The organism is Thermaerobacter sp. PB12/4term (genome assembly GCF_003403315.2).
GTDB lineage: Bacteria > Bacillota > Sulfobacillia > Thermaerobacterales > Thermaerobacteraceae > Thermaerobacter.
The window spans coordinates 2760115-2817785 of sequence record NZ_CP048407.1; the positions used below are offsets into that span (position 1 = coordinate 2760115).

General features: G+C 72.3%; 51 protein-coding genes, 2 tRNA genes and 1 pseudogene (2 of these 54 only partly in view). 6 read left to right on the forward strand and 48 right to left on the reverse strand.

Translation table 11 applies throughout. The features are described from left to right. A protein-coding gene (locus DYI95_RS11635; protein WP_006902807.1) for a hypothetical protein crosses the window boundary here: on the forward strand, positions 1-111 show its 3' end. The gene continues 285 nt to the left of window position 1, outside the view; only the last 111 of its 396 coding nucleotides appear in the window; its start codon lies beyond the left edge, outside the window; it ends in the stop codon at positions 109-111. 434 nt (positions 112-545) lie between these two features. On the opposite strand, the gene sat is transcribed toward DYI95_RS11635, so the two are convergent. The 8 genes from sat to DYI95_RS11675 form a co-directional block, all read right to left on the reverse strand. Continuing rightward, on the reverse strand, positions 546-1898 hold the full coding sequence (gene sat, locus DYI95_RS11640; RefSeq protein ID WP_116899689.1) for a sulfate adenylyltransferase: 1353 nt from the start codon (positions 1896-1898) through the stop codon (positions 546-548). Between the two features lie 28 nt (positions 1899-1926). Then, complete coding sequence (locus DYI95_RS11645; protein ID WP_116899688.1) at positions 1927-2649, reverse strand: phosphoadenylyl-sulfate reductase; 723 nt, start codon at positions 2647-2649, stop codon at positions 1927-1929. 574 nt (positions 2650-3223) lie between these two features. Beyond that, complete coding sequence (gene disA / locus DYI95_RS11650; RefSeq protein WP_116899687.1) at positions 3224-4291, reverse strand: DNA integrity scanning diadenylate cyclase DisA; 1068 nt, start codon at positions 4289-4291, stop codon at positions 3224-3226. 43 nt (positions 4292-4334) lie between these two features. Continuing rightward, positions 4335-5732, reverse strand: coding sequence for a DNA repair protein RadA (gene radA / locus DYI95_RS11655; protein WP_116899686.1), 1398 nt, complete (start codon positions 5730-5732; stop codon positions 4335-4337). 148 nt (positions 5733-5880) lie between these two features. Further along, on the reverse strand, positions 5881-8385 hold the full coding sequence (locus DYI95_RS11660; RefSeq protein ID WP_006902802.1) for an ATP-dependent Clp protease ATP-binding subunit: 2505 nt from the start codon (positions 8383-8385) through the stop codon (positions 5881-5883). A gap of 21 nt (positions 8386-8406) precedes the next feature. After that, positions 8407-9480, reverse strand: coding sequence for a protein arginine kinase (locus tag DYI95_RS11665; RefSeq protein WP_006902801.1), 1074 nt, complete (start codon positions 9478-9480; stop codon positions 8407-8409). 12 nt (positions 9481-9492) lie between these two features. After that, complete coding sequence (locus DYI95_RS11670; protein ID WP_116899685.1) at positions 9493-10077, reverse strand: UvrB/UvrC motif-containing protein; 585 nt, start codon at positions 10075-10077, stop codon at positions 9493-9495. Further along, positions 10013-10567: a CtsR family transcriptional regulator gene (locus DYI95_RS11675; protein WP_006902799.1), complete on the reverse strand. Its 555-nt coding sequence runs from the start codon at positions 10565-10567 to the stop codon at positions 10013-10015. Before DYI95_RS11675 ends, DYI95_RS11670 begins: the two co-directional genes overlap by 65 nt. Positions 10568-11117: 550 nt before the next feature. On the opposite strand from DYI95_RS11675, the gene DYI95_RS11680 reads away from it, so the two are divergent. After that, positions 11118-12980 (forward strand): amidohydrolase family protein, encoded by a 1863-nt coding sequence (locus tag DYI95_RS11680; RefSeq protein ID WP_305849863.1) that lies wholly within the window; start codon positions 11118-11120, stop codon positions 12978-12980. 42 nt (positions 12981-13022) lie between these two features. On the opposite strand, the gene cutA is transcribed toward DYI95_RS11680, so the two are convergent. The 3 genes from cutA to gabT form a co-directional block, all read right to left on the reverse strand. Further along, positions 13023-13466 (reverse strand): divalent-cation tolerance protein CutA, encoded by a 444-nt coding sequence (cutA, locus tag DYI95_RS11685; protein WP_116899683.1) that lies wholly within the window; start codon positions 13464-13466, stop codon positions 13023-13025. Between the two features lie 88 nt (positions 13467-13554). Next, positions 13555-14058 carry an Lrp/AsnC family transcriptional regulator gene (locus DYI95_RS11690; protein WP_116899682.1) on the reverse strand — a complete coding sequence of 168 codons (504 nt, stop codon included), beginning with the start codon at positions 14056-14058 and terminating at the stop codon, positions 13555-13557. Positions 14059-14136: 78 nt separating this feature from the next. Continuing rightward, positions 14137-15474 carry a 4-aminobutyrate--2-oxoglutarate transaminase gene (gene gabT, locus DYI95_RS11695; protein WP_116899681.1) on the reverse strand — a complete coding sequence of 446 codons (1338 nt, stop codon included), beginning with the start codon at positions 15472-15474 and terminating at the stop codon, positions 14137-14139. Positions 15475-16038: 564 nt separating this feature from the next. On the opposite strand from gabT, the gene DYI95_RS11700 reads away from it, so the two are divergent. Next, entirely contained in the window at positions 16039-16683 is a 645-nt protein-coding gene (locus DYI95_RS11700; RefSeq protein ID WP_116899680.1) for a Crp/Fnr family transcriptional regulator, read from the forward strand. 213 nt (positions 16684-16896) lie between these two features. Here DYI95_RS11700 and DYI95_RS11705 read toward each other — a convergent pair whose 3' ends face one another. Beyond that, entirely contained in the window at positions 16897-17604 is a 708-nt protein-coding gene (locus tag DYI95_RS11705; RefSeq protein ID WP_116899679.1) for a hypothetical protein, read from the reverse strand. Positions 17605-17938: 334 nt separating this feature from the next. On the opposite strand from DYI95_RS11705, the gene DYI95_RS11710 reads away from it, so the two are divergent. Continuing rightward, positions 17939-19843 (forward strand): SWIM zinc finger family protein, encoded by a 1905-nt coding sequence (locus DYI95_RS11710; RefSeq protein ID WP_116899678.1) that lies wholly within the window; start codon positions 17939-17941, stop codon positions 19841-19843. Positions 19844-19931: 88 nt separating this feature from the next. Here the strand turns inward: DYI95_RS11710 and DYI95_RS11715 are convergent, their stop codons facing one another. The 7 genes from DYI95_RS11715 to DYI95_RS11745 all read right to left on the reverse strand — a co-directional run bounded on the left by DYI95_RS11715 (position 19932) and on the right by DYI95_RS11745 (position 27771). Further along, entirely contained in the window at positions 19932-20849 is a 918-nt protein-coding gene (locus tag DYI95_RS11715) for a Yip1 family protein (RefSeq protein ID WP_116899677.1), read from the reverse strand. A gap of 89 nt (positions 20850-20938) precedes the next feature. Further along, entirely contained in the window at positions 20939-21895 is a 957-nt protein-coding gene (gene sppA / locus DYI95_RS11720; RefSeq protein ID WP_116899676.1) for a signal peptide peptidase SppA, read from the reverse strand. Positions 21896-22016: 121 nt separating this feature from the next. Beyond that, positions 22017-23651 carry a CTP synthase gene (locus DYI95_RS11725; protein WP_116899675.1) on the reverse strand — a complete coding sequence of 545 codons (1635 nt, stop codon included), beginning with the start codon at positions 23649-23651 and terminating at the stop codon, positions 22017-22019. 85 nt (positions 23652-23736) lie between these two features. Further along, positions 23737-25437 carry an arginine--tRNA ligase gene (argS, locus tag DYI95_RS11730; protein ID WP_116899875.1) on the reverse strand — a complete coding sequence of 567 codons (1701 nt, stop codon included), beginning with the start codon at positions 25435-25437 and terminating at the stop codon, positions 23737-23739. Next, complete coding sequence (gene speB / locus DYI95_RS11735) at positions 25437-26339, reverse strand: agmatinase (RefSeq protein ID WP_116899874.1); 903 nt, start codon at positions 26337-26339, stop codon at positions 25437-25439. The genes argS and speB overlap by 1 nt, the downstream gene beginning before the upstream one ends. Positions 26340-26350: 11 nt before the next feature. Next, on the reverse strand, positions 26351-27238 hold the full coding sequence (gene speE, locus DYI95_RS11740) for a polyamine aminopropyltransferase (RefSeq protein WP_116899674.1): 888 nt from the start codon (positions 27236-27238) through the stop codon (positions 26351-26353). A gap of 71 nt (positions 27239-27309) precedes the next feature. Further along, positions 27310-27771 (reverse strand): pyruvoyl-dependent arginine decarboxylase, encoded by a 462-nt coding sequence (locus DYI95_RS11745; protein WP_116899673.1) that lies wholly within the window; start codon positions 27769-27771, stop codon positions 27310-27312. Positions 27772-28052: 281 nt separating this feature from the next. Here DYI95_RS11745 and DYI95_RS11750 point away from each other — a divergent pair, with 281 nt between their 5' ends. Then, a complete protein-coding gene (locus DYI95_RS11750) occupies positions 28053-30770 on the forward strand; it encodes a transglycosylase domain-containing protein (protein ID WP_116899672.1) in 2718 nt (905 codons plus the stop codon). 26 nt (positions 30771-30796) lie between these two features. On the opposite strand, the gene DYI95_RS11755 is transcribed toward DYI95_RS11750, so the two are convergent. From DYI95_RS11755 to DYI95_RS11860, 22 genes and pseudogenes are all read right to left on the reverse strand, one after another. After that, positions 30797-31291 carry a 23S rRNA (pseudouridine(1915)-N(3))-methyltransferase RlmH gene (locus DYI95_RS11755; protein ID WP_243149768.1) on the reverse strand — a complete coding sequence of 165 codons (495 nt, stop codon included), beginning with the start codon at positions 31289-31291 and terminating at the stop codon, positions 30797-30799. Positions 31292-31313: 22 nt separating this feature from the next. After that, on the reverse strand, positions 31314-32642 hold the full coding sequence (locus DYI95_RS11760) for a S1C family serine protease (protein WP_116899670.1): 1329 nt from the start codon (positions 32640-32642) through the stop codon (positions 31314-31316). A 17-nt stretch (positions 32643-32659) separates the two neighbouring features. Continuing rightward, entirely contained in the window at positions 32660-33457 is a 798-nt protein-coding gene (locus DYI95_RS11765; protein ID WP_243149999.1) for a hypothetical protein, read from the reverse strand. 517 nt (positions 33458-33974) lie between these two features. Further along, the gene (locus DYI95_RS11770; RefSeq protein ID WP_116899668.1) at positions 33975-35384 is read right to left on the reverse strand and encodes a M23 family metallopeptidase; all 1410 of its coding nucleotides are present in this window, start codon (positions 35382-35384) and stop codon (positions 33975-33977) included. Positions 35385-35568: 184 nt separating this feature from the next. Continuing rightward, positions 35569-36278 (reverse strand): annotated as a pseudogene (locus tag DYI95_RS13315) (YheC/YheD family protein). Next, positions 36240-36315: transfer RNA gene (locus DYI95_RS11780), tRNA-Thr, on the reverse strand. Before DYI95_RS11780 ends, DYI95_RS13315 begins: the two are co-directional and overlap by 39 nt. Before the next feature lie 49 nt (positions 36316-36364). Continuing rightward, complete coding sequence (locus DYI95_RS11785; protein ID WP_116899873.1) at positions 36365-37837, reverse strand: hypothetical protein; 1473 nt, start codon at positions 37835-37837, stop codon at positions 36365-36367. Between the two features lie 318 nt (positions 37838-38155). Next, positions 38156-38228 (reverse strand) — tRNA-Asp (locus tag DYI95_RS11790). Positions 38229-38375: 147 nt separating this feature from the next. After that, entirely contained in the window at positions 38376-39683 is a 1308-nt protein-coding gene (locus tag DYI95_RS11795) for an adenylosuccinate synthase (RefSeq protein WP_116899667.1), read from the reverse strand. Positions 39684-39763: 80 nt separating this feature from the next. Then, complete coding sequence (gene dnaB / locus DYI95_RS11800; protein ID WP_116899666.1) at positions 39764-41098, reverse strand: replicative DNA helicase; 1335 nt, start codon at positions 41096-41098, stop codon at positions 39764-39766. A 4-nt stretch (positions 41099-41102) separates the two neighbouring features. Then, entirely contained in the window at positions 41103-41552 is a 450-nt protein-coding gene (gene rplI / locus DYI95_RS11805; protein ID WP_116899665.1) for a 50S ribosomal protein L9, read from the reverse strand. 125 nt (positions 41553-41677) lie between these two features. Further along, positions 41678-42022, reverse strand: coding sequence for a MazG-like family protein (locus DYI95_RS11810; protein WP_006902774.1), 345 nt, complete (start codon positions 42020-42022; stop codon positions 41678-41680). 360 nt (positions 42023-42382) lie between these two features. Further along, complete coding sequence (rpsR, locus tag DYI95_RS11815; protein ID WP_006902773.1) at positions 42383-42610, reverse strand: 30S ribosomal protein S18; 228 nt, start codon at positions 42608-42610, stop codon at positions 42383-42385. A gap of 23 nt (positions 42611-42633) precedes the next feature. Then, positions 42634-43056, reverse strand: a complete 423-nt coding sequence (locus tag DYI95_RS11820) for a single-stranded DNA-binding protein (protein WP_116899664.1) — start codon at positions 43054-43056, stop codon at positions 42634-42636. Positions 43057-43186: 130 nt separating this feature from the next. After that, on the reverse strand, positions 43187-43480 hold the full coding sequence (gene rpsF / locus DYI95_RS11825) for a 30S ribosomal protein S6 (protein ID WP_006902771.1): 294 nt from the start codon (positions 43478-43480) through the stop codon (positions 43187-43189). Between the two features lie 284 nt (positions 43481-43764). After that, a complete protein-coding gene (locus DYI95_RS11830) occupies positions 43765-44007 on the reverse strand; it encodes a DUF951 domain-containing protein (protein WP_116899663.1) in 243 nt (80 codons plus the stop codon). Positions 44008-44156: 149 nt separating this feature from the next. Further along, positions 44157-44936 (reverse strand): CvpA family protein, encoded by a 780-nt coding sequence (locus DYI95_RS11835; RefSeq protein WP_116899662.1) that lies wholly within the window; start codon positions 44934-44936, stop codon positions 44157-44159. 155 nt (positions 44937-45091) lie between these two features. Then, positions 45092-45802, reverse strand: a complete 711-nt coding sequence (locus DYI95_RS11840) for an ABC transporter ATP-binding protein (RefSeq protein WP_116899661.1) — start codon at positions 45800-45802, stop codon at positions 45092-45094. Beyond that, a complete protein-coding gene (locus DYI95_RS11845; protein ID WP_203530802.1) occupies positions 45802-46572 on the reverse strand; it encodes an ABC transporter ATP-binding protein in 771 nt (256 codons plus the stop codon). The genes DYI95_RS11840 and DYI95_RS11845 overlap by 1 nt, the downstream gene beginning before the upstream one ends. Positions 46573-46790: 218 nt before the next feature. Next, positions 46791-47879, reverse strand: a complete 1089-nt coding sequence (locus DYI95_RS11850; protein ID WP_116899659.1) for a branched-chain amino acid ABC transporter permease — start codon at positions 47877-47879, stop codon at positions 46791-46793. 19 nt (positions 47880-47898) lie between these two features. Further along, positions 47899-48801, reverse strand: a complete 903-nt coding sequence (locus DYI95_RS11855; RefSeq protein WP_116899872.1) for a branched-chain amino acid ABC transporter permease — start codon at positions 48799-48801, stop codon at positions 47899-47901. A 272-nt stretch (positions 48802-49073) separates the two neighbouring features. Continuing rightward, a complete protein-coding gene (locus DYI95_RS11860) occupies positions 49074-50285 on the reverse strand; it encodes an ABC transporter substrate-binding protein (RefSeq protein ID WP_116899658.1) in 1212 nt (403 codons plus the stop codon). Between the two features lie 379 nt (positions 50286-50664). On the opposite strand from DYI95_RS11860, the gene yyaC reads away from it, so the two are divergent. After that, a complete protein-coding gene (yyaC, locus tag DYI95_RS11865; RefSeq protein ID WP_116899657.1) occupies positions 50665-51642 on the forward strand; it encodes a spore protease YyaC in 978 nt (325 codons plus the stop codon). Positions 51643-51732: 90 nt separating this feature from the next. On the opposite strand, the gene DYI95_RS11870 is transcribed toward yyaC, so the two are convergent. The 7 genes from DYI95_RS11870 to jag all read right to left on the reverse strand — a co-directional run. Then, positions 51733-52704 carry a diacylglycerol kinase family protein gene (locus DYI95_RS11870; RefSeq protein ID WP_116899656.1) on the reverse strand — a complete coding sequence of 324 codons (972 nt, stop codon included), beginning with the start codon at positions 52702-52704 and terminating at the stop codon, positions 51733-51735. Positions 52705-52848: 144 nt separating this feature from the next. Further along, a complete protein-coding gene (locus tag DYI95_RS11875; RefSeq protein WP_116899655.1) occupies positions 52849-53466 on the reverse strand; it encodes a DUF4446 family protein in 618 nt (205 codons plus the stop codon). A 28-nt stretch (positions 53467-53494) separates the two neighbouring features. Next, complete coding sequence (locus DYI95_RS11880) at positions 53495-54391, reverse strand: ParB/RepB/Spo0J family partition protein (RefSeq protein ID WP_116899654.1); 897 nt, start codon at positions 54389-54391, stop codon at positions 53495-53497. Then, positions 54363-55145: a ParA family protein gene (locus DYI95_RS11885; RefSeq protein ID WP_116899653.1), complete on the reverse strand. Its 783-nt coding sequence runs from the start codon at positions 55143-55145 to the stop codon at positions 54363-54365. Before DYI95_RS11885 ends, DYI95_RS11880 begins: the two co-directional genes overlap by 29 nt. A gap of 237 nt (positions 55146-55382) precedes the next feature. Further along, positions 55383-56360 (reverse strand): ParB/RepB/Spo0J family partition protein, encoded by a 978-nt coding sequence (locus tag DYI95_RS11890; protein WP_116899652.1) that lies wholly within the window; start codon positions 56358-56360, stop codon positions 55383-55385. 429 nt (positions 56361-56789) lie between these two features. After that, positions 56790-57530, reverse strand: a complete 741-nt coding sequence (gene rsmG / locus DYI95_RS11895) for a 16S rRNA (guanine(527)-N(7))-methyltransferase RsmG (protein WP_116899651.1) — start codon at positions 57528-57530, stop codon at positions 56790-56792. 65 nt (positions 57531-57595) lie between these two features. Continuing rightward, on the reverse strand, positions 57596-57671 hold the final stretch of the coding sequence (jag, locus tag DYI95_RS11900) for an RNA-binding cell elongation regulator Jag/EloR (protein WP_116899650.1). 620 nt of this gene lie beyond the right edge of the window; only the last 76 of its 696 coding nucleotides appear in the window; the start codon falls outside the window, past its right edge — the gene reads right to left on this strand; it ends in the stop codon at positions 57596-57598.

The window sequence follows — 57671 nt, forward strand, 5'->3', positions numbered from 1 at the left end:
CAGCTTTTTTATTTGGTCGCCCTCTGCAACCTGTTCGACATCAACACCTTCGACCTTTTCATCAAGGAGAACCGCAAGCTCTCAACCCTGGGGATGTACCACATCTCCTGAGGGCCGGACTTCCCGGGCCGGATCCCCTGCCCGGGCTGGCAAGCCGGGACCCGCGACGCAGCAGCGGCGGGGACGGCTGCGCGGCGGGAGCCAGGCAAGAGGGGAACGCCGGTTCCGTGGCCGGACGGGGTCGCGTGCCCCCGGGAACTTCCCCGTTGCAAGACGGTGCCGGTTCCGGCCGCGAGGAGGCGGAAGCTTGTTCCGCGTCACGGCTGCGGCCCGCACCGCGGCCCGCGGCTAGCTCGCGCGGCAGCAACGGTCACCCACGCCGCGGCCCGGAGGCGGTTCCCGCCGCAAGGGGATCGCGCACGCTGCGGCCGGGAGGCGGCAGCCGGAGAGGACACGGTTTGAGGGCAGGGGGCGGCACCCCAGGGTGCCGCCCCCTGCCCTCAAACCCTCGCACGGAAACCCGCGCCGGGCGCACCCGGCGCCGTTCAAGCGCCCTGGGCCGCCAGGGCATCCCGCAACAGCTCCGCCACCTCCGGCCGGGTGAACTCGGGCGGCGGCAGCTCGCCGGCCCGGAGCATGGCCCGCACCCGGGTACCGCTCAGATGGAGGCGGTCGGCGGGCGGGTGGGGACAGGTCTTCACCGTGGCCATGGCCCCGCAGCGCCGGCAGTAGAAGGCATGCTCGAAGCGCAGGGGGATGACGCCCAGTTCCTCCGGCGCGAAGCGGTCGAAGATGCGATGGGCCGCGTAGGGGTCGTAGTAGGAGCCCACCCCGGCGTGGTCGCGCCCCACGATGAAGTGGCTGCAGCCGTAGTTCTTTCGGATCAGGGCGTGGAAGAGGGCCTCCCGCGGGCCGGCGTAGCGCATGGCCGCCGGGAAGGCCGCCAGGACCACCCGCTCCTGGGGATAGTAAACCCGGACGGCCACCCGGTAGCTTTCCAGCACCACGTGCCGGGGCAGGTCGTCGGCCTTGGTCTCCCCCACCAGCGGGTGCAGCAGCAGCCCGTCGACCATCTCCAGGGCACACTTCTGCAGGTATTCGTGGGCCCGGTGCAAGGGGTTGCGGGTCTGGAAGCCCGCCACCAGGCGCCAGCCCCGCCGGGCGAAGAGGCGCCGGGTCTCCGCCGGCTCCAGCACCCACTCCCGGGCCCAGGTGGGCTGGCGCTCAAACACCACCACCGGCCCGCCCGCGCACCAGTCGCTCTCCCCAGCCAGCCGCGCGACCCCGGGATGCGCCAGATCGGTGGTCCCGAAGACCAGCACCGCCTCCCGCTGCCGGTCCCGGCGGAAGACGTCCCGGACCTCCATGAGCCCGCAGGGCCGGCCGCCCTCATCCACCAGCAGCACCGCCGGCGCTCGCCGCACGGCCTCCACCTGGTCCGGCGGGACGGAGAGCACCACGGGCAGCGACCACGGCAGGCCCGAGGCCAGCCGCATGGTGTCCACGCAACTGCGGTAGTCTTCTGCGGTCATGAAGCCCTCCAGCGGGCTCAGGGCGCCGGTGGCCAGAAGCTCCAGGTCCGAGCGCTCCCGGGGCGAGAGCACCAGCCGGGGCAGGCCCGCCTGGGCTGCAGCCCGCCGCTCTGCCGCCAGGGCGGGGTCATCCACCAGGCGCCGGCAGAGGCGCCCGCCGTGGGGTGGAACCAGCCCTTCCTCCCCCACGTCCTCCCCCAGCGCCGGTCCGGCGGCCCGGGTTGAGCCCGGCGCCTCCACCTGCGGTGCAGCGGGGCCCGCGCCCCTCCCTCCCTGGGTTCCGCCTCCTGCCCAAGCGAGTCCCCCGGCTGCCTGCGCCCGTGCCTGGGCCGCTCCGCCGGCTCCGGTTCCTTCCCATCCCGTCATGCCACCTGTCCCCCCTTCCGCCCTGCCGTCAGGCATGGAGGCCGCACTCCGTCTTGTTGAACCCCGCCCAGCGGCCGGCCCGCGGATCCTCCCCCGGCGCCACGGGGCGCGTGCAGGGGGCGCACCCGATGCTGGGGTAGCCCCGGTCGTGCAGGGGATTGTAGGGCACGCCGCGGCGGAGGATGTAATCCCACAGCTGGCTGCGGGTCCACCGGGCCAGGGGGTTGACCTTGATCAGGCCGAACCGGCGGTCGGCCTCCACCACCGCAGCGCCGGCCCGCTGGGGCGTCTGCTCGCGGCGGATGCCGGTGACCCACGCGTCGAAGCCGGCCAGGAACCGCTGCAGGGGTTCCACCTTGCGCAGCCGGCAGCAGAGGTCCGGGTCCCGCTGCCACAGGCTGGGGCCGTAGCGCCGGGCCTGTTCTTCCAGGGTGAGAAGGGGCCGGACGGCCACCGGCTCGATACCGTAATACTCCGCCACCCGCCGGCAGGTGGCGTAGGTTTCGGGAAAGTGCAGGCCCGTGTCCAGGTAGAACACGGTCACAGCCTCCAGCTTGCCGGCGGCGGCAGCCATGTCGATCAGGGCCACGTCTTCCGCCTGGAAGCTGCAGGCCAGGGCCAGCCGGCCCGGAAAGCGGTCCAGGGCCCAGCCCAGGATGGCCTGGGGAGACGCCTCTTCCAGGGAGCAGGCCAGGGATGCGATCTCTTCCTCCGGCAGGGCCAGGGGGCGCGGCGCCTGCGCGTTGGCCAAGATCTCCACCTCCCGAGGTTGGGACCGGGTCCCGGTTCCGTCCCGGCGAGGCCAGGGGCCCGCGACCACGGCTGTGGCAGGGGGCAGGGGCGGGGCGAGCCGCTCCGCGCAGGCCCGGGGGGGCGACCCGCAGGTGGAACCGGGACCGGTGGGGCAGGGAGACCGGCACCCCGGCCGGGGCGCCGGCCCGCCCTCACCCGCATTAGCCTAGTGCGCAGGCGGGGCAAAGGTGCAGGAAATCCGGGCGAGCGACCCATCCCGAGGGCCCGGGGGCGGGGCTGGGCCCCGGCGGACCGGGACCCTGGCTGCGTCCCGCGCCGGTTCGCGTTCTGGGGGGTGGGCGCTATGGTAAGGCCACCTCCCGCGAGCCAGGCGCCAGGCCGCACGGGCGGTCCGGAGGCGAGGCTGCGCCCCGGCGCCGGTTCGCCCTCCGGGGACCGGGCGCCAAGGCAAGGCCGCCTCCCCAATCCTGGCGCCAGGCCCCAAGGGGGCCGTCAGGCGGCTTGCTGAGGAGGGGGCGCAGGATCCGCCGGCGGGCCGCAGGGGGGGGCAGGGTGGCGACGGGGCTTAAAGCTCAGTGGCGCCGCTCGAGGAAGGCCTGGTCCTGGAGCCGGCGCAGGCCATCCTTGATGGCCCGGGCGCGGACGCCGCCGATGCCCTCGACTTCGTCCAGCTGGTCGACGGTGGCGGCCAGGATGCGGGGCAGCCGCTGGAAGTGGCGGACCAGGTTCTCGATCACCGCGGCGGGCAGGCGGGGGACCTTGTGCAGGATGCGGTAGCCCCGGGGGGTAAGGGGTGATTCGTCGTCCTCCTGGGCGGCGTAGCCGAGGCAGCGCACCACCGCCGCCCGCTGGGCCAGTTCCTCGGGCGAGAGGGCGTGCAGGGCAGCAAGGGCCTCCCGCTCGGCGCCGGGCTCGGCCACGTAATCCCGCACCACCAGCCGGTACTCGTCCTCCAGGCCGCTCAGCAGCTCGTCCAGCTGCAGGCGGACCAGCCGGCCCTCGGTGCCCAGCTCGACGGTATACCCCTCGATCTCCTGGCCGATGCGACGGACCTGCTCGGCCCGGCCCAACACGTAGGCCACGTCGCCGGCGGTGACCAGGTCTTCGAACTCCAGCACCGTCAGGTGCCCGAGCGCCTGGAGGAACACGGCCCGGTAGCGCTCCAGGGTGGCCAGGGCCTGGTTGGCCTTGGCCAGCATCAGGGCGGGATCGCGCAGCACGTAGCGCAAATCGCCCCGGTAGACGGTGATCACGTTGCGGCGCTGGGAGATGGCGATCACCAGGGCGCCCGTCTGCCGGGCCATGCGCTCGGCGGTGCGGTGGCGGATGCCCGTCTCGAAGGACAGCACCCGCGGATCGGGGATCAGCTGGACGTTGGCCCGTACGATGCGCCGCCCGTCGGACGAGAGGATGATGGCCCCGTCCATCTTGGCCAGCTCGTACAGGTGGGCCGGGGTGAGCTCCACGTCGAGCTCGAAGCCTCCGGAGCACAGCTCCAGCACCTCCGGGCCGTCGCCCACGACGATGAGGCCCCCGGTACGGGCTCGCAGGATCTGGTCCAGGCCCTCCCGCAACCGGGTGCCGGGCGCCAGGCGGCGCAGGGCGGCCATCAGGCTGTCCTTGCGGTCGTCGGCGGTCATGGCAGCCTCCTCGCTGGCGGGCCGGGCCTGCCTGGCCCGCCTCCTAGCCCACGGTGGCGGCGATGGCTTCTTCCACCCGCTGCACGGGCACCAGCTCAAGCTCGCCCGCCACCCCCGCCAGGGCCGGGGTCAGGTTGCCCCGGGGCAGCACCACCCGGCGGAAGCCCAGGCGCTGGGCCTCCCGCACCCGCTCGTCAACCCGCTGGACCGAGCGCACCTCGCCCGCCAGCCCCAGCTCGCCGATGACCACGGCCTCGGGATCGGCAGGCCGGTCCCGGTGGCTGGAGGCCAGGGCGACCGCCAGGGCCAGATCCAGGGCCGGTTCGTCCACCCGCAGCCCGCCTGCCACCTTGAGGTACACGTCACAACCGCCCAGGTGGAGGCCGGCCCGCTTGTCGAGCACCGCCAGCACCAGGGCGGCCCGGCCCAGATCCAGGCCCGTGGCCACGCGGCGAGGGTTGCCGTAGGGGGCCGGCGCCACCAGGGCCTGGATCTCCACCAGCAGGGGCCGCGTCCCCTCCACGGCGGCCACCACCGCCGAGCCCGCCGCCCCCCGGGGCCGCTCGGAAAGCAGCCGCGCCGACGGGTTGGCCACCTCCGCCAGGCCGCGATCCTGCATCTCGAACAGGGCGATCTCGTGGGTCGCCCCGAAGCGGTTCTTGATGGCCCGCAGCAGGCGGTAGGCGTGGTGGGCGGGCGATTCGAAGTAGAGCACGGCGTCGACCATGTGCTCGACCACCCGCGGCCCGGCGATGGTCCCCGCCCGCGTGACGTGGCCCACCAGCACCAGGACCACCGGCAGCCGCTTGGTCACCGCCATCAGGAGCGCCACGCTCTCCCGGACCTGGCTGACGCTGCCCGGTGCCGAGGCCACGTCGGGGTGCGCCAGGGTCTGGATGGAGTCGATCACCGCCAGGGCGGGCTGGTAGCGGCCGATGGCCTCCGCCGCCTGCAGGGCGTCGGTGGTGGGCAGCACCGCCAGGTCCGGGGCCAGGGCTCCCAGCCGCTCCGCCCGCAGCCGCACCTGGGCGGCCGACTCCTCGCCCGTTACGTAAAGCACCGGCGAGCCGCGGGCAGCCAGGTGCTGGGACACCTGCAGGAGCAGGGTCGACTTGCCCACCCCGGGGTCGCCGCCCACCAGTACCACCGACCCCGGGACGAACCCGCCCCCCAGCACCCGGTCCAGCTCCGCCATGCCCGTGGGCAGCCGCGGCTGCCGGCCGGCATCCACCTGGTGCAGGGCGATGGGCTCCACCGGCTCCGTGGCCGCAGCCAGAACGCCGGCCAGGGAATGACCGCTGCGGCGCCCGCCACCTCGGGCGGGCGCCGCTGCCCGTTCTTCCACGAAGGTGTTCCAGGCGCCGCAATCGGGGCAGCGGCCGAGCCACTTGGGGCTCGCGTGGCCGCAAGCCTGGCACGTGAAGACGGTGCGCGAGGCCACCGCCGTCCTCCTTCCACCGGCCGGCCGCCTACCGGCGGGCTGCCTGCGTGGCCGGCCACGGGGCCCGGGGGTTCGCGCCCGGGCCTGGCCCCCGGGACCCGGGCCGCACGCCGGACCCCCGGCAGGGGCCATCCCCCAGAGGCCTGCCCTACTGGGCGGCCGGTTCGTCCGCGCCGGCCGGGCCGCCGCCGGCCGGAGCCGCCGCGCCCGCCGCCACCTTCTCGCCCTGGCGGAAGACGATCTTGCCCTCGGCGTCCACGTCGACCAGCACGGTGTCGCCTTCCTTGAAGCGGCCCGCCAGCATCTCCTCGGACAGCGGGTCCTCCACCAGCCGGGTGATGGTGCGGCGCAGCGGCCGGGCGCCGTAGACCACGTCGGACCCTTCCTTGACCAGCTTGCGCTTGGCCGCCTCGGTGACCTCCAGGGCCAGGCCGTGTTCCTTGAGCCGCTCGGCCACGCGCTTGAGCATCAGGTCGACGATCTTCATCAGGTGCTCTTCCGTCAGCGCGTGGAAGACGATGAGCTCGTCGATGCGGTTGAGGAACTCCGGCCGGAAGGTCCGCTTGACCTCGTCCATGATCTTACGCTTCATGTCCTCGTAATCGGGCGCCTCCTGCTCGGCGGCCTGGAAGCCCACCCGGCCCTGGCGCCGGATCAGGTCGGCACCCACGTTGGAGGTCATGATGATCACCGTGTTGCGGAAGTCCACGGTGCGGCCCTTGGCCTCCGTCAGGCGGCCCTCCTCCAGGATCTGCAGCAGCACGTTGAAGACCTCGGGGTGGGCCTTTTCGATCTCGTCGAACACCACCACCGAGTAGGGCCGGCGGCGCACCTGTTCGGTCAGCTGCCCGCCTTCCTCGTAGCCCACGTACCCCGGCGGCGACCCCACCAGGCGCGATACGGTGTGCCGCTCCATGTACTCGGACATGTCGAGGACGATCATGGCGTCCTCGTCGCCGAACAGCGCCTCGGCCAGGGCCTTGGCCAGCTCCGTCTTGCCGACGCCCGTGGGCCCCAGGAAGATGAACGAGCCGATGGGCCGCCGCGGGTCCTTGAGGCCGGCCCGGGCCCGGCGGATGGCCCGCGCCACGGCCCTGACGGCATCGTCCTGGCCGACGATGCGCTCGTGGAGGATCTCCTCCAGCTTGAGCAGCCGCTCGCTCTCCGCCTGCTCCAGCCGGCGCACCGGGATGCCCGTCCAGTTGGAGACGATCTGGGCGATGTCGTCGGCGGTGACCACGATCTTCTCGTTGAGCTGCTGCTGCTGCCACTCGCTCTTCTTCCGCTCCAGCTCCTCCACCAGCTTCTGCTCCTGGTCCCGCAGGTTGGCGGCCTTCTCGAACTCCTGGGACTGCACGGCCGCCTCCTTCTCCTTGCGGATCTCCTCCAGGCGCTGCTCGATCTCCTTGAGCTCGGGCGGCGCCACGAACGCCTGCAGCCGGGCGCGGGAGGCCGCTTCATCGATCAGGTCGATGGCCTTGTCCGGGAGGAACCGGTCGGAGATGTAGCGGTCCGCCAGCTTCACCGCCGCCACGATGGCGTCGTCGGTGATCTCCACCCGGTGATGCGCCTCGTACCGGTCCCGCAGGCCGCGGAGGATCTGGATGGCGTCCTCCACGCTGGGTTCCTCCACCATGATGGGCTGGAAGCGCCGCTCCAGGGCAGCGTCCTTCTCCACGTGCTTGCGGTATTCATCCAGCGTGGTGGCGCCGATGGTCTGCAGCTCGCCCCGGGCCAGGGCCGGCTTGAGGATGCTGGCCGCGTCGATGGCCCCCTCGGCGGCGCCGGCCCCGATGATGGTGTGCATCTCGTCGATGAACAGGATGATGTTGCCGGCCCGGCGGATCTCGTCCATGACCTTCTTCAACCGCTCTTCGAACTCGCCCCGGTACTTGGAGCCGGCCACCAGGGCGCCCAGGTCCAGGGCCACCACCCGGCGGTCCTTGAGGATCTCGGGCACCTTGCCCTCGGCGATGCGCTGGGCCAGGCCCTCGACGATGGCCGTCTTGCCCACGCCGGGTTCCCCGATCAGCACCGGATTGTTCTTGGTCCGCCGGGAGAGGATCTGGATCACCCGCTCGATCTCCTTGTCCCGGCCGATGACGGGATCCAGCTTGCCCTCCTCGGCCATCTGGGTCAGGTCCCGGCCGAAGTTGTCCAGCACCGGGGTGGTGCTCTTCTGCCGGCGCTGGCGGGCTGCGGGGGCCGGCGCCGCGGTGCCGCCCAGCAGCTTGATCACCGTCTGGCGCACCCGGTCCAGGTCGGCGCCCATGTTCTCCAGGACCTTGGCCGCCACGCCCTCCCCCTCACGGATGAGCCCCAGCAGGATGTGCTCGGTGCCCACGTAGTTGTGGCCCAGCAGCCGGGCCTCCTCCGGAGCCAATTCCATGACCACCTTCTTGGCTCGCGGCGTGTAGCCGATCTCCCCCTGGATGGGGCCGTTGCCGCGGCCGATGATCTTCTCCACCTCGGCCCGGACCTGCTCCAGGTTGATACCGAGGCTCTGCAGCGCCTTGGCGGCGATGCCCGTGCCCTCCCGGATCAGGCCGAGCAGCAGGTGCTCCGTGCCGACGTAGTTGTAGTTCAACCGGCGCGCCTCTTCCTGGGCCAGCAGGATCACCCGCTGGGCCCGCTCCGAATACCGGCCAAACATGGGCGGACCCCCCTCCACCGGTCACTGGGTAGTTTTCCGTAGCGCTGCGGCGATCCTCTCCCGGATCAGCCGCGCCCGGAGCAGATCCCGCTCCCGGGCATCCAGTTCCTTGCCCGCCAGCTTCTGCAGGCAGGCCGGCCGCGTCAGCACGATCAGCTCGTTGAACACCTCCGGCCGCACGTGGGAGAGAACGTTCAGGTCGATCCCCAGGCGCAGGTCCGAGAGCAGCCGGATCGCCTCTTCCGACGAAATGGTCCAGGCGTTGGTCAAAAGGCCGTAGGCTCGCATCACCCGGTCCTTGACCCCGTCCTCGTTCTCCCGGTAGAGCCGCTCCCGGGCGCTGCGCTCCTGATCCAGCAGCTGGCGGGTGAACCCGATCAGGTTGTCGATCAGCTCCTCCTCCGACGGCCCCAGGGTGATCTGGTTGGACACCTGGAAGACGTTGCCCAGGGCCTCGGTGCCCTCGCCGTACAGGCCCCGCACCACCATGCCCACCTTGCCCAGCTGGCTGAGCAGGCGGCCCGCCTGGCGGGCCAGCACCAGACCCGGCAGGTGGACCATCACCGACGCCCGGATGCCCGTCCCCAGGTTCGTCGGGCAGGTGGTCAGGTAGCCGCGCTCGTCGTCAAAGGCGTAGCGCACGTGGGCCTCGATCACGTCATCCACCCGGGTCGCCACGGCCCACGCCTCGTGCAGCTGCAGCCCGCCCAGCAGGCACTGGATGCGCAGGTGGTCCTCCTCGTTGACCATGATGCTGATGGAGCGGTCGTCGTTGAGGATCACGGCACCCGTGGCCGCGTTGCGGGCATGCTGCGGGCTGATGAGGTGCTGTTCCACCAGCACCCGCCGGTCCAGGGGGCTGAGATCGGCCATGCGCAGCAGGGTGAACCGGCCCAGGCCCGCTGCCGACAAGTGCTCGGTGACCCCCTCCATCAGCCGGATGATCTCCTGGCCTTGCTCAGGGCCCAGCAGGGTGGGGAACGGATAATCCTCCAGGTTGCGGGCCAGGCGGATCCGGCTGGAGAGGACCAGATCCGCAGCGGGCCCGCCCCCCTCCATCCACCGCACCCGCTGGACGCCCGGGTTTGCCGTCATGTCCGGTCCCTCCTAACGGCCGGGTGCGGTGCCCGGGGGCGCACTGCCGGGACCGCCCGGAGGCGCCCCGGGCCCGGCGGTACCCGCCCAGCCCTCGCCCGCCCGCACCCGCTGCTCCAGCTGGCGGATCTGGTCGCGCAGGCGGGCGGCTTCCTCGTATTCCTCCCGCGCCACGGCCTCCCGCAGCCGGGCCCGCAACTGCTCCAGCTGCCGGCCCAGCTGGACCCGGCTGCCGGCCCGGGAGGGCACCTTGCCCCCATGACGAACCTGCCCCTGGATCCGCCGCAGCACGGGCTCCAGCTGCTGGCGGAAATCGTCATAGCAGTGGCTGCACCCCAGGAGCCCCGTCCGGGCGAACTCCCGGTAGCGGAGACCGCAACGGGAGCAGCGCAGATCCTGCACCGTGCCCGCCGGCGGCTGCCAGCCTTCCAGCAGGCCGGCCAGCAGGTTGTGGATGGAAAACTGGGGCTCGAAGAAGAACTCGTGCTCGTGCCGCTGGGCGCAGTGGGCGCACAGGTGCCGCTCGGTCTTCTTACCGTTGATGATCTGGGTCAGGTGCACCGTGGCCTTGCGCTGCCCGCACTCGTCGCAGAGCATCGCCACCGCCTCCGTCCTCCCGGGTAGGCTCCCCGCCCTTGAGGAGCTCCAGCACCATGGCCTTGAGCAGGCGGGCCCGGACCATGTCCCGCCAGGGCAGGTCGACGGCCAGGGTGTTCCGGTCCACCGCCGCCCTCATCAGCGCCGCCTCGCGGCGGCCGGCGATGCCCTCTTCCTCCAGCCGCGCGATCAGCGCCTCGGCCCCGTCCTGGTCGATCATGTCGCCCACCCAGCGGTCCAGCACGTCCAGCAGGTTGCCCCGCTCCGCCAGCGGCAGCCGCACGATGCGGATGAACCCGCGGCCGCCGCGCCGGCTCTCGATGGCGTAGCCGGCCGCCGGCGTGAAGCGCGTCTCCAGCACGTAGTTGATCTGGGAGGGTGCGCAGGCGAAGCGGGCCGCCAGCTCGCTGCGCTGGAGTTCGAGCACCCCGCCCGCCCGCTCCAGCTCCCGCTTGAGATATTGCTCAATCAGGGAACACAGCGATGCCATGGCTCCTCCTCCCCGCTCGGCCCCGTCCGCACCCGCGGGCCCGGGCGCCGCACCCCTCCCGGTGGCCCGGGCCCGCCTGGCGGGCCCCGCGGCCTGAGCGGCCCTGTTTGACCATCTTTGACCTTTCGCCCTTATTATAGGAATCCCCCAGAGGCGCCACAAGGGGGCAAGCCTGGGCACTCCCACCCGCTGCTGCCAGGAAGAGGCCGCGGGCCGGTGGGTCGTGGCGGTGGGGTGCGGCCACCCACCACCGTCGGGCCCGGCTTGCCGGCGGCGGGCACCCCGGCAGCCCGGGCCCAGCTGCCCGCGGCACCGTGGCAGGGGCATCGCCCCACGGCCCCGAATCCCCAGGGGCGGACTCGACGGAAAAGGGAAAGGGTGTCCAGCCTTGGCCGCATCCCCCCCACCGCATCGCCCCCGTCCCGGGGACGCACCCGCCGGTCCCGCCGGTCCGGTTCCCAGCCCGCCCCGGCCGCCCGGGTCAGAGGACCTGGGCACCCCCGCCATGGTGCTGGCCCCCGGCCGCCGGCGCCGGACGGGCGACCGGCCTTTGCAAGGGCGGCGCCTGCTGGCCGTTGCCCTGACGGCCGCCGTGGCCCTGGCTCTGCTGGGCGGTACCGCCTACTGGGTCCGGACGGCGGCAGGACAGGGCACGGGGAGGGGCCCGCAGGGCCTACCCGGGCCCCACGGCGGGGCAACCGGTGGTACGCCGGCCGGGGTCGTCAAGCCACCCGCCGCCGGGGCCGGCACCGCGGGCCCGGCCCCGGCGGCGGGCGACCCGGCGGCTGTCCCAGGAGCGAGCCCGGCGCCGGGCACCGGCGTACCCCCTGCCGCCGGAAGCGGCAATCCCCCGACCGGTGGCCCCGGCGTGCCACCGGCCGGGGGCACCGGCCCATCCGCGGGACGTGACCGCCCCGGCGACGCCCGGGATGCCGGCGCTGGGCCGGTCCCCGCGGGCCCCGTCTTCGACCTGGTGATCCGCGGCGGCCTGGTGGTCGACGGCAGCGGCCGGCCGCCTTACAGGGCCGACGTGGGCGTGCGGGGTGACCGGATCGCTGCCATCGGCCGCCTGGACGGCGCCCGCGCCCGCCGCGTCGTCGACGCCGCCGGCCGGGTGGTGGCGCCGGGCTTCATCAACGCCCACTCCCACACCTACGAGTACGTGACGTCGGTGCCGGGCGGCGACGCGGACCTGCTTCAGGGCATGACCACGGTGATCGGCGGCGTGGACGGCCGCTCGCCCATTCCCCTGGGCCCGTTCCTCCGGCGGCTGGAACGGCAGGGCGTGGGCACCAACCATGCTCTCTTTGCCGGTCACGGCAGCATCCGGGCCGCGGTGATGGGCACGGACCGGCGCGAGCCCACGGGCGCCGAGCTGCGGGCCATGGCCCGGCTGCTGGAGCAGGCCATGGCGGACGGAGCCCTGGGCCTGTCGACGGGCCTGGAGTACGTGCCCGGGCGGTACGCCACCACCGCCGAGATCGTGGCCCTGGCTCGGGTCATCGCACCGTACGGCGGCATCTACTCGACCCACATGCGCAGCGAGGGCGATGCCGTCGCCCAGGCGCTGGCCGAGGCTCTGGCGGTAGGGCGTGAGGCCGGTGTGGCGGTTGACATCTCCCACTTCAAGGTAGTCTACCAGCGGAACTGGGATGTGCAGCCGCAGCTGATCGAGCAGATCCTGGCGGCACGGGCGGAGGGCCTGACCGTGGTGGCCGACGTGTACCCCTACCGGTCGCCGGACTACGCCAGCGCCCTGCCCCTGGCCCAGACATGGAACCGCTACCCCCCAGGGGACCTGGTCATCCGGCATAGCCGCCTGCCGGAGGTGGAGGGGATGACCCTGGCCGAGCTGGCCGCGGCCCGGGGTACCTCCCCCGCCGACGCGGCGCGGTGGCTTCTCGACCGCGACCCGGGCGCCGTGGCCACGGCCCTGGTCGTGGGCGAGGACAACCTGCGCCAGCTGCTGCGGCAGTCCTTCACCATCGTTTCCAGCGACGGTGGGGCCCGCTCCCCGTCCGCCGCCCGCAGGGACCCCCGTCTCCACCCGCGGGTGTACGGCGCCTACCCGCGGGTGCTGGCCCGTTACGTTCGGGAGACCGGGGTGCTGGGGCTGGAAGAGGCGATCCACAAGATGACGGGCCAGCCCGCCGCCTTCTTCGGCCTGCGGAACCGGGGCCTGATCCGGGTGGGCATGTACGCGGACCTGGTGGTCTTCGACCCGGCCACCGTGGCGGACCGGGCCACGTGGCAGGAGCCGGCGGTGCCGCCGGAGGGCATCGACCTGGTGGTGGTCAACGGCCGGATTGCGGTGGAAGATGGCCACCGGGTTCCCGGCGTCCTGGCGGGCCGGGTGCTGCGCGGCGGGCGGGATGCCCTGATGGCCCCGGCGGCAGGCGCTGGCCGGGACTGAGGGCGGGGGGATCAGCCCTGACGCGGCCCCGGGCCGGCTCCCTCAGCGCCCGCCCGGGGCCGCCTCTTCCTCCAGCCAGCGCAGATAGTCGGGGTTCCCGTCCCGCACCTCGAAGACCAGGATGGCAGGCACCGTATAGCTGTGCCAGCCGCGCACGGCCCGGATCAGCTCGGCCACGCGGTCGCGCCGGGTCTTCAGGACGACCACCGCTTCGTGGTCTTCCACCAGCTCCCCCTGCCACCAGTAGAAGGAGTCGATGTGCGGGTAGACGTTGGCACAGGCGGCCAGGCGCTGTTCCACCGCCTGGCGCCCGATTCGCCGGGCCTCGCCGGCGTTGGCGGCGGTCACGTAGACCAGGACCGCCTGGGCCCCGCCCGCCTGGGGGCGGCCCGCTGCCGGTTCGACCCCGGGACCTTCCCCTGCGGGCGCTTCCGCTCCAGGCACCCGCGTGGCCGCGGGCTGCTGGGGGCTGACATCCCGTGCCATGGCGATCCCTCCAGGGCACGTCCCGGCCGGTGCCCGTGCGGGCCCGCCAAGGACACCGCCCGTGCGGGCCCTCGGGCTCAGGACGGGCTCAAGTGGCCGGCAGGCTGCGACGGCGGCGCCGGCGTCCCTCCTCCTGGCGCTGGGGAAGGCCGATGGCGAAGTCCTGCTTGTAGATGTCCAGCACCAGGGAGGTCTGGGTGTTGGTGATGCCCTCGATCTGCGACAGTTCCTCCAGCAGGAAGGACGCCATCTCCCGGTTGTCCGAGAAGAAGGCGTACACGATGATGTCATAGATGCCCGTGGTCATGGCCACATAATGGACCCGGGGCAGGCGGGTGAGCTTTTCCACGATCTCGCGGATCCGGCTCTGGTCCACGTTGAGGCCGATGATGGCCGGCGCGTTGAACCCCACCTCGAAGGGATCCGTCACCGCTGCGATCTTGATGATGCCCTCTTCCAGCAGCCGGTAGAACTTGCGCCGGATGGTCCCTTCGGTCACCCCGATCTGCTCGGCCATGTCCACGAAGGACATGCGCCCGTCCTTTTGCAGGAGCTTGATGATCTCCCGCTCCGTCTTGTCCAGCACCACCATGGTCTGCGCCTCCGTCGACCCGCGCCCGCCGGGAGGGCCGGGGCGGCCCAGGCCAGGGCCGCCCCGGCCCCGCACCCGTCACCGGAACACGGCGGCCAGGGATTCTTCCAGCACGTCGCACGCCTCGTCGATCTGTTCGGGGGTGATGACCAGCGGCGCCAGCACCCGGATCACGTTCCCGTACAGGCCTGCCCGCGCTGTGATCACGCCCCGCTTGAGCGCCTCGGCGATGATGCGGCCCACCGCCTCGCTGGCGGGTTCTTTGGTCGCCCGGTCGGTGACCAGCTCCATGGCCACCATGGCACCCAGACCCCGGACCTCCCCGATCTGGTCGAACCGGCTCTGCATCGCCTCGAACCGCTGCCGGAAGCGGCGGCCCACCTCCTCCGCCCGGGCCAGCAGGTTCTGCTGCTCGAACACGTCGAGCACCGCCAGGGCGGCCGCACAGGCCACAGGATTGCCCACATAGGTCCCGCCGATGGCCGTGTCGCGGGCCGCGTCCATGATCTCCGCCCGGCCGACGACCCCCGACAGCACCATGCCGCCGGCAATGGACTTGGCCACCGTCATCAGGTCCGGCTCGATGCCGAAGTGCTCGGTGGCGAACATCCGGGCGGTGCGACCGAAGCCGGTCTGGACCTCGTCGCAGATCAGGACGATGCCGTGCCGCGTGCACAGTTCCCGCACCTTCTGCAGGAAGTTGGCCGGCGGTACGACGAAGCCGCCCTCGCCCTGCACCGGCTCGATGACGATGGCGGCCACGTCTTCAGGCGCCACCGTCACCTCCAGCAGCCGCTCCAGCTGCCGGTACGCCCACAGGCCCACCTCGTCGGCCGACAGGCCCTGGGGCCCGCGGTACGGGTAGGGATAGGGTGCCCGGTAGACCTCGGGGACGAAGGGGCCCAGGCCCGCCTTGTAAGGCTTGACCTTGTGCGTGAGGGTGAGGGCCATCCAGGTACGGCCGTGAAAGGCGCCTTCAAAGGCGATCACGGCCCGGCGCCCGGTGTAGTGCTTGGCGATCTTGACGGCGTTCTCCACGGCCTCGGCGCCCGAGTTGAAGAACGCAGCCTTGACGGGGCCGGGGATGGGTACCAGGTCCGCCAGCCGCTGGGCCAGGCGCACATAGGGCTCGTAGGGCACCACGGTGAAGTCGGTGTGGGTGTAGAGCTGCGCCTGGCGGCAGATGGCCTCCACCACCGCCGGCTGGGAGTAGCCCACGTTCATCACGCCGAAGCCGCCCGCCAGGTCGATGTAGGTGTTCCCGTCCACATCGGTGATCAGGGCGCCCTCCGCCCGCTCGATGAACACCGGGGCCAGCACCGACTTGGCGTTGGCCACGTACCGCTGCTTCAGCGCCAGGAGCTCCCGCGAGCGCGGGCCGGGAATCTCCGTCCGGCGCACGATGGACCCTGCCACCCCGATCCCCTCCTTGGGCTGCTGAACCGCACATCCTTACTTTGACCCCTGCTGCGATGCCAGGGCGCCCGGGCAATGCGATGCCCGGCCGCGGCACCGGCCCCTGGGCCGTTTTTCCTGCCGGTTCTCGCATGAAGAAAGCGCCACCGCCGCGATGGCGCAAGTAAACCTTTATAGTATTCATGCTTTTCCCGCAAGCCCTTGGCGGCGGACCGCATCGCTGGCGCGTCCCGTTTCTCTCTACACCTAGTAAAAGGAAATTAGCCTATCGACTGGAAGTATCCCGGGAGGCACCCATTCGGGTGAGGAGGTCTGCCCTTGCGACCGGTCCATGCCGTCAACCCTTTCAGTGCGCCCGAGCGCACCTGCTCCCCGTCACCTGGCCCGGCACCCATGCCGCCACCGGTTTCGCCGGCAGTCGACGGCCGGCCGCGCGCTTCGCGGCCATGGCCGGACAAGGCGACACCGGCAGCCCAGGGGATGGGGCCTGCGCCCGTCCCCGCGGCCCCTGCCGCAGGGTTTCCCCACGGTCTGGGCATTTCGCCTCAGGACTGGCGGTGGGCCATGGCCCAGGCCCAGATCCGGCGCTGGCGGCCCGGCGAGCTGGTATTCGCGGGTGGCACCGCAGCCCAGGGTATCTTTTGGCTCGCCCGGGGAGCACTACGCCTGGCCACCGATGACGGCGGCGAAGCGCGCCTGGTGGCCGTGGTGACCGCCCCCGCCCTGGCCGGGGATCCCGCCCCCCTCTTCGGCCGCCCGGCCGCCCTGCTGGCCGCCACCTCCATCACCGCCTGCCACACCGCCTTCTGGCCGTACCACCGCTTCACCACCATGCTGGCCCAGCGCCCGGGTCTGGCCCTCCTTCTGGCCCAGCAGGGCATGCAGTCCTACCACCAGACCCTGGGCCGGGTCACGGGCTTGCTGTGGCCTTGCGCCCGCCTGCGCATCCTCCACGTGCTGGTCACCCTGGCCCAGGCTTTCCCCGCGCCGGGCGGCGGGGGAAGCCGGCTACCGGCAGCGCTGACCCAGCGGGCCATCGGCCTGGCGGCCAACACCAGCCGGGTCAGCGTGAACCGCGTTCTGGCCGACCTGCGGCGCCAGGGCATTGTCGGTCGCACCCGGCCGCTCCACGTCCGGGACACCGCCCGGCTCGAAGCCCTTTTGCAGGCAGAAGTCCTGGCGGCCGGCGAGGAAGCCGCCGGGTGCTGATCCGGGGGTGATCCGGGGACCGTGACACCGGCACCGCTGCGGGGTGCCGTGGCACCGGCACGGCCGCGCGCACCCGGTTCCACCCGCGGGCATGGGCCAGCCCGGGGCGGGCGCTCCCCGCATCCGCCCCGGGCCGGTTCCCTCCGTGTGGCGGACCCCGTTCACGGGCTCCGGCCGGTTCCAGGCCCACCTGCGGGAGCCGGCAGCCGGTCCTCAGCCTGCCGTGCCCCGGGGAACTGCCGGTGACGCGGCGCCCCTGGTTGAGCCGCCACCGGCCCCTCCTGCCGGATCCCGGCCAGGGTGGGGAACGGGCCTGACGTGGCCCGCCGGCCGGCCGTACCGGTCCTGCCCCGCGCCCTGGCCGGCGCGAAAGGCGCCGGGTTCGTCGGAGCCCGTTCGCGGTCCTGCATTGTGATCACGGGAACGGGCTCGGGCGGCTTTCTCCCCCCTGCGGAGGCCGGCAGGGCGCGGTACCGCTCCGTGCAGGGCACCAGGCACAGGTGCCCGGCGGCGGGCGGGCGGGTGCCGCCGCGCCTGCCGGGGCGGCAAGGTCCAGCGGGAGGGGTGTTCGGCGGCCAGCAGGGTCAGGTCACGCAAGATATCGGTGAGGTGGACGGGCGACACGGGAACCCGAGCCTCGGCCAAGCGGCCGAAACTCTGGCGGGCCGCCTGTTCGTCGTTGCGCCCGGGCAGCCGCTGAACGGCAAAGTCCTCGCCGGTTAGGCGACCCTCGTCCCAGGTCTCCACCCGGCTCTTGATGTAGAAAAAGACGGCCCCATGGGGCGTCCGCTCGCGGCAAAGGATGTACCAGTACCGGCGCTCCACGCCACCTGCGGCCAGGGACCGGCTGGCTCTTGCCAGCTCGGTGTAGGCGGCCACCTTCCCCCACCGGCCGTGCTGTGGCTGGTCCATCGGCTCCATCCCCCATCTCTCCCCCGGCTGCCGGATTCAACGGCATCCGGCAGCCTGCTCAGGCGTGATGACACCTCCCAGCGTGCACCGGTGCAATTCCTGGGAGGCCCATTATAAAACGGGTCCTGCCCGCACCTGTGTTCAGCACGATACACCGGAAGCGATTTCCGTGGACTCTGGCGCCCAATTTTTGCCCTGTGTAGCCATGGCGGCTACCCCATGATGGACCCGCATCCCGTCGGGGCGGGTCCGGACGGCGGTGACGGCAATGGGCTATCCTGGAGGGGAGCGGCCTTCCGGCCGCCGGGTATCCCTGCCGGCCTCCGGCGAAGGATGAGCGAGCATGGAACGGAACCACCCTGGCCGTCCCCCGGCCGATCACCTGCTGGCTGCCGTCAACGAGGCCATGCTGGCCCGGCTGGCGCCCGAGCCCGTTCGCATCCGGGCCCTGGACCTGTTTCTGCTGGGCCGGGTGGAACACCGCCTGGTTTCGGGTGCTCGGTTGCTGGGGGAAGTGCGCGGCTCTCGCGGCGTCTCCCGGACGGTGGTCCATGTGCTGCGCGGCCCGGAGGGGCCCGATGCGGCAGGCCAGTGCGAGTGCCCGCGCCGGGCCGGCGGCGGCCTGTGCAAGCATGCCGTGGCGCTGCTTTACGCCTGGATCCACGCGCCCGAGACCTTCGCCTCCGTCGACCAGCGGCTGGAGCACCTGGAGGAACGGCCCCGGGGGGAGTTGCTGGAACTGATCCGCCGGCTGGTCGAGGAAGAACCGGCCCTGCTGGCCGAGGTGGACGCGGCGGTCCCAGCTCCGGCCCGGCCGCCGGAGGAACCAGCTCCGGCGGGCGGCACGGGCCCGGCGGGTGCCACCCCTGGTGCCCAACGGGATGACGGCTCCGCCTCCCGGCAGGACCCCGTTGCCGGCGGCGGGCGGGAGCCGGACCCCGCCGGGGCGCCGAAACCCGCCCCGGGCGGCCGGGTGGCCGCGGCACCGGCGGGCTCCCGGCCTGCCGCGCGCCCGTCCGCGTGGCTGCTGGAGCTGGAGCGCCGGGCAGACCCCGACCCGGAGACCCTGCACCAGTGGGCGGATGCCCTGGAGGCCGGATGGACAGGCAGGGAGGGTTCCCCGGTCCCCGTGCCAAGCCCAGGCTCTCCCTCCCGGGCCCTGGCGGCGGGCGTCATCGACGCCCTGACCCTGACCGTGACGGGGCTTCTCTGGCGCCAGGCCGGCCTGGTGCTGGCGGCCCGGGCCCGGGGCGAAACGGCAGCCGCCCGCTGGCTCTTCCACCGGTGGGAGGCGGCCGCACGCCTGCTGACCCGGCTGGAAGCCCTGCGCACCGGCGGGTTGCCGGCGGGTCTCGGCAATGGCCCGGGCACCGTCGCCCCCGCTGCCGGGTCCGGCACCCCCGGCACCCGCGGCGCTGGCGAACCGGCGGCCGAGGACGGCGCCGGAACCCACGGCCCCCGCGACGTTCCGGGCGCCTCCCGCCGGCCCGGCCACGGCGTCACCCATCCGGCGGGCCAAGGTCTTGCGGCCCAACCGGCGGGCGGCCCCGGCCGGGCGGGACTGCTCCGGTCCCGCGCAGCCGCCTCCGTGGCCGTCACCGCCGCTGCCCTGGGCCCCGAGGCGCTGCTGGCCGGGAGCCGGTTCTTCCGGGAAACGGGGCGGTACGAGGTGGCCCTCAGCCTGGCCCACCGCGCCCTGGCCCGGGCGGGCGAGCCGGACCTCTTAGCGGCGGCCCGGCAGGCCGTGGCAGAGGTGTGGCTGAACCGGGGGCGTCCCGAGCGGGCGGTACCGTACCTGGCGGCCAACTTCGCCGACCGCCCGTCCCGGGCGGCTCTGGACGCCCTGGAGGCCGCCGCCCGGGCAGCGGGCGAATGGGAAAGGGTGGCCCCGGCGGTAGAGCGCTACCTGGAGCAGAGGGGCGATGCCGCCTTGCGGGCCGAATTGCTGCTCCGCCGGAACGACTGGCGCCGTCTGGCCGCCTGGTTGGAGCAACCCGACGCCCGCTCGGTCCTCCCCGCCCGCCTGCTGGTGGCCGCAGCCGACCAGCTCCGGCGCCCCGCACCGGAGCTGGCCGCCGCCCTTTACCGGGAAGCCATGGCCCGCCCCGACGCCGGCAGCCCGCGGGATCTGGCGGCCCGCTGGCAGGCCCTGCAGCACCGCCTGGGAGGCGGCCACCCCGTGCCGCCCGGGCTGGCCCCTTCGGGCGGCGACAACGGCAGCAGCCCTCAGGAGGACGGAAGACGGTGAAGTCATCCACCCCCGGGTACCGGTGTCCAAGCGGGCGGCGGGGGCCATTCCCGCAACGGCCGGGGCTCTGGGGCCTGCCGGCACCCGCTCAGGGAGCCGCGGCCCCCGCCACCACCGCCGCCCCGGCAATGACCAGCACGGCCAGGACAGCCAGCCCCAGGAAGGCCAGAACGGGAACGAACAACACGATCAGCGCGTCGCCGCGGCTCAGGTGCTTGGTGGCCCGGAGAGCCCGGTAGGTGAGGATCAGCGACCAGATGCCCATGGCCAGGGCGCTCACGTCGCGCAGGGCACTCCCGGCGCTGCCCAGCCGCGCCGCCAGCGCCTCCAGGGGGATGCCGATCAGGTTGGGGGGCAGGGACGCAAGCGCCATGGCGGCCAGCAGGTGGACCCCACTGCCGCGGCCGCCCGCCAGGTCGGCGACCAGGTGGAGGAACCCGGCTCCCACGAACATCATCACCACGCCCAGGATGGCCACCAGCACGCCGAGGGCCAGGTTCACCCCCGGATTCCGGGCCAGCTCCGGGGCCAGCAGCGGGGATTCCCCGGGCGCCACCGGCAGGGCCAGCTCCCGGACGGCCGCCGTGCCCTGCACCAGGCCGCTGACGGCGGTGATCAGGATCGCCACGGTGAGCAGCATCCCCAGGGGCGGGCGGTCAAGCGCCGCCAGGCGGGCAAAGGTCGCCCGCGGCGTGAAGATCACCCCGAACACCCAGTCCACCAGCCCCGGCCGGTCGCCGGTGCCGAGAGGTTCCCGGACCCCGCCCGGGCCGGCCGCTCCTCCCTCTCCGGAGTACCCCCCGTCCCCGCCGCGCCCGGCCCCCTCCGGGGAAGCGGTTCCCGGCTGGGGTGAGGACGCCTGCTGCGCCGCGCCGGGCTCCTGGCCGGCTTGGGGAGGCCCGCCGCCCGCATCGGGCCGCCCCAAGCCGGGCGACGCCCCCGCCTCCTCCTGGAAACCCCGCTCCGTCTCCGCCTGCTCGCCCTGGTTCCTCCGCTGCTCTTCCACTCCGCCCTTCCCCCCCTGGCGGCGCCCCGCCGGTGCGGCCCGCGGCGCTCCTTGCCCGCTGAGATGTCCGGGACCACGGCCCCGACGCCCTAGCGAGGCACCGCCCGGTACAGCTCCCAGCGCACCAGTTCAGGCACCGGCCCGGCGCCCTGGACCAGCCCCGTGCGGCCGCTGGCGCCGATCCAGCGCAGCAGGTCCTGCAGGGGACTGGAGGGACCGTATTCGATGAGCTCGTAGTCTTCAAGCCCCGCCAGCTGGGCGGCCAGGTCGGCCGCATCCTCGAAGGTGCCCAGCTGGTCCACCAGGCCCTCCGCCTTGGCCTGGCGCCCCGTGAAAACCCGGCCGTCGGCCAGCTCCAGCACCCGCTCCCGGCTCATGCCCCGCCCCCGGGCCACCACGTCGACGAACTGCTGGTAGATGTCATTGACCAGGCCCTGAAGCAACCGCCGCTCCTCGGCCGTCAGCGGCCGGGTGGCCGAGCCGATGTCCTTGAAGGGCCCGCTCTTGATGGTCTCGACATCGATGCCCAGTTTCTCGTACAGGTCCTCGTAGTGGGTGACCTCCATGATCACGCCGATGCTGCCGGTCAGGGAGGCGGGGTTGGCGACGATGCGGTCGGCCATGGCGGCGATCCAGTAGCCTCCCGACGCGCCCAGGTCGCCGATGGACACCACCACCGGCTTCCCCGCGTCCCGCAGGCGCTGGACGGCCACGCCGATCTCCTGGGCCGCGGCCGCGCTGCCACCGGGCGTGTTCATCCGGATGACCACGGCCGCTACCGCCGGGTCCTCGCGGGCCTGCTGCAGCTGGCTGACGATGTCGTCGGCCCCCACCACGGCACCCAGCAGCCCCTCGGCGCTGGCACCGGCGGCGATGGGCCCGTCGATGGTCACCACGGCGATCTGGCCAGCGGTTCCTGCCCCCAGGCCGTCTCTCCCGCCGGGTACCAGCAGGGCCACCACCGATCCGGCCACCAGCAGGCCGAGGACGAGCACAAAAGCCCACTGCAGGCGCCGGCTGGCCCATGGCTGACGCTGGCTTGTCATGGTTCGCTTCTCCTCGTGGGGGATTCCTTCCGCCGGTCGTCCAGGCCCCGCCGGGTGCCTGGTACCCCTGACGGTTCAGGTTCCGTTCAGCCGCCCCGCTTCCCTGCCGGCGCCCGCGGGGTCAGGACCGGGCCCCTGCCCGGACCGGCCGCAGGCCGGCCCGCTCTGCCGCCGCCCGGACGAAACCGGCAAAGAGGGGGTGGGGACGCGTGGGCCGCGACTTCAGTTCGGGGTGGTACTGGGTACCCACGAACCACGGATGGCCCTGCAACTCGACGACCTCCACCAGATCGCCCTCCGGCCACACGCCGGTGGTGCGCAGGCCGGCGGCATTGAGGCGGTCGCGGTACCGGTTGTTCACCTCGTAACGGTGGCGGTGCCGCTCGTAGATCAGCTCCTGCCGCCCGTAGAGCTCCCAGGCCAGGGATCCCGGTTCCAGCCGGCAGGGATAGCGCCCCAGCCGCATGGTGCCGCCCAGGTTGGTGACCTGCTTCTGTTCCTCCATGAGGTCGATGACGGGATGGGGTGTGCCGGCGTCGAACTCGGTGCTGTGGGCTCCCTCAAGCCCCAGCACGTGGCGGGCGAACTCGATGACCGCGCACTGCAGACCCAGGCAGATGCCCAGGTACGGCACCCCGTGCTCCCGGGCATAGCGGGCTGCGGCGATCTTGCCCTCCACGCCGCGGTAGCCGAAGCCCCCGGGAACCAGGATGCCATGCATGTCCTTGAGAAGGCGCTCGGCACCCTGTTCCTCCACGGCCTCGCTGTGGATCCAGTGGATGTCGACCCCCAGCCGGTGGGCGATGCCGCCGTGGCCCAGGGCCTCCGCCACGCTGATGTAGGCGTCGGTCAGGTCCACGTACTTGCCCACCACGGCGATCCGCACCTGGCCGTCGGGATGCTTGATGTGTTCGACCATCTCCCGCCACTGGCGCAGGTCCGGTTCCCGCCGGGGCAGGCCCAGGCGGCGCACCACGATCTCCCCCAGCCCCTCTTCCTCCAGGCGCAGGGGGACCTCGTAGATGGTGTCCACGTCGGGGTTGCTCACCACCGCCGAGGGTTCCACGTCGCAAAAGAGGGCGATCTTCTCCCGCACGTCCCGCGGCAGGGGCCGCTCGCAGCGGCAGACGATGGCGTCGGGCTGGATGCCGATGCTGCGCAGCTCCTTGACGCTGTGCTGGGTGGGCTTGGTCTTCAGCTCTCCGGCGGCACCGATGTAGGGGACCAGGGTCACGTGGATGTACATGACCTCGTCGCGGCCGATGTCCCGGCGCAGCTGCCGGATGGCCTCCAGGTAGGGCAGGCCCTCGATGTCGCCCACCGTCCCGCCGATCTCGACGATCACCACGTCGGCCCCGCTGGTCTCGGCCACCGACAGGATGCGGCCCTTGATCTCGTTGGTGATGTGGGGGATCACCTGAACGGTACCACCCAGGAAGTCCCCGCGCCGCTCCTTTTCGATCACCGCCTGGTAGACCTGCCCGGTGGTGACGGTGTGGGCCCGGGAGACGTTCTCGTCGATGAACCGCTCGTAGTGCCCCAGGTCCAGGTCCGTCTCGGCCCCGTCTTCGGTGACGAACACCTCGCCGTGCTGCAGCGGGCTCATGGTGCCCGCATCCACGTTGATGTACGGGTCGATCTTCTGGATGGCCACCCGCAGGCCGCGGGCCTTGAGCAGGCGGCCCAGCGAGGCGGCGGTGATGCCCTTGCCCAGGGCCGAGACCACGCCTCCGGTGACGAAGATGAACTTGGCCATCGATCCCCCTCCGGATTGCTCGCTGGCCGCACGGGCGGGCGGGTCCCGCGGCAGGACCCCGGCCCGGGGCGGCCGCCGGCGCCGCCTACATCCGTTCGGGCGCCGTCACCCCCAGAAGCCCCAGGGCGGTCGCCAGCACCTGGCGGGTGGCGTCCACCAGGGCCAGCCGGGCCTGGGCCACGGGGTCCTCCTCACCCAGCACGCGGCAGCGGGTGTAGAACTGGTGAAACAGGGTGGCCACGTCCTTCAGGTAATAGGTCAGCCGGTGGGGCTCCCGTGCTTCGGCCGCCGCCGCCACCTCACCCGGCAGATCCAGCAGGCGCCGGGCCAGATCCCTCTCGGCCGGGTCGCCCAGGGGGCCCAGGTCCACCGACTCGTCAGGCCGCAGGCCGGCTTCCGCTTCCGCCTGCCGCAGGATGCCGCAGGCCCGGGCGTGGGCATACTGCACGTAGTAGACCGGGTTTTCGCTGGAGCGCAGGTTGGCCAGGTCCAGGTCGAAGTCCAGATGGGTGTCGGGCGAGCGCATCAGGAAGAAGTACCGGGCCGCATCCACATCCACCTCATCCAGGAACTCCGCCATGGTGACCAGCTCGCCGCGCCGCTTGGACATGCGCACCGCCTGGCCGCCGCGCACCAGGTGCACCATCTGGGTCAACAACACCTCGAACCAGCCGTCGGGCAGGCCCAGGGCCCGGAGCGCCGCCTGCATCGGCACCACGTGGCCGTGGTGATCCTGGCCCCAGATGTCGATGGCCCGCTGGAAGCCCCGCTCCCACTTGGTCAGGTGATAGGCGATGTCCACCAGGGTGTAGGTGTACTCCCCGTCCCGCCGCACCAGCACCCGGTCCTTGTCGTCTCCCACCGCGGACGAGCGCAGCCACAAGGCGCCGTCTTGCTCGTACACCATGCCCCGCTGGCGCAGGCGCTCCAGCACCCGCTCGGGGTAGCCGGCCTCCCGCACCCGGGTCTCCGGGTACCACTCGTCGAACTCCACGCCGAACCGCGCCAGCTGGGTGCGCATCTGGGCCACGATGGCCTCGACGGCGAACCGGGCCATGCGCTCCCAGCGCTCTTCCTCGGGCCGGTCCAGGAGGGCCGGGCCCTCGGCGGCCAGAAGGTCCCGGGCGATGTCGATCAGGTACTCGCCGGGGTAGCCGCCTTCGGGGATCTCCGCCGGCTGGCCCAGTTCCTGGCGCATGCGGGCCTCCAGGGAAAGGGCCAGCTTGCGGATCTGGTTGCCGGCGTCGTTGAGGTAGAACTCCTTCTCCACCCGGTAGCCCGCGGCTTGAAGCACCCGGGCCAGGGCATCGCCCAGGGCGGCGGCCCGGGCGTTCACCACGCCCAGCGGCCCCGTGGGGTTGGCGCTGACGAACTCCACCTGCACCCGCTGGCCGCCGCCCCGGTCCGTGCGCCCGAAGGCCCCGCCCGCCCGGAGGATGGCCCGCACGCCTTCCCTCCACCAGTCGTCGGCCAGGTGGAAGTTGAGGAACCCGGGACCGGCCGCCTCCACCTTGCGCAACCAGGCGCCGCCCGGCAGGTGGCGCTCCAGGACGGCGGCCACCTCCCGGGGGGCCCGGCGGGCCCGCCCTGCCAGCACCAGCGCCGCGTTGCTGGCGAAGTCCCCGTGGCGGGGATCCCGGGGCACCTCGACCTGCACGCCCCGCCAGGCATCGGTGCCAGGCGCTGCCTCGCCGGGCAGCTCGCCCGCTGCCACCGCTGCGGCAGCAGCTGACTCCAGGGCCTGCCGCACCTGCTGCCGCGCCGCCGCGACGGGATCCATCCCCATCACTGCGCCACCTCCCCCGTGAAGGCCAGCAGGATTTCCCGGGCAATCTTCGCCGCCACGATTTCCGTCCGCCCGCTGGGGTCCAGGGGCGGCGCCGTCTCGACGATGTCGGCCCCCACCACCCGCGCTCCGGCCCGGGCCAGCCGGTAGAGGGCCCGCAGCAAGGTCGCAAAGTCGGGCCCGCCAGGCTCGGGGGTGCCGGTTCCCGGCGCCACCGACGGATCCAGCACGTCGATGTCCACCGTCAGGTACAGGGGAACGCCCTGCAGCGGCCCCGCCAGCTGGCCGGCCAGGGCGTCCGCCCCCTCCTCCACATCGTGGTAGAACCGGCCCTGCTCCCGCGCCAGCTGGAACTCTTCCCGCAGCCCCGAGCGGGGCCCCAGCTGCCAGAGCCGCCCGGGGCCCACCAGGTCCAGCACCCGCCGCATCACCGTGGCGTGGGAGTAAGGCTCGTCCAGGTACCGGTCGCGCAGGTCCGTGTGGGCGTCCAGCTGGACCACCACCAGGTCCGGGTAGCGGTCCAGGGCGGCGTTCACCGCCGCCAGGGTGACCAGGTGCTCGCCGCCCAGCAGGAGCACCCGTTTCCCGCCGGCGTAGGGCCGCCGCAGGGCAGCCTCGATCCGGGCCAGGCTCTGGCCCAGATTGCCCAGCGGCAGGGCGATGTCCCCGGCGTCGTGGATCGCCAGTTCCTCCAGGTCCCGGTCCAGATGGGGGCTGTACGTCTCCAGGGCGTAGGACGCTTCACGGATGCGGGCGGGCCCCCAGCGGGTGCCCGCCCGGTAACTGACGGTAAGTTCCAGGGGCGCGCCGGCCAGCACCCACTGGGCCTCGGGGTAGCCGGCCTCCGCCGCCATGAACCGTCCCGGCCGTTCCCAGAGGCCGGGAGACCAGGGTTCTTCCATGGCCGTGTCCCTCAAGACCCCTTGCTGCCCGGAACCGGTGGGCCACCCGCCGGTGCACCGGCCGGCTCCGGCTCCACCAGCTCGGCAACGAAGGGTGGTAGTGCAAAGGCTGCCCGGTGGACCTCCGGACTGTAGTACCGCGTCTGGAGGCGCGCTTCTTCCCAGGCCCCTTCCCGTGGCCGGCGCGGGTCGGTTCCCCGCGTGCCCACGCTGTAGGTCCAGAAACCGCCGGGGTAGGTGGGCACCACGCCCCAGTACAGTCCGGCCACGGGGAAGACCTGCCGCAACGAGGCCTGCACCTGGCGAATCAGCTCGCGGTTGAAGAAGGGCGACTCCGACTGCTGGACGAAGATGCCCCCGGGCCGCAACGCCCGGAAGACGGCACGGTGAAAGTCCGAGCCAAAGAGGGCCACCGCCGGCCCCACCGGATCGGTGGAGTCGACGATGATCACATCGTAGGCGTCGGGATGTTCCTCCACGTGGCGGATGCCGTCGGTGAAGAACACCCGGGCGCGGGCGTCGGCAAAGTTGTTCAGCTCGGGCAGGTGCCGGCGCGAGACCTCGACCACCCGCTGGTCGATCTCCGCCATGTGGGCCTCTTCCACCGTGGGGTGGCGCAGGACCTCCCGCAGGACGCCACCGTCCCCGCCGCCAATGACCAGCACCCGCCGCGGATGGGGGTGGGCAAACAGGGGCACGTGGGCCATCATCTCGTGATAGGCGAACTCGTCCTTCTCGGTGGTCTGGATCACGTCGTCCAGCACCAGCATGCGGCCGAACTGGACGGTGTCCAGCACCATGATCTCCTGGTAGGGGCTGCGCTCCTGGTGGAGCACCTGCCGCACCCGCACCGAGATCCGGAGGTCGGCCGTTTGGTCTTCGGAAAACCAAACCTGCACTGCGCCCACCCCGCTCTACCGCCGGAACGGCGCCGCTCCGGTGACGGGTCCGCCGCCCGGCATGCTGAAACCTAGTACCAGAGCACCGCCGCGGCCACCACGGCGCCGGGCCGGTCCCCCACCACCATCTCCGCCGCGGCGACCCGCACCTCCCGCAGGGCCATGCCCCGCCGCCGGAAGGCCTCTTCCACCATGGCCCGCACGGCCTGCTCGGCTTCCTTCTGGGTACAATGCCCCGAAAATTCCATGATGGTGCCGTAGTCACGGTCGGAGAACCCGACCGCCACCGCCGCGGCGATCCGGTCGCCCTTGACGTCGCTGGCGATGGTTCCGTAGGCCGTGGGGGTCAGGGAACCCGGGGGGATGTCCAGCTTCTCCACCACCTCGCAGTCGGGCGGAAGGATGCTGGACACCTTGATCAGATTGAGGTTGCCGATGCCGGCCGCCAGCAGGGCGTTGTCGAAGGCCGTCAGCTTGTGGTCGCCCTCGCCGCTGCCCGCCACCACCGTGACCTTCTTGGGTGTGGGAAGCAACCCCTTCGCCTCCTTGCCCGGTGCCGGTATGCGACGCGGGGGCTGCCGGGGCCTGGCCGCCGCGAAAACACGGCCGCCGGCCCTGTTCCCGGCCGGCATGCCCCCTGCAGAGCCGGACAGGCGCCCGGCGAGCCGCACCGGCGCCGTCCACGGCCCCGCGCCCGCTTTGCCGGCCGCTCGTCCGGCCGGGCCGTCCTGAAAACCATGCTGTAATGTATCGAAACCCTCCCGGCCATGCAAGGACGAGTTGGGCGGCCATACTACCCGCGGGAGGGTTGCTGATGGGCACCGCCAACGGCGCCCGGCACGGGGGGACGAACCGGCCCGGGCCGCGCGGCGGGGGATACACCGAGTGGCGCCCGCGGCGCCGCACCGGCGGTATGGGCGACCGCCGGCCCGGCCCCGCAGGAACCGGCGGGCGCGGTTCCGGACATCGGGGAGGCCGCCACGGGCGACCGTCCCTGGCCCGGCGGGTTGCCCGCTGGGCGGGCCTGGCGGTGGTCTTCCTGGCCCTGGCCGGGGCCGGCGTCGTGGCTTTCGCCGCCGCCACGCCCCTGCCCAAGCCCCAGGTCCCCCAGGCCACGGTGGTCTACGACATCGAGGGCCGGATGATCGCCAGCCTGTACCGCCAGAACCGCCAGGTGGCCCGGCCCGAAGAGATCCCGCGCAGCTTGCGCCAGGCCGTGGTGGCCGCGGAGGACGCCCGGTTCTACCGCCACCACGGCTTCGATCCCGTGGCCATCGGCCGGGCCGTGGTGCGCAACCTGGAGGCCGGGCGCATCGTGGAAGGGGGCTCGTCCATCACCCAGCAGCTGGCCCGGACCCTGTACGACCTCTCCCTGGAACGCACCGTCGGCCGCAAGTTCCGGGAAGCGCTGCTGGCGGTCAAGCTGGAGACCCACTACACCAAAGACCAGATCCTGACCATGTACCTCAACCAGGTGTACTTCGGGCGCGGTGCCTACGGGGCCAAGGTGGCGGCCCGGGAGTATTTCGGCAAGCCCCTGGATGAGCTGACCCTGGCCGAATCGGCCACCCTGGCCGCCTTCATCCGCGGTCCCGAGATCTACTGGCGCGATCCGGAGCGGGCCAAGGGGCGGCGCGACTGGGTGCTCTCGCGCATGGCCGAGCTGGGGATGATCACGGCGGCGGAGGCCGAGCAGGCCCAGGCGGAGCCCCTGCGCCTGCGGCCGCCGGACGAGCCGGACACCCGGGCGCCCTACTTCGTCGACTACGTCCGGGACCAGCTGGCCGCCCAGGTGCCCGAGCTGGCAAACCAGATCTATACCGGCGGGTTCCGCATCTACACCACCCTGGACCTGGACATGCAGCAAGCGGCGGAAGCCGCCGTGCAGCGCCTGGACGACCTGGTGGCCCCCCTGGAGGAGCACCAGGGCATACCGCAGCCCCAGGTAGCCCTGATCGCCCTCGACCCGTCCACCGGCGGCATCCGAGCCATGGTGGGCGGCCGTGACTTCGAAACGACGCCCTTCAACCGGGCGGTGCGGGCCCGCCGCCAGCCGGGGTCCGCCTTCAAGCCTTTCCTCTACACGGCCGTGCTGGCCGCCGGGGAACCCATCACCACGCCGGTGGCGTGCCGTGCCCGCGAGTACCCCGGTGGAGAGGGCGGCCGGCCTTACGTACCCAGCGATTACGGGGACGAGAGGTACCACAACGCCTTCCTGGACATCCGGCGGGCCGTGGCCATCTCCGACAACGTGGTCGCCGTGGAGTGGATGAACCGGGTCAAGCCGGGACGCGTGGCCGCCCTGGCCCGGCGCATGGGCATCACCTCGCCCCTCACCACCCAGCACCTGACCCTGGCCCTGGGCGAATCGGCCGTCACCCCCCTGGAGCTGGCACGCGGCTACGCGACCCTGGCCAACCTGGGCCAGCGGGTCGACCCCTTCGCCATCCTGCGGGTTGAAGATCGTGACGGCAGGGTGCTCTTCCAGCACGACCCCCAGGCGGAACGGGTCCTCGCCCCCGATGTGGCCTGGCTGATGACCGATGTGCTCAAGAGCGTCTTCGATCCCGCCTATAGCGGCACCGGGCGCGCCCTGGGCATCGGCCGGCCCGCGGCGGGCAAGACGGGGACCACCGACGCGTCGCGGGACGTCTGGTTCGTGGGCTATACACCGGACCTGGTGGCTGCGGTCTGGGTTGGTGCCGATGACAACCGGCAAACGGTCCGGCTGCCCGGTGGCGCGGGGGCCACGGGGAGCAGCACCGCCGGGCGCATCTGGCAGGCGTTCATGCGGGTCGCGCTGGAGGGGCGCCCCGCGCGGGACTGGCCCCGTCCCGACGGGGTGGTGCGGGCCAGCGCCTGCACCCTGACAGGTGCTCTGGACAACCCGCAGTTCCAGTGGCGGGAGGAATGGTTCCTGGCCGGGCACGTGCCCCCGCCCAACTGCCTGGCCCTCCTGCAGGATCCTCACATCCGGGAGGACCTGGCCGCCGCCGGAGGCGCACCCCGGGGGCTCTTGCCGGTGCCCCTGCCTTCGCTGCCCGAGCTACCGGGGCTGCCCGGGTTGCGGCCTCCCGCAACGGAGCCGCCGGGCCCAGGGCGGGAAGCACCGGAGGGCGGCCCGCCCGGCGGCCGTCCCGATCCCGAGAGCCCGCAGGCGCCGGCGGAGCCACCTCGCGGGCCGGCCCAGGAACCGGAAGGCGGGCCGGAAGGGGAAGAACCGGAAGAAGCTCCGTCCCAGCCCGGCGGCCCCAGCCCGGGCGCCGCGCGCGGGGGTAGGGAGCGCGGCGGGCCAGGCTCCCCGCCTGGCAGCCCGCAGGGCGAGGCCACCCCCGAACAGGGCCCTCCCGGCCAGGGCGGGCCGGAGGCGCCCGCAGGAGACGTGCCCGGCAGCGGTGCCGGTCCCGGGCAGGACGGTGCCGGTGACGCGACCCCGGGGCACCGACCGCCGGCCGGTCCCCGGGATGCCGGTGCGGGCTGGCCCTGGGAGAGCTTGCCGCGCCCGCCCGAGGGCCGGGCACCGCATCCCTAGCGGAACGGCTGGGTCAGCTTACCCGGTCAGTAGTGGTACGGCTCGCCCCGGAGGATGCGGAAGGCGCGGTAGAGCTGCTCCAGCAGGATCACGGGCACCATCTGGTGGGGGAAGGTCAGGTGGGAGAGGGACCACCGTTCCCGTGCCCGCTCCAGGACCTGGGGTGCCAGGCCCAGGGGACCGCCGATGATGAAGACCAGCCGGCTGTCCCCCTCCACCATGCGCTGGTCGAGCCACCCGGCTACGTCCTCGGAGGTCAACATGCGACCCCGGCGGTCCAGGGCCACCGCGTAGCTCCCCGGATCGAGGGCGGCCAGCAGCCGCTGGCCCTCGGCCTCCAGCACCCTCTGGACCTCACCCTGGGTCCGGCGGGCCGGGATGGGCTCGCCGGGCACCCGCCGCTGGTGGACCCGGGCGTAGCGTTCCAGGCGGCGCGCGTACTCTTCCGCCGCCCGCCGCAAGGCCGGCTGGTCCAGTTCCCCGACCGCCAGCAGTTCGATGTGCACGGGCAATGGGCTCACCCCGGCCCCATGATACACCCTGTCAGGTACCGAGTTCGGCCAGGGTGACCTGGATGCGGCGGGTGCCGGCGGCGCCGGCCACCTCCAGGGTGACCTGCTGGCCCGCGGCTTTGCCGTCGATGATGCGCAGGAGGTCGACGGTGTCATGGACGGGCTCACCGTCGCAGCCTACCACCACCTCACCGCGGGCCAGGCCCGCGCGAGCCGCCGGAGAGCCGGGTTCGACCCGCCAGATGACGGCGCCGCGCCCGCGGGCCAGAGCCGTGGCAAACTCCAGGGCCCAGGCGGGATCTTCCCGGGCCAGCGCCGTCACCTGGACCACGTCCACCACCTCGACCCCCAGGGAGGGCCGCCGCACCCGGCCGTAGCGGATCAGGTCGCCGGCGATGCGGCGCACGTCGTTGGCGGGGATGGCGAAGCCCAGCCCCTCAAAGTGGTCCTGGGAACCGCCGCTGCCGGCGATCTTGACGGTGTTGATCCCGATGACCCGGCCGCGGGCGTCCACCAGGGCCCCGCCGCTGTTGCCCGGGTTGATGGCCGCGTCGGTCTGGATCAGCCTGAAGATCCGTTCGCCCACCACCGGGGCGCCTGCGGCGGGCGGCGGCATCGGCTGGAACAGTTCCTCCCGCACCCCGCTGACGATGCCCAGGCTGACGGACCGGAAGAGCCCGGCCGGGCTGCCGATAGCCGCCACCCACTGGCCCACCCGCACCCGGTCGGAATCGGCGAAGGTCGCCGGCTGGAGGGGGCCCGCCCTCCTGGGGTCGACCCACAGCACGGCAAGGTCGGAATACGGGTAGTCTTCGGCGACCAGCCGCGCCGGCACCCGCCGTCCGGAGGGAAGCAGGATTTCGATGCGCTGGGGATGGATGTCCCGGGGCCGGGCCGGTCCGCTGCCGGCGCGGCCCTGGCTGCCTCCGGGAGGGGAGGCTGGGGGCGACGGCGCCCCGCCGGGAGCGCTGGCGGAGCCGGAGCCGCCCGCGGTGGTCTCGGGGGGAGCCGGCATAGAAACCACGTGGTGGTTGGTGACAATGAAGCCCCGGGCATCGAAGATGACCCCAGAGCCCGTCGCCCGGGCTGCCACCACGGGAGCTCCCGTCACGGGATGGGGTCGCAGGTAGGTGCTGATGACACCGACCACCGAAGGCCCGGCGATGCGGTGGATCGCCTCGGCGGGGGATGACGCGGCGGGGCCGGCGAGCCACAGACCCGCACCCAGGATACCGGGCTTGGCCAGCCAGGCAGCGCCTGCACCCACCAGCCCGCCCACCACCCCGGCCAGCAGCGCCAGAGCCCAGCCACCGGCCAGCCGGCGTACAGCGCGGCGGGCCCCTTCGCGGAATCCTTTCACCGGCCTGCCTCCTCGGGTCAGGAGCCCGGTGCCCCCGGCAGCAAGCGTGCCGGTTCGACCCCGTAGACCTGGCGGGCCGCCGCGGCAAAGGGGCGCCCCGCGGCCAGCTCCCGGGCCAGCTGGGCCAGATGGCCGGGCCCGGCCTGGGCGGCCAGCCGGTCGTAGAGGCACAGGGCCGCGCCGTAGGCATCGTCCGTGGGCAGGGAGGCAAAGCCGCCGTTCAGGTCGTCCCATGCCACCGGCGGGCACCGTCCGGCCCAGCTGAAGGTGAAGCCCGTCAGCTCCCGGTCCACCGCCTGCGCGAGGCCCTCGGTGAACCAGGCGGGATAATTGCCCAGGGCCGCCCGGTCCAGCAGCCAGTGGGCCAGCTCGTGGGGCACCGGTCCCAGGCGCATGAAGGTTTCCCGCTCCCCCGCCCAGGTCAGAGGATCGGCCACGTGGATCACGCCCGCGGCGTAGAACCCCAGGGGCGGGTCCTGCGGGTCCCATCCGAAACTACGCGCCAGGTCGGCCGGGGATGCGTGCACCACGAACACCGCCGGCTGGTCGGGCAACGGCAGGCCGGTGACCTGGGCCACCCGCGGCAAGGAGGCAAGGGCGTAGTCCCGTACCCAGAAGGCCCCTTCCTGGTGGCCGGCGGGGTAGATCACCTGCACGGGACCTGCGGCCAGCTGCTCCCAGCCCGGCCGCGGCAGCTGGACGGCAGCCCGGGAGGCGGCGGTGCGAGCCGTCCAGGCCACCTGGGCGGCCCGCACCGAGGGCGAGGCGCCACCGGGCGCCATACCCAGCACCCATCCCAGCAAGGCGACCAGCAACAGGGCTGCCAGCCGGCGCCGGAGGTGGGCTCGGTGCGGGCCCCCGGTTACAGGGTCCGGGGCGCCACCGCCCGTCGCAGGATCCGAAGCGCCGCCCGCAGCCGGGCAGGCAGCCGGCGCAAGAAGGCAGGCGGAAGCCGGCACGCCGGAACCGGGCCGATCCGCGGGCAGGTCCGCGGGCCGGCCCGTCCCGGGCGCGCGCCGGTTGCGCAAGAACTGTTGGATCCAGCGATGCAAAATCCCCATGGTGGCGCCTCCTCCGGTCTCTCCCGCCTTTCTTTGTACAGCGGGGCGGTGGAAGGCGCCACGTAAGAACTGCCACAGCGCACGTCAGTCACGTTCCAAGGGGCCGGATGGAGCGACGATAGGCTTGGATGATCCCAGGCCCCCAGCACCGGCGCGTCCAGGCTCGCGCCGCCCGCACCCTCAGGCAGGAAGGAACGAGCGGCACCCGGGCTGGGTGCCGCCCTCTGGGATTCTGGATCGCTCGGGGATCAGAGCAGGCAGCCCCACGGCATCAGGGCAGGTAGGGCCATGGCGAGACGGCGCAGCCGGGGCTTGGGCAGCGGCGCACCTCGAAGTGCAGGTGGGAGCCGGTGCTGTGGCCGGTGCTCCCGACGTAGCCGATGACCTCGCCCTGGGCGACCCCCTCGCCCACGCGCACCGCGATGCGGCTCATGTGCGCGTAGTAGGTGTACAACCCACCCTGGTGACGGATCTGGACGGCGTAGCCGTACCCGCCTGCCCAGCCTGCACTGACCACCGTGCCGCCGTCGGCGGCCCGCACCGCCTGGCCCGTAACGCCGTCGATGTCGATGCCGGTGTGCAGGGAGCCCCAGCGCGGGCCGTAATTGGAGGTGATGCGACCGCGCAGCGGCCAGATGAAGCGGCCCGTGCTGACACCGGCCACGGGCCTGGTGCCGATGACCACGATGCGGTCTACCGGCTGGCGAGTGACCTCTTCCTTGACCTTCTCTTGTTCGACGATGCGGCCGTCCTGGCGCTTGACGGCGTAGGTGATGACCTTCTCGCCGTATTCGCCCTCCTGTTTCACCCGCTGCTTGCCCGCATCCAGATCGTCGTCGTACTCGCGGCGGGTGGCGAAGGGCACGCGCTCGGTGACCACCAGGAGTTCCTCGGACTCGAAGCTGATCCACTGCTCCGGCACGTTGAGGCGCAACTCCTGGCCGGGCTGCAGGCGCTCCGGGTCGACGTCCGGATTCGCCGCCAGCAACTGGTCGACCGTGAGGCCGTTGGCGGAGGCGATGGTCCAGGGCGACTCGCCCTCCCGGACCACGTGCACCTTCTCCTCTTCCTTGCCGGCCGCCAGCATGGCGAGAACCTGGACCGCATCCTTGATCTGATCGACGGGTACGTTGTCGCGCTCCTGGAATTCCACCTTCTGGCGGATGGCCACCCGGCGAACGTCCAGCTTGCCCTCGCCGGCGCGGGCCTCCAGCTCCCGGACGTACCGCGCCTTCAACTCGTCCAGGACGGACTGGGCCGCTTCTCTCGATGGCAGCGCCGCTACTTCCTGACCGTCGACCACCAGCACGGTCGCCCGGGTCAGGAAATCGCCCGCTGCCCGCAAGCGCTCCGCCAGGGCATCCTGGGAGAGGGTGGGGTACCGGTCGTGGGTCACGATCTGCTCGACTGAAGGCGGCGTGGCGAGGCGCACCGGAAAGCCGAACTGGTTGCTGGCGTCGCGCTCGGCCTGGGCCACGGCGTCACCCACCGTCTGCTGGCCGGCGACATACCCCAGGGTCTCGCCCCGCAACTCCACACGGTAATAGGTCGACTGGGACTGGACGTAGACCGTGGTGCCAAACAGGTACACCACGATAGCGGCGGGAATAAGGGCAACCCACCAGCGCCTCCCCCCCGGCGGCGCGTGGGAGCCAAAGAACGACAGGATTCGCTTGTCCACGGGCCGATTCTCCCTCCCCGGAGGATGCGGAACCCATAAAGGGGATTCGCACGCCCACCAGGTTTTCCTTCTGGTGGACAGCCCTTTTTTCGCATTTGCAGGGTCCTCGCCGTCAACAAGCCGGGAAGGCGGCCCGTCCCGGGCCAATTACGGTTCATGCGCGGCCGGTGCTTGTCCAGATTGGTCAACGCCAGCCCGCCAGCCACGCGGCGTACTCGACGGGCGCGCGGTGGATGCGTTCCAGGGCCTGCGGGTCGTGGGCAAAGATGCCCAGGTCCGGCCCGCCGTTGCATTCCAGCAGCCAGAGGCGCCCGCCCTCGTCCACCGCCAGGTCCAGGCCGGGGTCGGCCAGGTGGGCAAAGCCGCGATCCAGGGCAGCGGCAGCAGCGCGGCCTGTTCCAGCTCGCAGGCGAGTTCCGCGCCGCGGGAGGGGCCGAATACCGCGACCAGCACCGCCTCCGGATCCATGGGCGTGGCGCCATGGCGGATGTGGGTCAGGACCGCGCCCGGTGCGGCCACTCGCGCCACCGCAGCCGTGCACTTCCAGTCGCCACCGGCCCCCCGCTGAACCATGTGGCGGAAGTCGAAACGGCGCCCGTGCCAGCGGGCCTGGTCCAGCCCCTGCTGGACCAGAAAGCGGCTGCCGGGCGCCAGGCGCTCCAAGAGAGCCACCAGTTCTCCGTAGGAGGCACGACGACGGTGGCCTGCGGCCTGTTTGGCGGCTGATCCATGGCTATGTACCGGGGGCCGTGGCCGCAACGGACACGAGCATGAGCAAGCGCCCAATTCGGTGAAACCGGCGACATCGCGCGAAGAGAAAAACAAACCCGCCGCGGGTCGCGCCGCGGCGGGCTCTGGAGCTGGTGGCCGGATTCGAACCGGCGACCTGCGCATTACGAGTGCGCTGCTCTGCCTGCTGAGCTACACCAGCCCGTCGGCGGGAATGGCGCCGGGTCTCCCGGCGATAGGCCACACCCATTCTAGGACCCGCCGGCGGGAGCCGTCAAGCCGCCCGGCCCGCTGCCGCGGGGAACGGGGCGCGCGCCTTCAGGGGACGGCTCGGATGGCTCCTGAAGCCCTGCCGTACCCGCCGGCCCTGCGGGGCCGCCCCCAGCCGGGAATTCCCGGGCCCGCCTCCGCGAGCGCCGGTACAGCCAGCGCAGCCAGAGAAAGCCGCCCAGGTCGCCCAACAGGCGACCTGCCACGTAGAGGCCGCCGCCCACCCACAGGGCGTATTGCAGGAGGGAGAACGGGTAGCCCCACAGGGGCACCCGCAGGCTGTGCCAGGACACCCATCCGGCCGCCAGGGGAAGAATCAGCAACGCGGGCAGGGCCGCCCAGGCCCAGCCGTCAGGCCGCCGCCCGATCCGCCACAGGCCCGCACGCGCCAGCGCGAAGACCGTCCAGGTTACCACCAGGAGCCAGAGCACGTCCCGGCGGCGGGTCACCACCCGGCCCCACATGCCGGTGGTGGCCGTCGTGGCGACAACCACCCGGGGCGGCGCCGTCTCCCAGCGGTGATAGCCGTAAGCCCCCGGCCGGGATCCGGCGCGGCCGGCCTCGTCGCGGAGCCCCTGACCGGCAGAAGCAGGTTCCGGGCCTCCCTGGTCAGGGCCGGTTGCAGCCACACCGGCCACGTAACCCGGCGGCACCGCCACGTGCACGTCGACGGGGCCGAAACCGGCCCATGCCTCCGGGGACAGTGGAACCTCCAGCTGGTAGACGGGCGACAGGTACCTGCTGGTCTCCCACCCCAGGGCCACGCGGGGAAAGCGCAGGAGAAGTTCGTGGCTCTGTCCCGGGCGAAGGATGACGTCGGTCCCCAGGGCCTGGCTGGCAACCAGGGCGGCCGGTGGCGACGGGACGGGGTAGAACCCGCCCGCCAGCGGGTCGAGCCACAGCCCGGCGCCAGCGGGCGGCCAAGGCGCCCTGGTGCCGGGTCCGGGTTCCGTGCCGGTGCCCGCCGGCTGTCCGGGCTGCTCGCCGGGGTAGACGCCGGGATACAGCTCGGCCGGCCGCCCGTCCCATAGGGCGTCGACCTCCGGGGGCGCCAGAAACCGCAGCGACACCGCGCGCGGGCGACCAGACTCGCCGGCCAGGCGCAGGGTGTACCGTGCCTCCACCGTGGCCGTCACCCGGGCGGGCAGCAGGGAGAGGGTGGCCTCCTCGGCCTCCACGTTCACCGACAAGACCAGGCGGCTGACCTCCACGGGCACGGCGCCGGCCACCGGTACCACGCCCCCTACCGCGGGTCCTGCTACCACCGGCGGAAGGCCGTCCTCGGCGGCTGCGGGCCCCGTCGCCAGCGGCCCCGCCAGTGCCGCCGCGCCAGCGACAACAGCCATCAGGAACCAGCGCGCCAGTACCCGCAGGGGACGTCTTGGGGGCCGCGGCCCTGGTCCCCGGGTATCGATGATGCCGCCCCGCCCTGGATGCTTGACCCCTCGGCCCATGCCATCACCGCCGCCATCCGCTGCCCGCGCCAGGCGCCGGCCGGCCCGGTCCGGCCGGGCTTGCCTCGTCAACCGGCCTTCGCCAGCGGCGGCGGCCGTTCCTGCCGCGTTCCGCCAAGCTCGCGGGTCTACCCATGAGGCCCTGGAATCACCCGGGCCGCAGCGCCAAGCGGCAAGAAGCGGCACAAAAGGCCGGGGCGCCCGGGTCCCCCAAGGGACCGGGCGCCCCGGTTCCGGGTCGCCACCGGCTGCCTGGCTGCGGTCCGGCCGGCGGTTACCGGCCTAGCCGTCCAGGCTGGTACCGGTCACATGGTCTTGCGGAGGCGACGGGGATCGAACCCGCGATCTCCGGCGTGACAGGCCGGTGTGTTAACCACTACACCACGCCTCCACCCGCGGCACCCGCCGCCCCAGCGGCTCCCGCCGGAGTTCGGGGACCTCGGAAGGAACGGTCCCGGCGGCGCCGGGCGCGATGGTCATTCTAGCACCGGCCCCGGCGGGTGTCAACGGGCGCTGCCCGCGCGCTGGGCCGGCACCGTCAACCCAGGCCGCCCGCGCCCCGCGGCACGAAAACGTCGCGCAACCCCAGGGTTTGGGCGCGCTCGCGGCCGATGGACACCAGCACCACGGGCACGCCCACCAGCTCGGCGACCCGCTCCAGGTACCGGCGCGCCGCAGCGGGGACCTCCTCCCAACGGGTGAGGCCCGAGAAGTCGGCCGGCCAGCCGGGCAATTCCTCGTAGATGGGCCGGCAGCGGGCCAACTTGAGGGCGCCGGGTGGCAAATCCTCGACCCGCCGCCCGTCCAGCTCATAGGCCACGCAGATGCGCACGGTGTCCAGGCCGCCCAGGGTGTCCAGGCGGGTGATGGCCAAGCCCGTCAAGCCAGAAACCCGGGCCGCGTAGCGCAACACCACGGCGTCCAGCCAGCCGCAGCGCCGCGGCCGCCCCGTGGTGGTGCCGTACTCATGACCCCGCTCCCGGATCCAGTCGCCCGTCTCGTCCAGCAGCTCGGTGGGGAAGGGGCCGTCGCCCACCCGCGAGGTGTAAGCCTTGGCCACCCCGATGACCTGGTCGATCCGCGTCGGCCCGACGCCCGCGCCGATGCACGCGCCGGCCGCCGTGGGGTAGGACGAGGTCACATAGGGATACGTCCCGTGGTCCAGATCCAGCATGGTCCCCTGGGCGCCCTCAAACAGGACCCGCTGGCCGGCGTCGATGGCATCGTTGATGAGGCGGGAGGTATCGGTCACGAAGGGCCGCAGCCGCTCGGCGTACTCCAGATATTCCTGGAGCATCTGATCGTAGTCGTACCCCTCCACGCCGTAGACCCGCTCCAGCAGACGGTTGACCTGGTCCAGGTTGCGGCGCAGCAGGCGGCGGAACTGGGCCTCGTCCAACAGGTCGTCGACCCGGATGCCCGTGCGCGCCGCTTTGTCGCGGTAGGCGGGCCCGATGCCCTGGCGCGTGGTGCCGATGCGGTCCTCGCCCCGCCCGGCCTCCTCCAGCTCATCCAGGCGCTTGTGGTAGGGCATGATGACGTGGGCGGCGCCGCTTACGGCGACGGCGTCCACGGCGTGGCCCCGTTCCTCCAGATATTCGATCTCCCGGAGGAACACGGCCGGATCCAGCACCACCCCGTTGCCGATGACGCAGCGCTTGCCGTGCAGGATGCCCGAGGGAATCAGGTGGAGCCGGTACTCCCGGCCGTCGACCACCACCGTGTGGCCGGCGTTGGCGCCGCCCTGGTACCGCACCACCATGTCCGCCTGTTCCGCCAGGTAGTCCGTGATCTTCCCCTTGCCCTCGTCGCCCCACTGGGCGCCGACGATCACCACCGTGGACATGGGCGTCCCCTTTCTTATTCCCCGCCCTGGCCTGGGGCGTGCGTTGCCGGCCCGGGCCCGGCTTGCCTGTACCCCGTTCCCTAGCCCGCCGCGTAGCGGGTGGTGTCCAGGTTGCCGAAACGGCCGAACTCCTTCAGGAAGTATAGCTTGACCGACCCTGTGGGGCCGTTGCGCTGCTTGGCCACGATGATCTCCACCACGTTCTCGGCAGCGTCCTCCGGGTTGTGGTAGATGAACAGCACCACGTCGGCGTCCTGCTCGATGGCCCCCGACTCCCGCAGGTCCGACAGCTGCGGGCGCCGGTCCTGCCGCTGCTCCACGGCGCGGCTCAGCTGGGACAGGGCCAGCACCGGCACCTTGAGCTCCCGGGCCAGCGCCTTGAGCGACCGCGAGATCTCGGAGATCTCCTGCTGGCGGCTTTCGGCACGGCCCCGGGTGTGCATGAGCTGCAGGTAATCCAGGACCAGCAGGCCGATGTCGTGTTCCGCCTTCATGCGCCGGGCCCGCGCCCGTACTTCCATGATGGAGAGGTTGGGCGTGTCATCGATGAACACCGGCAGCTCGCTGAGCCGGCCGATGGCGTCGGTGAGCCGTGGCCAGTCGTCCTCGGCCAGCATGCCGGTGCGGAGACGCTGCTGGTTCAGCCGCGCCTCCGCCGCCAGGAGGCGCATGGCCAGCTGGTCGCGGGACATCTCCAGGCTGAAGACGCCCACGGGATAGCCATGGGCGGCGGCGTGGGCCACCATGTTCAGGGCAAGGGTCGTCTTGCCCTGGGAGGGCCGCGCCGCCAGGATGATCAGCTCGGACGGGTGCAGGCCCGCCAGCATGCTGTCCAGGTCGCGAAAGCCCGTGGGCACGCCGATGGTCTCGCCCTGGTGCAGGTAGAGGCGCTCGATGTGCTCGAAGGTGTCCACCAGCACGTCGCGGATGGCGGCATACCCCTGCCGCCGGCGGTCCTGGGCGATGGCGAAGATGGCCTGCTCGGCCGCGTCCAGCTGTTCCTCCGCCGGATCCTGGCCCTCGTAGGCGCGCCGGGCGATGTCCGTCGCCGCGGCCACCAGCCGGCGCAGCAGCGCCTTCTCCTCGACGATGCGGGCATAGTGCTCGGCGTTGGCCGCCGTGGGGACGGCATTGGCCAGGGATGTCAAATAGGTCAGCCCGCCGACCCGTTCCAGCCAGCCCCGCTGGCGCAGGGCCTCGCTGAGGGTGATGGTGTCGACCGCTTCCCCGCGCTCGAAGAGTTCGGCAGCCACCTCGAAGATGCGCTGGTGGGCTTCCCGGTAGAAGTGGGAGGGCTCCAGGATCTCCAGGACCCGGGCCAGGGCCTCGCGATCGATCAGAATGGCGCCCAGCACCGATTGCTCCGCTTCCACATTCTGCGGAGGAACCCGGTCGGGTGGTGGCAGGGTGCTCACGGTCTCACGCCTCCGGGCGCACCACCACGGTGATGCGGCAGGTCACCTCAGGGTGCAGGCGCAGGACCACGTCGTAGGAACCCAGCTGCCGCAGCGGTTCCGGCAGCTCGACCCGCTTGCGATCGATCTTGACGCCGAAGGTCCGGGCCAGGGCCTCCACCACGTCCTGGCTGGTCACCGAACCGAACAGGCGGCCGCTCTCTCCGGCCCGCGCGCGCACCTCCACCGCGCGGCCGTCCAGCCGATGGGCCAGGGACCGGGCCTGCTCCAGCTCCTGGCGGGCGCGCCGCTGCCGGGCCGCCTCCTGCTGCTGGATCTGGTTCAGCACCTCGCGGGTGGCCTCCCGGGCCAGGCCCTTCGGCAGGAGGAAGTTGCGGGCGTAGCCGTCGGCCACGTCCTTGATGTCGCCCTTGCGGCCAAGCCCCTTGACGTCCTGCAGCAAGACCACCTTCATGTTTCTCGCCCCCTGCCCTCAGGTACCGCCCCGTCCCTCCGCCGGCGGCCGCCCGGCGCCTGCCGGCGGCCATCCGGCGCCGCTGCAGGCCGGGTGGGCCAGCCGGCGGTCCGGGTGTATGGCTTTCACCCGGATCCCTGGCCCGTCTCCTGCGGCCGCCCGCGGCGCTCCAGGTGCTGGCGGATGGCGCTCAGGTCACCGAACCGGTCCTCCAGATAGTGGCCGCTGAGCGCCTCCGCGGCCAGGCGGCGGGCCACCTCGGCGTCCAGGCGTTCCAGTGGGATGCCCCAGCGGCGGGCCAGGGCGTAGACCGTGATCTGCAGGGCAGCCAGGGTTTCCAGCAAGCGTGCCGGCTCCCGTGCCACCCCGGCACGCAGCACCGCCCCGGCGGCCGCGACCAGCTCGGCCTTGAGCCAGTCCAGCACCTGCAGGCTTTCGGTGATGTCGAGCCCCGGCACCGGGTCGTCCACCGCTGGTGCTCCTTCCTTCTCCCCCGGGCGTGGTCGCCGCCACGGGGCGGGCGGCCCCAGGGCTTCTTTCCTTCGGCGACGCCCGGGTGGTTCCCTTTGCCCGCCGTACCCGTTGACAGCCGGACGGTCCGGCCCGCTGATGCGCCGCTGCCGGACGGCGGCGCCGGCGATGCCCGGCCCAGCGACAGGGAAGGCCCGCCGGTGGCGGGCCCTGACCTGGCGTGAGCTGCCGCGATCGGCCGGTCCGCCGCCGGACCGGTGCATCACGGCCGGCCGGAACCCAGCTGCGGCACCGGCTTACCGGGTCGCGCCGGGCCGTGCGGCGCGGCGCTGGTGAACGGCTCACGCCCTGCGAACGGTTTACTCGATGGTGAACGGCAGCAGGGCCATGATGCGCGCCCGCTTGATCGCCCGGGTCAGCTGGCGCTGGTGCCCCGCGCAATTGCCGGTGATGCGGCGCGGCAGGATCTTGCCCCGCTCCGTGAGAAACTTGCGCAGGCGGGCGCTGTCCTTGTAGTCCACCACCGCGATGCGGTTGACGCAGAACTCGCAGACCTTGCGCCGCTTGCGCCGGTCACGGCGCCCCATGATGGCTCCAACCTCCTCAGGATTCAGAAGGGGATGTCGTCGTCCGGCAGGCCCGTCACGTCGCCGAAGTCGGCCAGGTCCTCGCCTGCCGGGGAGCCGCCGCCGGGAACGGCCCGCTCCCCGCCCGGCCCCCGGTCAAGGAAACGGACGTCGTCAGCCACCACTTCGGCCACGCGCCGGCGCTGGCCGTCCTGGGTCTCGTAGCTGCGGACCTGCAGCCGTCCCCGAACGGCCACCAGGCGGCCCTTGCTCAGATGATTGGCACAGGTCTCGGCCAGCTTCCGCCAGACGACGATGTCGATGAAGTCCGCCTCGCGCTCGCCCTGCTGGTTGGCAAAGGGCCGGTCGACGGCCAGCGTGAAGCCCCCGACCGCCACGCCGCTGGGCGTGTAGCGCAGCTCGGGATCGCGCACCAGGCGGCCGATCAAGACCACCACATTCAGCACGGGAGCGACCTCCTTGCCGCGCGGCCCGTCTCCAGGCCCTATCCGGCCGGCGCAGGCTTCGGGGGCCGGCACCGCGGGTGCCGACGCCTCCGGGCACGCGCCCGCGGCGGACCTTGTCGCCCGGCGGCCCTCAGGCCACTTTCTCGCGCAGCACGATGATGTGGCGGATGATGTCGTCGGTGATGCGGATCACCCGCTCCAGCTCGTGGGTCACCCCGGCAGGGCCCTGGAACTGGACCACCGTATAGTGCCCCTCGCGGTAGCCGGCGATCTCGTAAGCCAGCCGGCGGCGGCCCCACACGTCCACCTGCTCGACGGTGCCACCCCCGTCGGTGATGATCTTCTGCAGGCGGTCGAGGAGCGCCTTTTCCGCCTCCTCGTCCAGGTCGGGGCGGGTGATGTACATGAGTTCATAGGCGCGCACGACGGCACCTCCTTCCTCCGGACAAATGGCCCCCGTCCGGTTGCCGGGCGGCAACGGCGGGAGCAGGAAGGCTCGTGGAAGCCTGTTGGCGTACCCGATGGGGATCGCCGGTGCTGATGCAATGGAAAGGACCCGTGGGCCCGGCAACCGGTGCCGGACCACACGCTAACTCTAACCCCGGCCCGCCTCAGGTGTCAACGCGTTCTGCTGCCCGGCTCCCTAGGCGGCGCACCCGGTCCACGCCAGGGCCTGTGGCACCGGGCGCTGCCCGGCCGCCGCACCCGTCATGGGGCCGAACCGGTTCCCTGGGCCGGGTCCTCCTGGGGCGGGCGGTTGGGCCCGCCCAGCACCTGGCGGACCGCCCGCTCGAACTTGCGGCGGGGCATCATCACCAGATGGCCGCAGCCGAGACAGCGGATGCGAAAGTCCATCCCGACCCGCAGGACCTCCCAGCGGTCCGAACCGCAGGGGTGGGTCTTGCGCATGCGGACGATGTCTCCCAGATAGAACTTCATCGGTCCCGCCATGATGGGCTCCTCCCCACGGTGCCGCCCCGCGGCGCGCAGTGCGCCGGGCACCGCGCCGGCGGCGCCCGCCGGGGCCCGGCCGTCCCGCCCCGCAGGGAGCCGGGCCGTGCCGGGCTGCGGCGGTCCCGGGCGGTCCCGGGTCGGAACGTTCAACGGGACCCGGGTGCGGGCAAGCGCCCATGCCCCAGGGCGGCCCAGACCCCTTCCCCGAGGGCCAGCAGGCCCGCCGCCAGCCGCGATTGCTCCAGCCCGGTCCACCACGCCGGATCGATCCAGCCGGGTGCCAGGCCGGCCAGCTGGCGGGCCAGCAGCAGCAGGCCCGCCAAAAGCAGCGCCCCTTCCAGGCCGCCCGCCACCACCCCCAGCAGCCGGTCCCAGCCGCCCCAGCCCCGGTGGTGCACCGTGCCCGCCAGGCGGCGGGCGGCGGCCGACAGCACCAGGCCTCCGGCCAGGGGGAGGCCGTACAGGGCCACGTCGGCGATGACAGCCGAGGCCAGCACCGTGGCCAGCAGGTTCGCCACCGTCGTCTGCCCCCCGGCGGCCCGAGCGGCCTCCCGCAGGGCATCCGCCCACTCTGCCCGGACTCCCGGCGGCAGGGGCATGGCGTCCAGCACATGGAGGACGCGCAACAGGTAGGCTGGCTGCACCGGAGCCCGAGCCACCTCCGGCGGCAGCCAGGCCGCCGCCGCCGGCTGAAGCAGCTCGGCCAGGCGGGGCAGCAGCCCGGTACGGGCCGCCCACGCCTGTACCGCGGCCGCCCGGGTGGCGACGAACCAGGCGGCCGCGGCGAAGCTCAGCAGGCCCGCCGTCGCCACCAGGCCGCCTCGCCGGTATCCCTGCCAGGCGGCGACCAGGATCATGGCGGCCAGACCCGCATCCAGGGCCCAGGCCCCGGCCCCCGGGGCGGGCCCGCCGGTACTGCCCCCCACGACCTGTTGCCTCCCTGCCTCAAGGCCCCGGGCTCAGGACGAACCCGGCGGGAAGCGGCCACCCAAGGCCTGCCGCATCACCAGCCGGGAACCGTTCGCCATCAGGGCCGCCCGCCGGGGGCTACCTCGGGCCGGCCACCGCGGTAGCCGGTCCTCTAGGCGCCCAGGTAGGCGGCCTGGACCCGCGGATCGTCGATCAGCCGGGCCGCCGGGCCCTCGAGGGCCATTCGCCCGCTTTCCAGGACGTAGGCCCGGTGGGCGATCTGCAACGCCTGGTGGGCGTTCTGCTCGACCAGCAGGATGGTCACGCCGTCCCGCTGGTTGATTTCCTTAATGGTAGCGAAGATTTCCCGGACCAACAAAGGGGCCAGGCCCAGTGACGGCTCGTCCAGCAGCAGGAGCCGGGGCCGGGTCATCAGGGCCCTGCCGATGGCCAGCATTTGCTGCTCGCCGCCCGACAGGGTGCCGGCCAGCTGGTGCTGTCGCTCCTCGAGGCGGGGGAACCTGGCAAACACCTCCCGCATCCGGGCCTCCACATCGCCCCCGCTGCGCACCGTGTAGGCACCCAGCTCCAGGTTCTCGCGGACGGTGAGGGGAGCGAACACCCGGCGCCCCTCGGGAACGTGGACCAGGCCCGCCGCGACGATGCGGTGGGCCGGCCACTGGGTGATCACCCTACCGTCGTAGACGATGCGCCCCGACCGGGGCCGGATGAGCCCGCTGATGGTGCGCAGGGTGGTGGTCTTGCCGGCACCGTTGGCACCCAGCAGGGCGACGATCTCCCCTTCCCCCACCTCCAGGGAGAGGTCCTGGACGGCCTTGATGGCGCCGTAGGCTACGTTCAACTGTTCCACCGAAAGCAGCATCAACCCGCCTCCTCCCCCAGGTAGGCGGCGATCACCGCCGGGTTGCGGCGCACCTCATCCGGGGTGCCCACGGCGATGGTGCGGCCGTAGTCAAGGACCACCACCCGCTCGCAGACACTCATCACCACGTCCATGTGGTGTTCGATGAGCAGCGTGGTCAGGCCGAACCGGCGGTGAACCTCTTCGATCAGGTCCCGCAGTTCGCGGGATTCGCTGGGGTTCATCCCCGCCGCCGGCTCGTCCAGCAGGAGGATGCGGGGCCCCGTGGCCAGGGCCCGGGCGATCTCCAGCCGCCGCTGCTCGCCGTAGGGCAGGTTGCGGGCCAGCTCCTCGGCCCGGTGGGCCAGGCGCAGGGTGTCCAGCAGCTCCAGGGCCCGCCGGGTCACCGCCTGTTCTTCCGCGTGAAAGCCGCGGGTGCGCAGGATGGCCGGGATCACGCCGGTCCGGGTACGGGAGTGGAAGGCCGTCCGCACGTTGTCCAGCACGGTCATGTTGCCAAAGAGGCGAATGTTCTGGAAGGTGCGCGCCACCCCCAGCTGGGTGATGCGATGCGGCTTCAACCCCGCGATGGGCCGGTGGAACAGGCGGATCTCACCGGCGGTGGGGCGGTAGATGCCCGTGATCAGGTTGAACACCGTGGTCTTGCCCGCGCCGTTGGGCCCGATCAGTCCCACCAGCTCCCCCTGGCGCAGGGTGAGGTTGAAGCCCGCCAGGGCGACCAGCCCTCCGAAACGGATGCTGACGTCCCGGCACTCCAGCACCACGGGCAGCGCGCCGGTGTCCAGGCCGGCCTGCTCCCCGGCGGCGTCCGGCTCACCAACAATCCCCGGGTCGCCGGGAGCGGCCGTGCCGCCGGGTGTGAACGTGCCCGGCCGGGCGCCGGATGCGGCAGCCGGGGCGGTCCCGTACGGTTCCGCCGTGCCGTAGCCGGCATGGGTGCCGGTGTTGCGCGCCTGTTCTTCTTCCCGGGGTTCCCGTTGCACGCCCATCACGCCTGCCCTCCTCTGGCCACACCGCGCTGCCGGCCGGCACCGGCGAGCAGGCGCCAGGCCCGGCCCAGCTGGTCCCAGGTGAGTTCGACCCCGCCCAGCAGGCCGCGCGGCCGGACCAGCATGACCACGATCAGCAGCACGGAGAACAACACCATCCGCACCGCCGGAGGGTCGATGGACGGGGGCAGGTGCAGCGCCTGCATCCAGTTGGGCAGCGCCTGGTTGGTGTAGGTGAAGAACACGGCAGCGGCCACCGCCCCCGTGGTGCTGCCCATGCCGCCGATGACCACAATCACCAGGATGAACACGGAGTTCATGAAGCCCGCTACGGCGGGGTTGAGATAGAGGTACTGGTGCGCATACAGCCCCCCGGCCACCCCGGCCAGCATGGCGCTGATGGTGAAGGCCAGCACCTTGTAGCGGGTGGACGGAATGCCCATGGCCTCGGCCGCCACCTCGTCCTCGCGGATGGCGATGCAGGCGCGGCCGTGGGTGGAATGGACGAAGTGCCAAACCACTTTGATGGCCAGAACGGCCACCAGGTAAGTCCAGGCAAAGTTCGTGTGCCGGGGAATCCCGATCAGCCCCTGGGCGCCGCCCACGTCGATGACCCGGTCCCCCACAGGCACCTCGTTGATCAGGGAGAGAAGGACGCTGATGATCTCGCCAAAGCCCAGGGTGGCAATGGCCAGGTAGTCGCCCCGCAGCCGCAGGCTGGGGATACCCACCAGCAGGCCCGCTACGCCTGCCGCCACGGCCCCCGCCAGCAGCGCCGCCGGAAAGGGTACGGAAAAGAACTTGGTCAGGATGGCCGCGGCGTAGCCGCCCACCGCCATGAAACCCGCATGGCCGATGGACAGCTGCCCGGTATAGCCCAGGATCAGGTTGAGGCTGACGGCCAGGATCACGTAGATGCCCGCCTGGGTCAGGACCACCAGCAGGTAGCGGTTGCCCCCTACCCAGGCCAGCAGCAATTCATAGATCCCGACGATCACCGCCAGCTGCAGCAACCAGCGGCCGATGACCACCGGCCACGGCGTGGCCCGCAAGGGTCCGGCTGTCGTTGCCGGTGCCAGCTCGCTCACCGCACGACCTCCTTCGGCGCTAGACCTTGTCGTAGACCCGCTCGCCCAAAAGACCGGTGGGCTTGAAGAGCAGCACGATGATCAGGACCAGGAAGGCCACGGCGCCGGTGAGTTCCGAACGGACGGACGCAACCCCTACCTCGGCCATTCCCATGAGCAGGCCGCCCAGCATGGCGCCGGGAATGCTGCCGATGCCCCCCAGCACCGCCGCCACGAACGCTTTGAGTCCGGGAATGATGCCCATGAAGGGGTCGATCCGGGCATAGGTCACGCCGACCAGCACCCCGGCACAGGCCGCCAGGGCCGACCCCAGCATGAAGACGGCGGCGATGATGCGGTTGACGTCAATGCCCATGAGCCGTGCCGCGTCCAGGTCGTAGGCCACGGCGCGCATGGCCTTGCCGACCCGGGTGCGCATGACCAGATACTGCAGTCCGGCCATCATCACCAGGGCGATGAGGAAGGCGACACCAAAGCGGAGGTTGATGACGATCCCGGCCAGGTCGACCTGGCGCAGGGGGATGAGCCCCGGAAAGGGGCGGGGATTGGGCCCGGCGATGATCTGCATCAGGTTTTCCAGCAGCAGGGAGACGCCGATGGCCGTGGTCAGGGCCGCCAGCCGGGGCTGGTTCCGCAACGGCCGGTAGGCGGTGCGTTCAATCAGGGCACCCAGCAGCGCACAGCCCGCCATGGCCGCCACCAGGCCCGCCGCGAACAGCACCAGCGCCTGGCCCGGCGTGACGTCGCCGGCAGCGGCCGCCGCCGTCACGGCAAAGGCCACGTACGCGCCCACCATGTACACGTCGCCGTGGGCGAAGTTGATCATCTTCACGACGCCGTAGACCATGGTATAGCCCACGGCGATGAGGGCGTAGATCGCGCCCAGCTGCAGCCCGTTGATCAGCTGTTGCAGGCCATAGATGCCCACGTAGGCGGCGACCAGCAGGACGAGCAGGGTCAACACGCCCCACCGCCGTACCCTGGCACCCTCGGCCACCTTCTGCACCGTTGTCTGTGCTGTCGTCTGCACCGTTGCCGACCCTCCCGACCGCCGGGAAGCTTGGCGCCGCCCGGACCCGGGCGGCGCCGCCCCCCTCGTGTGCGGTCATGCTTGCCGGCCGGTGGCGCCCGTGGGGGCCGGGAGGGTTCTCAGCCTCCGCCCTGCGTGTGGGCCGCCGCCGGCCTGCCCCGGTGTCACTGGGGCGAGACGGTGGTCACGTACTTGTGCCCTTCGGAAGTGGTCTGCAATACCACCGCGTCCTTGATGGGGTTGTGGTTTTCGTCGAAGGAGATGGTGCCCGTCACGCCCTTGAAGCCCTGGGTCTGCTCCAGCGCGTCGCGGATCTGGGCCGGGTCGGTGGGATCGCCGCCGCCGTCGATCACCCGCTGGATGGCATCCAGCAGCAGGTTGGCGGCATCGTAGCCCAGAGCCGCCAGGGCGCTGGGGTCTTCACCGTACTCCTGGCGGAAGGCTTCGACGAAGGCCTTCGACTCGGGATTCTCCTGCTCGATGGAGTAGTGGTTGGAGAAGTACCCGTCCAGGATGGCCTCGCCGCCCAGCTCGTAGAGCTTGCTGTCGTCCCAGCCGTCGGCCCCCAGCAGGGTCGCCTTCACACCCACCTCGCGGGCCTGCTGGGCGACGACGCCCACCGGGTCGTAATAGTCGGGCAGGAAGAGCACGTCCGGATTGGCCTGGGCGATGCTGGTCAACTGGGCCCGGAAGTCCTGGTCACCCGTGCGGTAGGAGTCTACCTTGACCACCTGGCCGCCCATCTCCTGGAAGGCCGCCTCGAAGGACTTGTACAGGCCCTCGCTGTAGGGGTTCGCCATGTCGTAGAGGATCGCCGCCGTCTGGGCGTTCAGCTCCTCGCGGGCGAACTTGGCCATGACCTGGCCCTGGAACGAGTCATAGAAGCAGGCCCGGAAGATCCACTTCTTCCCCGGCGTCAGGGAGTCCGCCGTGGAGGTGGGCGAGATCATCACGACGCCCTGCTGCTCCAGCACCTCGGACACCGGGATGGAGATGCGCGACGAGACCGACCCGATGACGGCGACCACCTGGTCCTCGGTGACCAGCTTCTGTACCCGGGCCACCGCTTCGGTCTCGTTGTTCTTGTCGTCCTCCACGATGGGGTTGATGGTGTAATTCCCCACCTTGTTGCCCTTCTGCTTGATGGCCAGCAGGGCCCCGTTGCGGGTCTGCTCACCGAACTGGCTGATTTGCCCGGTCAGCGGCATGAGGAGGCCGATGTTGATCGTGCCGCCACCCTCGCCGCCGCCTCCCCCGGCCTCTCCCCCGGAGCTGGGCGCGCCGCCGCCCCCGCCGCAGGCCGCCAGCAGGAGCGATGCCGCCACCAGACCGGCCAGGACCGCCCGGCGCGGCCAGCGCTTGGACCTTGCACCCACCCGACAATCCCCCCTGCATGAAGTTTAAGTCCCAACATTCAACGAAAACTGGACAACTCCTGCAGTCTGGATGAGCTATTCGCATGCGGAGCTCGGAGATGCGATGGATTCCGCCCATGGGCCTGGGAATCGGAACCGGTTCGGGCTCCGGGCTGTGTTTGCGCCCCGGCCTGGCCGACGGTCCGAGCCCCCGCCGCTCTCCCCCACCGCTCCCCGCCCTGGCTGGCGTTGCAGGCGTTGCGGCCGCCAGGTGCCCCCTTGCGCGGGCCACTGAATACCCTGCCGCGCGCCGGCCATATACTTCAGCGGTGTCCCCCGGCAGTTCGGGCTTCTGCCCTGGCCCGGCCAGGGATACCGGTTCTGGCGGGAGGGAGCCGGCGTGCCGCGACGTGACACCCCACAAGCCCAGGAGGGCCCGGCCCTGCCTCCGTTCCGGGCGGAACTGCGGGTCCGGGCAGAGGATCCCCGCGGATGGCAATTACTGGGCGAGACTCTGGCCGTCTGGCTGGAACAGCGGGGCAGCCGGCGCCTGGCTGTGGTCTGCATCGGCACGGACCGTTCCACGGGCGATGCCCTCGGGCCCCTGGTGGGCACCCTGCTCGCCCGCAGCGGGGAGGTGGCCCGGTATGAGGTGGTGTTGCTGGGAACCCTGGACGAACCGGTCCACGCCGGCAACCTGGACCAGGCCATCGCCCGGCTGGCCGCCCTGGAGACCGGCACCACCGTGCTGGCGGTGGACGCCTGCCTCGGGCGCAGCGAGAACGTGGGCAGTATCAGCGCCGGGCGGGGCGCCCTGCAGCCGGGGGCGGGCGTCAACAAGTCGCTGCCGGCGGTGGGTCACCTGTTCGTCACGGGCACCGTCAACGTAGGGGGATTCATGGAGTACTTCGTCCTGCAGAACACCAGGCTGGGACTGGTCCTGCGGATGGCCGAAGCCATCGCCGCGGGCATCGCCCTGGCCGCCCGCCTGCACTTTGCGCGGCCGGGCCCGGCGCGAGCCGCCGGCGGGGTACCCGTGGCCCTGAGGGCGACCCGCGACCTCCGGCCGGGCGGCGATGAGGCGCCCGCGGCGCCATCCACCGCACGGCGGGTGCCGGCCGGCGCCGGGTGGACCGCCCCGGCACCCGCCGGCACCGTCCCGGCCGGCGGGAAATCGGGCGGCCCGGGGTGCTCCGGCGCGGGCGCTGACGGTGCGGTAGAGGGGCGGCCCCCGGCAGGTGAACCGGTCCCGGGCCGTCCGGATTCGACCGCCCCCTTGCTGCTGACCCTCAGCCTGGTTGCGGCTTCCCAGCGGCCTGGGACCACGTCCGGGGACACGGCGGAAGCCACAGCCGGGAGCAGCGCCGCCCAGGGTTAGGGCGGCCTCCACCCGGCCGTTGCCCGCTGCAACGCCGGTCGCCGTAGCCGGGGGCAGCGTCCCCCGCCGGGGCCGGCGACGGAGCCGCCTCTAGTCGGAATGGGCCTTGCGGGGATGGAAGGGCGCAGCTTCCCCGGGCGGCCGGGAGGCTGCCGCCGCATGCCGTGCCGCGCCGGCCGGCACCACCACCGCCATGCCTCCGGGGTGATTGCGGTAACGCACCGGGAGGTAGCCTGCAGGCTCCCCGTCGGCGTGCACGGCCACCTGCTCGCGGCTGCGGATCTCCACCGTGGCCCCGCGGAGGCAGGTGACCAGGCGGTGCCGCACGTGGGTGCCGCGGAAGACCTTCGGAAAGACCATCAGCGTCTCAAGCTTCCCCAGGTCCCCGATGAGGAGGATGTCAAACTGGGCGTCATCGGGGGTCGCACCTGGGAGGATGTGCATGCCCCCTCCGTAATAGGGCGAGTTGCCGACCACCGTCATCAGGGACACGTGGCGGTGGACCCGGCCGTCCACGTGGATCTCCATCAGGACGTTGCGGTAGCGGCGCAGGGTGCGCAGCATGGAGAGGACATAGGGGAGGGCACCCCGCCCGGGACCGCCCTCTTCGTATACCCGGCGGGCGACCTCGGCGTCGAACCCGGCGCCGCTGACGTTGACGAAGTAGCGCCCGCCCTCGGCCGTCTCGAGATGGCCCAGGTCCAGCCGGCGCACGTGCCCCCGGGTCACCACATCCGCAATGCCCTCTGGCGTCGGGCTGATCTGGAGGCCGCGCGCCAGGTCATTCCCCGTTCCCAGGGGTACCACCACCAGGGCCGGGCCTCCAGGCCCCAGCCCGTTCACGGCTTCGTGGACGGTGCCGTCGCCGCCCGTGACCAGCAGCAGCTCCACGTGCCGCTCTCGGGCCCGGCGGGCCATCTCCCGGGCATCTCCGGGCGCCGCAGTATACCAGACCTCCGGGGAGACACCCCGCCGCCTCAGGGCGGCCTCGAAGGCCGGCCAGGTCCGGCCGGCCCGCCCCCGTCCCGCCACGGGGTTGACGATGGCCACGATCCCGGACAAGCGCATCGACTCCTCTCGCCACGGTGCGGCCAAGGCCGTCCGCTCCACAGCCCCCGCAATAGGCTGCTCCCGGCGCCATGCCGAGGCCGCATGTGTTCCCCGCGCTCCGGTCCGCTGGAGCCGGCCCGGGAGGCCCTTCCTGCCCTAGCGGGTCGAACGCGGCCCCGCCCGGCCCGGCGCAGGGGTGCCCACCGCCGGTGCCGGCGGCTCCCCCGCCAGAGCCCGCCGGATGGCCTCCCGCTCCTCCTCGCTAAGCAGATAGGGGGAACTGCCGCCGGCGATGGGCTTGGCATACGTCCGCGTTTCCTCCCGGCCCGCCAGGGTGGTGATGACGGCGCCGTTGCCGTGGGCGTCGAGCAGGGCGAGAGCGAAGCTCTGCTCCCCTCCGGTGTTGGGAAAGGCGTTGAACCGCACCACCGCCACGTGACGCACGCAGCGGGCCAGTTCTTCCGCCATCTCCATCACCCGCCGGCCGGTATCGTCCTGGGCCACCTCCAGGCGGTGCAACCGGGCCAGCACGTCCCCCAGGCTGGGTTCGTCGGGCTGGCGGGTGGCCGCCACGCCGTTCCGTCCCGGGGCGCGCAACCAGCGCTCCAGGGTGCGCAGGCGCCGGTGGGCGGCGCCGGCCCGCCAGGTCGCGATCAGGGCGATCACCAGGGAGGCGGCCGCCATCCCGCCGGGGCGGGCCGCGATGGCGGCCACCAGCTGCCGGAAGAATTGGATGAGGTCCTGCCATGAAAACGAAGCGAGAAAGTCCTGCATCCCTGTCTCCCTGCCGTTTCCGAGGGACTTAGAACGACGCCGCGGCCGGCGATTCCAGCCGGGCCAGGATGCGCTCCAGGTCGTCCCAGCTGTAGTATTCGATGACGATCTGGCCCCGCGGGCCGCGCCCCCGCAGGGCCACCCGGGTGTTCAGGGCCCGCTGCAGGCGGTCGATCAGGTCCTGCACTTCCGGTTCGGGCGCAGGCTGCTGGCTGGGTCCCGGACGGCGCCGGGGGGTCTTGCCCCCGTCCGCCACGCGCTGCTCCAGCTGCCGGACCGTCAGTCCCTCCGAGAGGACCTCCGCGGCCAGCCGGCGCATTTCCACCGGCGAGTGTACGCTTAGCAGCACCTTGGCATGGCCCGTGCTGAGCTTCCCCTCGGCCACCAGCCGCCGCACGTCGTCCGGAAGGGAGAGCAGACGCATCAGGTTGGCGATGTGGGAACGGCTCTTGCCAACCCGCTGGCTCACCTGCTCCTGGGTGAGCCCCAGTTCCTCGCACAGCATCCGGTAGCCCTGGGCCTCTTCGATGGGGTTGAGGTCCTCCCGCTGGAGGTTCTCCACCAGGGCGATCTCCATCATTTCAACGTCGGAGAACTCCCGTACCACCGCGGGGACCGTTTCCAGGCCTGCCGCCTGGGCGGCCCGCCAGCGGCGCTCGCCGGCCACCAGGCGGTACCCGTCGCCTTCGGGGCGCAGCAGCAGGGGCTGGACGATGCCGTGTTGCCGCACCGATTCCACCAGCTCGGCCAGGGCGTCGGGGTCGAACTGGCGGCGCGGCTGGTAGGGGTTGGGCTGGATGCGGTCGACCGGAACCTGCTCCACCTGCTGGCCGGCCGTCACGGCCTCCGGACGGACCCCGGGCAACAGGGCATCGAGGCCCTTTACATCGATCCCTCTAGCCAGCCCGCGCTTGTTCCTCGACATAGTCCACCACTTCCTTGGCCAGTTCCATGTACACCTCGGCCCCCCGGGACCGGGCATCGTACAGGATGACCGGCTGGCCATGGCTGGGGGCCTCCGACAGGCGCACGTTGCGGGGGATGATGGTCCGGAAGACCTTGTCCCGGAAGAACCGCTTGACCTCCTCCACTACCTGAATGGAGAGGTTGGTCCGGGCGTCGAACATGGTCAGCACCACACCGTCCAGCACCAGGCCGGGATTGAGGTGGGCCTGCACCGCCCGCAGGGTGTTGAGCAGCTGGCTCAGGCCCTCCAGCGCGTAGTACTCGCACTGGATGGGTACCAGCAGGCCGTCGGCCGCAGCCATGGCGTTCAGGGTGAGGAGCCCCAGGGACGGGGGACAGTCGATGAGGATGAAGTCATACCCGTCCTTCACCCCCTCCAGCGCCCGGCGCAGGCGGGTTTCGCGGCCAAGCATGCCCACCAGCTCCAGCTCCGCTCCCGCCAGCTCGATGTTGGCCGGGACCAGGAACAGGCCGGGGATGGCCGTCGAGCGGACCACCTCCCGCAGGCCGCGGTCATCGATCAATACATCGTAGATGCTCCGCCCAACCCGCCCCTTGTCCAGGCCAAAGCCGCTGGTGGTGTTGGCCTGGGGATCGATGTCGACCACCAGCACCCGCTGGCCTAGGGCCGCCAGGCACGCCCCCAGGTTGACGGTGGTGGTCGTCTTGCCGACTCCACCCTTCTGGTTCGCAATGGCGATAACCCGTCCCACGGGGTGAGTTGCCTCCTCCCGGCCGGGAACTCGGGGCCGCTACGGGTGACGGGCCCCGGCAAGCCTCCGGGTTGCGGCCGTCGCGGGCCTCTCATGCAGCGGCGGGGCATCCTAATGTTCCACGTGGAACACACCGGGTTCCTGCCGCGCCGTTGCCCGGACCCTGCCCTGTTAGGACCCGGGACGAACCCGCCCCGCGGCGGGCAGTAACCGGCCCCCAAACCTGGACGGCCCAGCTTACCAGGCCTCCCGCCCCGGCGTACCGCTCGCCCCACCCGAACCCGCTGCGGATCCTGACCCGCCAGCCCCTCCCTGGCCACCGCGGGCGGGTGCCGCCTTGGGGATGCGAATCCGCACCTCGATCCACTCGGCCTGCTCGGACTGCTCCACCTCGGCGGCCAGACCGGCCCGCCGCAGCGTCTCCACCCCAGCCCGCACGGTGTTCAAAAGGATCCGAACGTCTTTGATCGCCCGCAGCCCCTGCAGCCGCCGCTTCCGCCGCCGCGCCGGCGGTTCAGCCCTTCCGGCCGCCAGCGCCCGTTCCACTTCCTCTTCCAGCTGCCGAACGCTCCACTGCCCGGCGATGGCCAGCTCCAGCAACCGTTCCTGGTCCTCCGGGGTGGGCAGACGCAAAAGAGCCCGGGCGTGCCGCTCGCTCATCCCCGCCGCCACGATCCGCTGCCTCAGGCCGACGGGCAGGCGGAGCAACCGCAGCTTGTTGGCGACCGTCGACTGCTGCCGCCCCAGCATGGCGGCCAGCTGTTCCTGCGTCAACCCGAACCGCTGCAGAATATCCTGGTACGCCGCTGCTTCCTCAAAAAAGCCCAGATCCTCCCGCTGCAGGTTCTCCACCAGGGCCAGCACCGCTGCATCCTGGTCGCCCATGGTGCGGACCACGGCGGGTACCTCGTCCAGGCCGGCCAGCCGGGCCGCACGCCACCGCCGCTCGCCCGCCACCAGCTCGTAGCCGCCACCTGGGGCTGGCCGAACCAGCAGCGGCTGCAGTAAACCGACCCGGCGAATGGATTCGGCCAGTTCCGCCAGCGACCCCTCATCAAACTCCACCCTGGGCTGAAAGGGATTGGGCCGGATGTCCGCAAGCCGGATCCGCCGGACCGTCCCACCGGGCCGCCCGTCACCTGCCGCCTCCGCGGGGCTGCTGCGGCCATCTTCCCGGTTGCCGCCCATCCATGCCAGCCACTGCCCTGCCCGCATTGCCGACCTCCTCCAACCCCGGACGTCAGCCCACCCGCCCGCTTCCCGCCCCGGCCACCGGCCGTCCGGACCCTCTCCTGACGGTCCCGCGGGCTTCTCCCTCCCGCAATGGCGGCCGCCCGCCGCCCCAGCAGCCGGCCCTCCCCCGGCCATGGGGCCCCGGCCGGCTGCACACACCCCCTGCTGCACGACCCAACGCGGTCCAGCGGCCGTGCCGCCGGGCCCTTTGCGGAACCTGCTCCTCCTTCCGGTTTCCCCGCCGCCGGCCCTCGCCCGCCCGCCCCGCCCTGCCTCCCGCCTGGCGCAGCCCCTCCATGTCCGGCGCATGTCCGGCCCGCGTCACGACAGCGGCGCCTCGCACTGACAGTACCGCCCCGCATCACCCGGCCGCCGCTGCTGGCCTGGGCCGCCTCGGTGGCGTCGCCTTCCCTATTCCCCGAGGGGGCGGCGGGCCGGCAGTCCTGCGCGCCGTGGGTAGGCGGCAGGGGTGGGCTCCTCTTTCAGGACCTCGACCAGCACCCGTCGCCCCGCTCCCCCCGGAAGCTCCACTTCCCGCGGTCCAACCAGCCGGCCGCCTAACACGGCCGCCGCCCGCCCGCCCGCTTCCCACTCTTCCGCGACGCGCGGGCCCTTGTACGCCCACAGCCGCCCCCCGACCCGCAAGAGCGGCAGCCCGTATTCCAGCAGGACGTTGAGGGGAGCCACAGCCCGGGCCACCACCACGTCGGCCTGCTCCCTCCAGGCACCCGTGCGGCCCGCTTCTTCCGCCCGCACCGGCTCCACGGTCACCCGGCCGTCCAGACCCAGCACGGTCACCGCTTCGTGAAGAAAAGCAGCCTTCTTCACCTGGGATTCCAGCAGCAGGCCCCTCCAGCCGGGCCCCAGGGCCACCAGCAGGGGAATCCCCGGAAAACCTGCTCCACTCCCCAGGTCCGCGAGAAAACCCTCCGCCGCCCAGGGACCGGCGATCCCGAGCAGCACCAACGAATCCAGGTAGTGCCGCACCAGCGCCTCCGCGTCGTCCCGGATGGCGGTGAGGTTAAAGCGGCCCGTGGCCTGGCGAACCAGCTCCCAGTGGCGCCACATGGCGACCAAGGCATCCCTGGAGAGCCGCACCCCGCAGGCCGCCCCCAGGCGCGCCAGTTCGTCCTGCCAGCGCGGGCCGTCCACCGCTCCACCTCCGCCCCGAACCGCCGGGACCCGGCCGGCGGCTGCAAAAAAACGGCCGGCCGGCCTCAGGGCCGGCCGGTTCCCGTGCTGACGCCACCCCGACCCGGCCTGCGCGGCACGATCACGACCCGGCGGTAGGGT

Bases quoted from the DNA above. Each gene is read 5' to 3' on its own strand.
- sat (WP_116899689.1), bottom strand. From the start codon at position 1,898: ATGACGGGATGGGAAGGAACCGGAGCCGGCGGAGCGGCCCAGGCACGG.
- disA (WP_116899687.1), bottom strand. From the start codon at position 4,291: ATGACCGCCGACGACCGCAAGGACAGCCTGATGGCCGCCCTGCGCCGC.
- DYI95_RS11660 (WP_006902802.1), bottom strand. From the start codon at position 8,385: ATGTTTGGCCGGTATTCGGAGCGGGCCCAGCGGGTGATCCTGCTGGCC.
- DYI95_RS11665 (WP_006902801.1), bottom strand. From the start codon at position 9,480: ATGACGGCAAACCCGGGCGTCCAGCGGGTGCGGTGGATGGAGGGGGGC.
- DYI95_RS11670 (WP_116899685.1), bottom strand. From the start codon at position 10,077: ATGCTCTGCGACGAGTGCGGGCAGCGCAAGGCCACGGTGCACCTGACC.
- DYI95_RS11675 (WP_006902799.1), bottom strand. From the start codon at position 10,567: ATGGCATCGCTGTGTTCCCTGATTGAGCAATATCTCAAGCGGGAGCTG.
- cutA (WP_116899683.1), bottom strand. From the start codon at position 13,466: ATGGCACGGGATGTCAGCCCCCAGCAGCCCGCGGCCACGCGGGTGCCT.
- DYI95_RS11690 (WP_116899682.1), bottom strand. From the start codon at position 14,058: ATGGTGGTGCTGGACAAGACGGAGCGGGAGATCATCAAGCTCCTGCAA.
- DYI95_RS11700 (WP_116899680.1), top strand. From the start codon at position 16,039: ATGGCCCAGGCCCAGATCCGGCGCTGGCGGCCCGGCGAGCTGGTATTC.
- DYI95_RS11705 (WP_116899679.1), bottom strand. From the start codon at position 17,604: ATGGAGCCGATGGACCAGCCACAGCACGGCCGGTGGGGGAAGGTGGCC.
- DYI95_RS11710 (WP_116899678.1), top strand. From the start codon at position 17,939: ATGGAACGGAACCACCCTGGCCGTCCCCCGGCCGATCACCTGCTGGCT.
- sppA (WP_116899676.1), bottom strand. From the start codon at position 21,895: ATGACAAGCCAGCGTCAGCCATGGGCCAGCCGGCGCCTGCAGTGGGCT.
- DYI95_RS11725 (WP_116899675.1), bottom strand. From the start codon at position 23,651: ATGGCCAAGTTCATCTTCGTCACCGGAGGCGTGGTCTCGGCCCTGGGC.
- argS (WP_116899875.1), bottom strand. From the start codon at position 25,437: ATGGGGATGGATCCCGTCGCGGCGGCGCGGCAGCAGGTGCGGCAGGCC.
- speB (WP_116899874.1), bottom strand. From the start codon at position 26,339: ATGGAAGAACCCTGGTCTCCCGGCCTCTGGGAACGGCCGGGACGGTTC.
- DYI95_RS11750 (WP_116899672.1), top strand. From the start codon at position 28,053: ATGGGCACCGCCAACGGCGCCCGGCACGGGGGGACGAACCGGCCCGGG.
- DYI95_RS11785 (WP_116899873.1), bottom strand. From the start codon at position 37,837: ATGGGCCGAGGGGTCAAGCATCCAGGGCGGGGCGGCATCATCGATACC.
- DYI95_RS11795 (WP_116899667.1), bottom strand. From the start codon at position 39,683: ATGTCCACGGTGGTGATCGTCGGCGCCCAGTGGGGCGACGAGGGCAAG.
- rplI (WP_116899665.1), bottom strand. From the start codon at position 41,552: ATGAAGGTGGTCTTGCTGCAGGACGTCAAGGGGCTTGGCCGCAAGGGC.
- rpsR (WP_006902773.1), bottom strand. From the start codon at position 42,610: ATGGGGCGCCGTGACCGGCGCAAGCGGCGCAAGGTCTGCGAGTTCTGC.
- DYI95_RS11830 (WP_116899663.1), bottom strand. From the start codon at position 44,007: ATGGCGGGACCGATGAAGTTCTATCTGGGAGACATCGTCCGCATGCGC.
- DYI95_RS11840 (WP_116899661.1), bottom strand. From the start codon at position 45,802: ATGCTGCTTTCGGTGGAACAGTTGAACGTAGCCTACGGCGCCATCAAG.
- DYI95_RS11875 (WP_116899655.1), bottom strand. From the start codon at position 53,466: ATGCAGGACTTTCTCGCTTCGTTTTCATGGCAGGACCTCATCCAATTC.
- DYI95_RS11880 (WP_116899654.1), bottom strand. From the start codon at position 54,391: ATGTCGAGGAACAAGCGCGGGCTGGCTAGAGGGATCGATGTAAAGGGC.
- DYI95_RS11890 (WP_116899652.1), bottom strand. From the start codon at position 56,360: ATGCGGGCAGGGCAGTGGCTGGCATGGATGGGCGGCAACCGGGAAGAT.